The sequence below is a fragment of the Paenibacillus sacheonensis genome (assembly GCF_009909195.1).
Taxonomy (GTDB): domain Bacteria; phylum Bacillota; class Bacilli; order Paenibacillales; family Paenibacillaceae; genus Paenibacillus_Z; species Paenibacillus_Z sacheonensis.
In genome coordinates, this window is the sequence record NZ_JAAAMU010000003.1 from 288,358 (window position 1) to 346,028 (window position 57,671).

Consider the following 57,671-nt stretch of genomic DNA (forward strand, 5'->3'; position numbering starts at 1 on the left):
TCACGCGCGGCGACAAGCGGGCGAGCCTGAAGCTTCACCAAGAACTGCCCGAGCATAACGAGATTATTCTGTTCAAGGGTCATAACGTCCAATACGGCGCTCCGGTGGAGACGATGGTCGCGCTCGGCGGAGGCAAGCTCGTCGAGGTCGGCTACGCCAACGAAGGCCGCAAGGAACATCTGGAGATGGCGATCAACGCGCGCACGGCGGCGATCCTGTTCGTGCAGTCGCATCACTGCGTCCAGAAGAACATGATCAAGGTCGAGGATGCCTGGGAAGTGGCGCAGCGATGCGGCGTGCCCCTCATTGTCGATGCCGCGGCCGAAGAGGATTTGCGCAAATACGCGACCTGCTCGGACCTGGCCATCTTCAGCGGATCCAAGGCGATCGAAGGCCCGACCTCCGGCATTGTCGCGGGCAAAGCCGCTTATGTCGGCTGGGTGAAGACGCAGCTGCACGGCATCGGCCGCGGCATGAAGGTCGGCAAGGAGTCGATCTTCGGACTGCTGCAGGCGCTGGACGAGTATTTCGTCAAGGAAGACAAGAGCGCGGAAGAGCGCGCGGCTCTGGCGGCCCTCGACGTGCTGGGCGAGCTTCCCGGCGTGAGCGTCGGCATCGTCCAGGACGAGGCGGGACGAGCCATCTTCCGCGGACGCATCCAGATCGACGAAGCGAAGGCGGGCCTGTCCGCGCGGACGGTCAACGACGGGCTTCGCGGCGGCGGCATCGCGGTCTATACGCGGGACTACGGCTTGGCGCAGGGGTATTTCGATCTCGATCCGCGTTCGCTTCAAGGCGACGATCTGCAAGTCATCATCGCGCGCATCCAGGAGATTATCGGGGGGAGACACTAACGCATGGCTACTATTCATAACCGGTTATACAAGAACAAAGCAGCGCTGAACGTGCTGGCGGGAAGCGTCGACAACGCGCGCGCGGTCTACGAAGCGGCGGAGGGTTACGTCCTCGTCGGCGTGCTCTCCAAGGCTTACGCCGATGCTCCGTCCGCTGTCGAAGCCATGAAACGGTACGGCGCGTCGATCGAAGACGCGGTATCGATTGGACTCGGCGCGGGAGACAACCGTCAAGGGGCGGTGGTGGCGGAGGTCGTCCGGTCGTACGAAGGCAGCCACATCAATCAGATCTTCCCTGCCGTCGGCGCCACCAGCGCCAACCTGGGCAGCCGCGACAGCTGGATCAACGCGCTCGTGTCGCCCTGCGGACGGCCGGGTTACGTGAATATCTCGACGGGCGTGTTCAGCGCGGCCGCCGAGGAGAAAGCGATCGTCCCGGTCAAAGCCGCGATCGCGCTGGTCCGGGATATGGGCGGGCATGCGCTGAAATATTTTCCGATGCAGGGACTGAAGCTCGAGGAAGAGTACCGCGCCGTCGCCAAGGCATGCGGCGAGGAAGGCTTCGCGCTGGAGCCGACCGGCGGCATCGACCTGGACAACTTCGGGAGAATTGTGGAGATCGCGCTGGAAGCGGGCGTTCCGCGGGTCATTCCGCATGTCTACTCGTCGATCGTCGATCCGGCGAGCGGCGATACGCGCGTGGAGGATGTGCGGACGCTGCTCGGCGAACTGAAGGGACTGGTAGATCGTTATGTCTAGGATCGCCGCGTTCGGCGAGGTGATGATGCGCCTGGAGACGCCGGGCTACTCGACGCTGTCGCAGAGCGGGAGCCTCGCGTACTCCTTCTCGGGGAGCGGGGTCAACGTCGTCTCGGCGCTGTCCCGCTTCGGCCATGAGACTTACTTGGCCAGCACGCTGCCGGACAATTCGCTGGGCGACGCCGCGCTGTCGTATCTGCGCAAGCTGGGCGTTCAGACGACGTTCGTGAACCGGGGCGGCCGTTACGTCGGCATGTATTTCCTGGAGCGCGGCTTCGGGATCCGCCCGGGCAAGGTCACGTACACCGACCGGCTCGGCAGTAGCTTTAACACCGTGCCCCATGACCCGGCCGACTGGGAACGGATCGCCGATGCAGTGGACGCGGTGCATTTCTGCGGCATTACGCTGGCGATGAACGAGCTTGCGCGCACGCAGATCAAACGGCTGGCGAGCGTGGTCAAGAGCCGCGGCGGCAAGGTGATTTTCGACTGCAACTACCGTCCGTCGCTATGGGGCGAAGACGGCCATGCCCGGGCCAAGCCGCATTATCGCGAGATGCTGGAGCTGGCGGATATCGTCTTCATGAACGAGAAGGACGCGCTGCTGACGCTTGGCATGACCAGCAGCAGCGGCGCCGAGGATCCGTTGTCGCAACTGCTCGAGCTCATCCCGCAAGTGGCGAAGCAATACGGCATCGGTACGATTGCCGGCACGCATCGCCGCGTTAACGCGGATAATACCCACACGTTGACCGGCTATTTGCACGCGGATGGGGCATTTTGGTTCGCGCAGCCGTCCACCTTCGCGGTATACGATCGGGTCGGCGCCGGCGATGCGTATGCGAGCGGCATCATGCACGCCTGCCTGCGCGGCGACGATCCGCAATACGCGGTCGATTATGCGACGGCGGCGGCGGTGCTCGCGCACACGGTGCACGGGGATACGCCGCTGGCGTCGGAAGCCGATGTCGTGAAGGCGATGTCCAGAAAGGCCGGCGACATCGAACGGTGAGACGGGGGAGCGGAGGAAGGGGAGCGGAGATGAGCATCACGCGCAAGAAAGGACCGCTGTATCTGCAGGTCAAGAAAATCGTCAAGGATCGCATTCTCCACGGCGTCTATCCGCTCGGCGGCCACATCCCGCCCGAGCCTCAGCTGGAGAAGGAGTTCAACGTCAGCAAGATGACGGTGCGCAACGCGATCCGCGAGCTGGCGGAGGAAGGATACGTCGAGAAGAAAAGCGGCGTCGGCACCATCGTCCTCACGAACATGTCGATCTCGCGCCTCTCCAAGGGCAAACGCTTCACCGAGCTGCTCGTGGAAGAGGGACACCGCTTGGAGAAACGGCTCATCTCGACCGCCCGCGAGCGCCTGGCGCCGGGTACGGAGCTGCATGGCCTGCTGGGACCGAAGGCGATTCGCATCGAGCGGCTGTACGTATTGAACGAGCGTCCATACCTTCACATCCGTCACTACCTCGCCGATGCCGTGTGGCCCAAGTCGCGGCAGGAGAGGGGCGAGCTGCCGTTCGAATCGCTGTACGACCTGCTGGAAGAGCAGGGGATCGTGCTGGACAATTTCCGCGACGCCTTCTCGGTCGGCACGGCATCCGCCGAGACCGCCGGCCTGCTCGGCGTGCCGGAAGGGACGCCGCTGCTCGTTCGGCTTCGCCGTACTTATGATGTCGAGGGTCGGCTTGTCGAGTACAGCGTCGGGTATTATCAGACGGAGCAGCAGCCGTATTTGGTCAGCTACGACAAGTAAGGACCGTCTTGCGCGGAATTCGCAGGAGGACCTGCAAAGCGGAGGCAGCGTACCGTGTAATTGAAGCAGTTGAAGCAGTTGAAGCAGTTGAAGCAGTTGAGCAGTTGAGGAAGTTGAGGCAGTTGAAGCAGTTGAATCAGTTGAAGCAATTGATGCAAATTGTAGCAAGAAGCAGGGAGCGGTAGTCTTCTCACTCCGGATATCTTTCTATAGCATGGAATATGGCGCCCGCGGGTCTAACCCTGCGGCGCTGTTTGCCGTTTCCGCCGATTACGGATCCGCTTCCCTTCCTCCATTCTCCCCCCTGGAACAGCCCTCCCCCCGTGCTCGAAAATTTCGTGCCGAGGCTTGGCATGGCGGCAGAGCCCGCAGGCTGGTGGAGCGGCGCTCACGTCCATCGCGTCACGCCTATCGGTAACTTCATTCGCAGAGGCCGGAGCAGCCGCCGACGTGGAAGTAATTATTTTCCATGATTGAAATCCATGTCATCCGGTTAATTTAAATGGTCGCTTATTGCCTCATCCGAATAATTGGTACTTTGAATCAAATAATCAAATGATTATAATACATTATTTGGAAAAGTAAAGACGTAAAGGACGGATACTTCATGATTGTAATGAAAAACATCAATAAAGTGTACGCCGATGGTTATCAAGCATTAAAGAATATCAATCTGGAATTCAAGCAGGGCGAACTGACCGTCCTGATCGGGCCAAGCGGCTGCGGGAAATCGACGACGATGAAAATGATCAATCATCTCGTCACGCCGACAAGCGGTTCGATCTTGATTAACGGCAGGGACACGCGCGAGATCGATACCGTCGAGCTGCGGCGCGACATCGGGTACGTCATTCAAAGCATCGGCTTGTTCCCCCATATGACGATCGGGCGCAATGTCGGGGTCGTCCCTCGGCTGAAGAAATGGAAGGCCGACCGCATCGAGCGGCGCGTCGACGAGCTGTTGAAGCTCGTGGGGCTCGATCCGGACACGTACCGCGACCGTTATCCATCCGAGCTGAGCGGCGGCCAGCAGCAGCGAATCGGCGTCATCCGCGCCTTTGCCGCGGATCCGGATATCATCCTCATGGACGAGCCGTTCAGCGCGCTCGATCCCATCAGCCGCGAGCAGCTGCAGGACGAGATCGTCCGGCTGCAGCAGGAGCTGCACAAAACCATTATTTTCGTCACGCACGACATGGACGAGGCGCTCAAGATCGCCGACCGGATCGTGCTCATGAAGAGCGGGGAAGTCGTGCAAAGCGATACGCCGGAGCGGATATTGCGGCATCCCGCCAATGAATTCGTCGCTTCCTTCATCGGACAGAAGCGGCTGCACCAGGAGGATCTCCTCTATGACAGCCCGACCGTTAACGAGGTCATGGTGAACCAGCCCGTTACCGCGTATCCCAACAAAGGATTGGCGGAAGCCATTACCATTATGGAACGGCGCAAGGTCGATACGCTGTTCATCATCGACCGGCAGCGGCAGCTGAAAGGCATCGTGTCGATCTATAACGTGCTGGAGCACTACGGGGACGAGAACATTACGGTGGCCGACGTCATGAAGCCCGTCCGATATTTCATTCGAAGCGGTTCCTTGCTGTCGGAGCCGGTAGAGATGATGAGTCACAATCAACTGTCCCACGTGGCCGTCATCGACGACCAGGATCGTCTCGTCGGGCTGGTCACGAGGGGCAGCATCGTGCGCCATCTGGCCGAGATCCTCCCGACTTCCGAGGAGGCGGTGTAACGAATGGCTGCTTATTGGTCTTTCCTGCAGGAACGCAGCTCCGACATTCTGCATGCGCTGGGCCAGCATCTGGCCCTGTCGCTCACGGCTATCCTTCTAGGTACCCTCTTCGCGGTACCGCTCGGCATCGCGCTTGTATATAACCGGGTAAGATGGATCAACGTCAGCGTGTTCTTCGTCGCGAATCTGCTGCAGACCGTGCCGAGCCTGGCTCTCCTCGCCGTGCTTATCCCCCTCATGGGGATCGGCACCAAGCCGGCGGTCGTCGCGCTGCTGCTGTATGCCATCATGCCGATTCTGCGCAATACCTATGACGGCTTCGAATCCGTCGACCGCAACGTGCTCGATTCGGCGCGGGGTATGGGGTACGGAACGATGCAGCGGATCCTGCTTATTCAGCTGCCGCTGTCGCTGCCCTATATCATGTCGGGCATCCGGGTGACGATGGTTTATATCATCAGCTGGGCGACGCTGGCAACCTTGATCGGCGCCGGCGGCCTGGGCCAGCTGATCGTGTCGGGCATGGCGGTCAACAAGCCGGAGCTGATCGTGACGGGCGCGCTGGGCGCGATCCTGCTCGCTTTGCTCGTGGATCAGGTGCTCGGCATCCTCGAGAAATGGTTGACCAGGCGGTTCGGCGGTGCGAGGAGAATGTCGATTTAACATGGAGGACAAGGATGATTGCGAAACTGAACCATACGATAACGCTGCTCGTTCTGTGCGCGATGGCGATGCTGCTCGGTGCATGCGGCACCGGAAATACGTTCACGATCGGCGCGCAGACCTTTACCGAAACCAAAATTTTAGCCGAGATGTACAAAGCGCTGATCGAGGATCGGACGGACGTTAACGTGGAGATCATTCCGGATCTCGCGTCGAGCCCGGTCGTGCTGCAAGCCATCAAACGCAACGACCTTCAGATGGGGACGCTGTATTCCGGCGAAATCTTCAATAACCATTTTCCGATTCAGGATACGAAGGACCGCAAGCAAGTACTGGCGCAAGCGCAGGCGGGCTTCAAGAAATATTACGATCTCGACTGGCTGGACCCGCTGGGGTTCGAGAACACGTATGCGTTTACGGTGCGCGCGGATCTGGCTAAAGCCAAGGGCTACGAGAATATATCCGATATTCAAGCGGATGCGGCAGGCATGCGTCTGGGCGTCGATACGTCATGGCTGGAACGCGCTTCGGACGGCTATCCCGCTTTCTCCGCGTTTTATGGCATCACGTTCGGCAAGGCGTTCCCGATGGAACTGAGCCTCGTCTATAAAGCGGTCGCCCAAGATCAAGTCGATATCGTGCTTGCTTACTCCACCGACTCGCGTCTGAAAGCCTACCGGCTGAAGACGTTGAAGGACGACAAGCATTTCTTCCCGCCCTACGACGCTTCGCCGGTCATTCGCGACGATGCCGCCAAGAAGTATCCGGGCGTGACGGAAGCCGTATCGGAGCTGATCGGGACGATCGACGAACAGACGATGATCGACCTGAACTACGAAGTCGACATCGAGAAGAAGAGCGAACGCGAAGTCGCGCTCGCCTACTTGAAACGAGTCGGCCTGCTCCAAGCATAAGGAGCGGCATCGTCGCCGAAGAGTTACTACATTAATAAAAGGAAAGGAGGATCCATGAATGGTAGAGCCTCATTTAACGTTTTGGGATTTCATCGATTACGTGCAGCGCAACTCCGGCATGCTGCTCGGCTACTTGGTCCAACATATCATGATGGTGCTCACCGGCGTCGGGTTCGCATTTCTCGTCGGCGTTCCGCTCGGCGCGCTCTGCACGCGACACCGCGCGCTGGCTCGCGTCATACTGGCCGTCATGAATATCTTGCAGGTCATCCCGAGCTTAGCGATGCTGGTCCTGCTCCTGCTTCTGATGGGTCTCGGATCCACGACGGTAACCGTCGGCTTGTTTCTCTATTCGCTGAATCCCATCGTGCGGAATACGTACATCGGGCTGCAGCAGATCAACCCGAGCTATATTGAAGCGGGACGCGGCGTAGGCATGAACGCGATGCAAATTCTGTTCCAGATTCGGTTCCCGCTCGCTTTGACCTACATCATGACGGGGCTGCGGGTCTCCGCCGTAATCGCGATCGGGGTCGCTACGATCGCCCCGCTCGTCGGCGGAAGCGGACTCGGCCGAGAGATCTATGCGGGCATCAACAACGGGAACACGCTGCGCCTCTTCGCGGGCGCGGTTCCCGCGGCGCTGCTCGCGATCGCGGCCGACATCGTGCTCGGCATCCTTCAGCGCAAGCTGAAGGTGGACCGCAGACGTTCCAAGAACGTCCTTCCTCCGGTGCCCAAAGCGCAAGCCAAAGCCGAAGCGTAAGCAGGGCGTCAAATCGGAGTCAAACCGGAAGTCGAATCCTCTGGGAACGCGAATAAGATAAAACATTCAAACTTAGTATGCTTCGCGATTGTATGTTTATGACATAGGCTCGGAGATCGAACGAGCGCACGGCCAAGCAAGAAGGCCCGCATGCTTAATCGAACGACAAAAACGCGTTGATGGCGTCCCCTCGGGGATCGCGATCAACGCGTTTTTTGCCTGCGTCAGTATGCTTGCCGGCGACCCGGCATGGGCCTGTTAACTGTCCTTGTCGTTCTTCTCCGTATCCGGCGGATACGACTTCTCGAATTCCTTCAAGCCGACGACGTACGCTTCGATCTGCTCGGGCGTCATCTGATGCGACTCGAACAGCTTGCCGGAGCGCGCCTCCGCGAGCAATTGCTCGAGCCAGGTTTTCTCCGTCTCGCCGAATCGAATGAAGCCTTCGATCATCAGCGAGGAGCCGCGGGGGATAAGATCCCCTTTCAGCTCGAGTATGGCTTTCATTCGGGCAATGCGCATCTCGCAGTCTTCCAACTGCTTCAATACGAGCGCTTCGATCTTGTCGGTATGGCCGTGGCGCACGAACGGCATCGCCAGAAACAAGGGATGCTGCGGAAAGGAAGTCATCTTGAACTGTTCTTCCAATAGAAGGAGGAACGCTTCGCGGCCGCTCTCCGTAATGCGGTAAATGGTTTTGTCCGGCCGATTATCGCCCGGAACCGCGACGACTTCGGCTGCTTCGATCAGTCCGTCCTGCCGCAGCTGGTCGACGGCGTAGTACAGCGAACCGTCTCTCAGCTTGAAGCATTCATTCCAATTACGCAGCTTGATCGTCTGCCGAATCTCGTAAGGATGCCGCTCGCGTTCCATTAACAGCCCTAAAATCAAGAGCCTCATGGACATGGTAGTTTATCTCCCTTGTACGGATGGCGCCGGCTTACCGCCGTCGAGTTGGGAACCCGTATTGCCCGCCGCTGCGCCCGGGGCGCCTTGCTGGCCGGCTTTACGGACTTCCAGGCGGGCACGGCCGAGCAGGAACACGAAGATGATCGCCACGATCGGCAGAATGACCGACCATTGGAAGATCGCGACGACCGAATCCGAGAACTGCGCAAGCAGCTTGTTCACGATGTCGGCCGGCAGGCCCATTTTCTGCTGCATCTCCGGATCGAGCAGCACTTGGCCGCCTTTGATCTGTTCCGCAAGCTGCGGATTCATGTTCGGCATCTCGGCGATGTTCGTTTGGAACGACGATTTCTGAATGGCGCCGAAGACCGCGATCCCAAGCGCGGAGCCGATCGTGCGGAAGAAGGTGATCAGGGACGACGACGTGCCCTTGTATTGCGGCGGCACGGCGTTGAGCGTCGAAATGTTGAGCAGCGAGAACGATACGCCGATGCCGAGGCCGACGACGATCATATAGAGCGAGATCAGGAGCCGGCTGGATTCGTCGTTCATGGCGAAGCCGAGCAATGCCGTGCCGACGATGAGCATAATGGCGGATACCAGCATGACGTCGCGGTAGCGGAATCTAGTGACGACGCGGCCGCCGATTTGGCTGCTGGCTACGACGCCGAGCATCATCGGGATCATGACGGTGCTTGTTTGCGTAGCCGTCTTATGGAAGACGCCCTGGATGAACAGCGGGATGTAAGAAGCGGTCGAGATCATGACGGCCCCGTACAGCAGGCTGATGGCCATGCTGCTCGTCACGACGTTGTTCTTGAACAAGCCGAGCTTGATGATCGGATCCTTCACGGCGCGCTCCACGAGCAGGAAGCCGACGAGGAACAGACCGGAAGCGACGAAGAGCAAGATCGTCTTTGCCGCGCTCCACGCCCAGCCGTCCGTGCCGCCAAGCTCCAGGCCGAACATCAGGAAGAGGACGAAGCCGGTCAGCATGATCGCGCCGAGCCAGTCGATGGACTGCTTGCGCGTGTTCTTGTTCTCGTGGTACGCCTTCGCGATGAACAGCAGCGACAGGATACCGAGCGGAACGTTAATGTAGAAAATCCAACGCCAGCTGATGTTGTCGGTAATCAATCCGCCCAGAATCGGGCCGAATACGCTGGAGATGCCGAAGACGGCGCCGAAGAGCCCCATCATTTTGCCGCGTTTCTCGGCAGGGAACAGATCGAAAATGATGGTGAATACGATCGGCATGATAGCCCCGCCGCCGATCCCTTGGATGGCGCGGTAAATGATGAGCTGCTCCATGTTCTGCGCCGTTCCGCATAGGACGGAGCCCAGCATGAACAGCGCGAGGCCGGTCACGACAAACGTCTTGCGTCCGTACATATCCGACAGTTTGCCGAAGATCGGCGTCGAGACGACCATCGCGATCATGTAGGCGGAATAGACCCAAATGAATTTGTCGAGTCCTCCCAGCTGCTTGATGATGGTGCCCATTGCCGTCGACACGATGGTTTGGTCAAGCGCCGTAATAAACAAGCCGAGCATGAGGCCTGCAATGACGAGCTTGACGTTGCTGCGATTTGCGTCCAATATGGTCATCCCTTTCTCTTGAGACATACTCAAATTTGAATATCCATTGTTCATTATACTCAAATTTGAGTGGATGACAATATAAAGTTGCGTAAAGCTTGATTTAGTATTTCCCGGAAAATGATCGCGTATAGGGATCGGCCATAGAAAAGCGGCCGATCGTCTGCTGTTTCAAGCAGAAAACCGGCCGCTTCGATGAGTGTAAGCATTTAAACGCATCTTCATTCCTGCAGCGCGCTATTCGTTCTCGACGACACGGGCGACCGGCTTGCCGCAGGTTCGGCATTTCCCGGTCAGAAGCAGCGCGTATTTCTCTTCCCGAATGCTGTAATCCACGATCTCGACCGCACCGCCGCAATTGCCGCAGAAGACGTTGCGCACGAGCTTGTCCCGGTACTGCTGCGGAATCGATCTCCAAAGCTGAAGCGCTTTGAAGGAGGTGACATTTTCGTTCTCGGATCGGCTCATCTTCTCTCTCCACTCCCATGCGTCTTAATTAGCGATATGTTCTAAAACAACAGCTCAAGCCATTCCTGGCGGTCCACCGGTCCGAAATAGACGGTCAGATCGATGTCACGGAGCGCTTCGTCGACGGAAGCGGCGTCGTATTTGATGCCGGCCAGCTTGGACGTGACGTCCGCGACCTCGCCGGTACCGAAGAAATCGCCGAACACGGAAGCCTCGACGATGATGCCGCCTTCCACGAGCAGCCGTACATCATAGGTGCCGGCGGAGAGCCGTTTCGTCTGACGAACGTTGAATTTCGGCGATCGGCCGTAGTTCCAGTCCCAACTCCGGTAACGCTCGTCCGCCAGCTTGCCGACGGCGGCCAGATCGGCCTCGCTAAGCCGGTATTCGGGCACTTCGCCGCCGCCGAAGACCGATGCCAGAATGAAAGACCGGAATTGCTCGATCGTCATCGGCTCATCGAGAAATTCCGCGATGTTGGCGACTCGGCTGCGAACGGACTTGGTCGCCTTCGATTCGAACTTGAGCGGGTTCACGTTCAGCGCCGATACGATCGCGTCGACTTCAGAATCGAACAGCAGCGTGCCGTGGCTGAACATGACGCCTTTGGACGCGAACTGCGCGTTTCCGGAAATTTTGCGCTCGCCGACCTGCAGATCATTGCGTCCGGACAGCTCCGCTTCTACGCCGAGCTTATGCAGCGCCGCGACGACCGGCTCCGTGAACTTGCGGAAGTTATGGAACGATTTTCCGTCATCCTTGGTAATGAAGCTGAAATTGAGGTTGCCGAGATCATGGTAGACGGCGCCGCCGCCGGACAAGCGCCGGACGACGTGAATGCCGTTCGCTTCGACGAATGCCGCGTTTACTTCCTCGGCCGTGTTCTGGTTCTTGCCGATGATGATGGACGGTTCATTAATATAGAAAAGCAGAAAGTCCTGCTCGCCTGCCAAATGGCGCAGCGCGTATTCCTCGAGCGCCAAATTCCAAGCCGGATCGTTGTTGCTGCCGTTGTCGATAAATAGCATGGGTTTATCTCACTCCTTACGTTCTATTATACCGCCGCGGAGCAGACAGGAACAGCCCGGCGAAGCCGCCAGGCTGTTCCTATTCTTGCCAATATTTGGGCGGTTCAAGCGATCCGCCCGCAGCGGCACGGTGCAGGCGCTACTTTACGGGATAGTCGACGACGACGACGTTCTCCAGGATGCCGGACAGCCCGCCGACGAAGTCTTGGTGGAGCGGATGCGGTCCGTAGGAACGCAGCGCCTCCTGGCTCTCGAACGTTACGCGAAGGCCGAGGGAGTAGCCGTGAACGTTAGCCGTTTCTTCCGTGACGTTCAGGCCTGCCGTGAGGTCGACGATGCCGGGAATACGTCCTTTGAATGCCAGCAGCTTAGTCAATAGCTCCTGCTCGCGCTCCGGCGTGATGGCTGCGTTGAATTTGAAGATGACGAGATGCTCGTACAAAGGGACACGCTCCTCATGGTATCGTTTTGGTTGAACGTACCTTCATTATATACGGGAAGGGTCTAGTTGGACCAGCTCTGCGGAATGTCGGCAACCGACCAGGCAACCGACCCAGCACGGTACCCGGCCTATCGGCAGCGATAAGGGCTCCAGAACGCGGCACTCTCTTCCTGTAGATTCGGCCGAAGCGCGCATAGTACAGTAATTCCCCGATAATGCAGTAAACTTCGCGCCGGCGGCCGGCCTATAATGAAAATGCTTACAAAGCTATCGAAACGCGGAATTCACGGAGGTTGCAGGCATGAGGCTGATCCAGCTCTACAAATCAAGGAAGTACATGCTTCGAATTTTACTGTCGATTACGTTAATGACCGTCATCTTCCTGACTTGCTTCTCCACGCTGCTGTACTATGCGTCCGAGAAGTCGGTGGTCCGCATGCAGAAGGACTATAACCAGGCCGCCCTTGCCCAGGTCAACTATAACATCTCGTACATGGACGAGATCGCGAAGAACATGGTGACTTCTTTGTTCTGGGACAGTGAAATCATACCGTTAATGTCTTCGGACGAGCTGCAGATCTTCGATTTGCTAAGCAAGCTGCGGCGCTTGAATACGCTGGTCACGTCGAGCTGGTATCTGGATTCCATCGTCGTGTACAACGGGCCTGCGAATAAGTTGTACTCCGGAGGCAATGCCAAATTCAAGAACCCTGCGGGCCGGCAATACCTGACGCTGCAGGCTTCCTTCCGGAACGGCGCCGGCATTCGCAAATTGAGCCTGACCCCGATGAACCTGAGCGGCGGCACGGACGGAGTCGACACGTTCTCCTATGTCATGTACGAAACCCTCGGACCCTATAAGGCCGGCGAAAGCGCGCTCGCGCTCACGATCAAACCCGAGTGGTTGTACAACAATATGAAGCTGATCAACGACAAGGCGCTGCGAAGCAGCTATACCCTGCTGATGGACGGCAATGGAAACGTGCTGAGACCGGACGACAGGCTGGCGCTGGCGCCGGAGGAATTGAGCCGGATCGCGCCGAAGCTGGCCGCTTCCAATCCAGGGCCAGGTTATTCGATCATGGAGCTGGACGGCGAGAAGCAGATCGTATCTTATTCGAGGACCGTCATTCCGGACTGGTTCGTCGTCAGCGTGCAGCCGTACGACACGGTCATTCAGAACATTCAGCAGATCCGGCAATCCGCCATCGGCTTGACGATCTTGTTCGTCGTGCTGTCCGTCGTCGCGGCCATGATCGTGACCAGGGGATTATATAAGCCGATCCAGCGTCTGCTGCAGCATATCAAGACGAGCCAGCTGGCCGACGGCGTACGGACGGAGAAGGACGAGCTGGCGTTCCTGACGGAGACGTATTCGCATGCCGCGGCGCTCGCATTGGATATGAACGCTTATAAGCGGGACAATCGAAGCATTATTCGCGCCTACCATCTCCGCCAGCTCATCCTGGAGAGCGCATCGTATACCGAATCGCAGTTGAAGTCGGCGGATGCGATGACGGGCATGAATGTCTACGCCAGCGGCGCTTCCTTTGCCGTGCTGACGGTCACGATCGACGAGTGGCGCCAATTGAGCCGGCTTTCGCCGAATGCGGATGTTCAATTGATCCGATTCGCCATACTCAATATTGCCGAAGAGCTGCTCGCCGCCCATTACGGATGCATGGGGGTGGAAATGCGCGCCGATCATCTCGTATTCCTGATCTGCGCCGAGCATGGCGGAGCGGAGTGCTTCAATCAGCTGGTCCCGCTGCTGAGCGATATACAGACGGCGGTATCGCATTACTATAAAATCACGATTTCGATGGCGATCAGCGGCGCGTTCCATGATTTCAGGGCGATCTCGGAGCATTATCACCTGACGCAGCACTATCTGCTCTATAAGCTGGTATTCGGCCGAGGGGCCGTGATCGAGCCTGAGATGGTGAAGGGGAACATGGAGAACAGCTCGGATTCGTTCCCCGGCGAACTGGAGAAGCGGCTTATCGAGGGATTGAAGGCAGGCGACAAGGAGCTGCTGGAGACGCTGCTGGATAAGCTCATGCGGCATATCTCCACGTGCAATTATGATCAGATCGTCAGCGCCATTACGCACATGCCGGTCCTGCTGCGACAGACGCTGAAGGAAATCAACGTGAACCGCGTGCAGCCGATGCCGGTCGACTTGAACCTGCTCTCCGTGCAATTGCTGGAGATGGAGACGCTCGAAGACATGCAGCGCTTGATCCGGACCGTCATGCTTGAGATCTGCGATCAGAAGAAGGGCGGGCTGGACGAGCGGAACGAGATTTTGATCGAGACGATCAAGGGCATCGTGCAGCAGAACTATCAAGATATGAATTTGAGCCTGCAATCCGTCTCGGGGATGATGAAGCTCTCCGGCGATTACATCGGAAGGCTGTTCCGCAAGGGAGAGTCGATGTCCGTCGCCGATTATATCAATGCGGTGCGCATCGCGAAGGCGCAGGAGCTGCTTCGCGGGAGCAAAGACAGCATCAACGAGGTGATGGTCAAGGTCGGCTACGCCAATCAAAGCTACTTTTTCAAATTGTTCAAGAAGAAGCTGGGCTGCACCCCAGGCGAATACCGGCTCAAGAAATCGCTTTCCAAGGGAGAAGCGGCATCGGAACAGGATGAGTAACGCGTATTATGAGGCCGTATTCGGAGGCAGGCGCCCCGAAAACGGCTTTTCTTCTGCCCCCGGTACGCGAATGGACAGCAAAACACGAAAAGTACACCGCCAGAGTCCAACTATTACGTGATTTCGCACTAGGAGAAAGGGCCTGGCAATCGGCATAATGAGTCACATCACCACTGCGGGCAAGCGAAGGGAGCGAGAGCATGTGAAGGGGTTTACGAGGCGGGCAGCACAGGAGCTGAAGCAATTCCGCAAAAATTACGAACTGTTTACGCTGGGCATTCCGGGGATCTTGTACATTTTTATTTTCTCTTATTTGCCGATGGCCGGCATCGTGCTGGCATTCAAGAACTTCAAGTACGACAAGGGGATATGGGGAAGCGACTGGACGGGGTTCAAAAACTTCGAATTTTTCTTCGTCTCGGATACGGCATGGCGCATTACGAGGAACACGGTTTTATATGAAGTCGGCTACATCATTCTAACGACCTTCTTCGCGCTGCTGTTCGCGGTTCTATTAAATGAGATTTCGCAGAGATGGGTCAAGATCTACCAGACGGCTTTATTCCTGCCCCACTTCCTCTCGTGGGTCGTTGTATACTATATCGTCTTTACGCTGCTGGATCTCAACAACGGGCTGCTCAACCATTTCCTGGCCATGTTCGGGGTCGAGCCGCGCAACTGGTATTTGGAATCCGGGCCCTGGCCTTACATTCTGAATGTCGTGGCGCTGTGGAAACGGATCGGCTTCAGCGCATTGGTTTATTATGCAGGGATTATCGCCATTAGCCCGGATTTCTACGAAGCAGCCAAAATGGACGGTGCAACCCGGTTCCAAATGGCGCGCAAAATTACCATACCGATGATTCTGCCGCTCATCTCGATTCTGCTCATTCTCGCCATCGGCGGTCTGGTCTCCGGCGACTTCGGGCTTCATTACTTCATTCCGCATGATTCCGGCATGACGTACCCGACAACGGATATTATCGATACCTACGTTTACCGCGCACTTACGAAGATCGGCGACGTGGGCATGGCGTCAGCCGTAGGCTTGTTCCAATCCGTCGTCGGACTCATCCTCGTGCTAACGGCCAACTTATTCGTGAAAAAATTGAATCCGGACAATTCCTTATGGTAGGTGGATAACATGCAGACAGCCAAAAAGCTCTCTTTTACGGACGTATGGATTAACGGATTCTTCATTCTTGTATCGCTCTCGATGGTCTTGCCGTTCCTGCTCGTTATCGCGATCTCGGTCACGCAGGAGCAGTCGCTGATCGCCGACGGCTACCGGCTGCTGCCGAAGCATTGGAGCACGGATGCCTATCATTATATTTTCAAGTCGCCGACGATTCTGATTCACGCTTACGGCGTTACGATTCTGACGACGATCGCGGGAACGCTGGGCTCTCTGGCGCTGACCTCCATGACGGCGTACGTCGTATCCCGCAAGGATTACCGTTACGTCAAAGGCACGACGTTCTATGTCTTCTTCACGATGCTGTTCAGCGGGGGACTCGTTCCTTCCTATATCCTGATCACGCAGTATCTTCATTTGAAGGATACGATTTGGGCGTTGATCCTGCCGGGCATGCTCTCGCCGTTCTACGTGCTCATCATGAAAGGCTTCATTTCGGAAATTCCGAAGGAGCTGATCGAATCGTCAAAGGTGGACGGCGCAAGCGAATGGCGTATTTTTTTCCAAATGATTCTGCCGCTCGCCAAGCCCGCGCTGGCCACGCTCGGCCTGTTCATCTCCTTCAACTACTGGAACTCGTGGTTCCCGGCGCTGCTCTACATCAACAGCGAGAATCTGGTTCCGATTCAGCTGCTGCTGACGCGGATGATGAATACGATCAACTTCCTGACGACGAGCTCGCAGTTCATGTCCGGCATCACCATCGATACGTCCAAGTTCCCGAACCTGTCCGCCAGGATGGCGCTTACGGTGCTGGCGGCCGGTCCGATGATGTTCATCTTCCCGTTCTTCCAGAAGTATTTCGTCAAAGGCTTGACCGTCGGCTCCTTGAAGGGCTGATCGTTCATCCGATAATCCGGCCAACGCGCTGCCGGCTTGAAGGGAGGTGTTCCAGCGCCGTCGGGGCGATGCGAGGCTGCAGTGCCAGATTGAACAGCATTCATTCATAAGAGGGTCTGACGTACACATTTTAGAGGAGGGTTTCAATTGGTTATCAAAGGAAAAGGCTTGTGGAAGCTCGGTTTGGCAAGTATGCTGATGATTCCGGCCGTTACGGCATGCGGATCGAACAACGACAACAATAACAATCAAGCGGCGAATACGAATTCGAACGCGCCGGCAACGAATAACGCGCCTGCGAACAATGCAGCGGGCACGGAAGAGCTGAAGCCGGTAGAATTGACTTACTATATCCCGCAGGGCGAGCTGCAAACCGATTACAAGTCGGTCGAGAAAGCGATCAATGATTACATCCAGCCGAAAATCAATGCTACGCTTAAATTCAATCCGGTCGTATTCGGCGATTACGAGCAGAAGCTGAATACGGTCGTTGCCGCGCAAGAGAGCTTCGACCTGGCGTGGACGTCCAGCTGGCTGTTCAACTACGAAAATAACGCGCAGAAGGGCGCATTCCTGCAAATCGACGATCTCATGAAGCAATACGCCGGCGATTTCATCGGATCGCTGCCGGCTGCGGTTATCGAAGGCGCGAAGGCGTCCGACGGCAAAACGTACGCGATTCCGAACTATCAAGTATCGGCAAGCAACGGCGGTTTCGTCATTCAGAAGGAGCTCGTCGACAAATACAGCCTGGATACGGGCACGATCAAGACGTTCAAGGATCTGGAGCCGTTCCTGGAGCAGATCAAGCAGAACGAGCCGGACAAAATTCCCTACGCATCCCGAGTCAATACGTTCGTTGCCGAGATGAACGGCTTCGAAGGCGTGAACGGCTTCTACTACCGCAAGGGCGATCCGGAATTCAAGCTCGTCGATACGATGACGACGCCGGAATATTTGGCGCATTTCAACCTGCTGCACGACTGGTACAAGAAAGGCTATATCAACAACGACGTCGCGACCGCGAACTTCGACGATACGCTGAAATCCGGCAAAGGCGCCGTGAAGTACGAGTTCACGCTCAAGCCTGGCGGAGAAGTCGAGGAATTGGCCCGCAACGGCGGACACGAAGTCGTATATATCCCGACGTACGAAGCGCAATTCACGGGCGTGCAGTCCACGATGACGGCGATTTCCAAAACGTCCAAAAATCCGGAGCGCGCCATGATGTTCCTAAACCTGGTCAACACCGACCCGACCCTGTTCAACCTGCTCGCATTCGGCGTGGAAGGCAAGAACTACGAAGTCGTCGGCGACAACACGATCAAGATCAAGCCGGACGGCGGCTATGCGCCTAACTCCGCTTGGGCCATGGGGAACGTCACGATCGGCCACCTGCTCGAAGGCCAGGCCCCGGATACGTGGCAGAAGACGATCGACCAAAACAACAACGCCAAAGTCCCGACGATCTTCGGCTTCGCGTTCGATCCGACCCCGGTCAAGACGGAAGTCGCGAATCTCGAAGCGGTCTACAAGGAATACGAAGCGGCTTTGACGACAGGTACGGTCGATCCGAACGTTTACGTGCCGAAGCTGATCGCGGCGAACAAGAAAGCGGGCAGCGAGAAGGTGCTTGCCGAGAAGCAAAAGCAGCTCGATGCTTGGTTGGCGGCCAAAGGCCTGAAATAAGCTTGGAGTCGGCAAGCGCGGCGAGCGCTAAGTCGGTTAGCCTGGATGAGCGGCCCGAGAGGGCCGGATCGTCCGGGCTTTCTTTCGTGTCAGCGCTGGGTGCTTGGCAGGCGGGAATTGAGAGATAGAGGCGCAAGAAGCCGGGGATCGAGGCGCGAGAAGCTGGAGATGGAGGCGCGAGAAGCTGGGGATTGAGGCGCGAGAAGCTGGAGATGGAGACGAGAGACGCCGAAGACAGAGGTGCGAGAAGCTGGAGATGGAGGCGAGAGACGCCGGAGACAGAGGCGGGCGAAGCTGGAGATGGAGACGAGAGACGCCGGAGACAGAGTCGGGCGATCGCCTCTCTGATTGTAGAGAAACCTGCGTTTTGACATGGCAGGTTTCTCTACTTCGTTTCAGGCGCAATGAAGGGCGATGTATACGACGGTGGTCGGCATATCAGCTAGCGACGGAAGCTGCCGATCGTTCAACGTGAGCGATGCTGCTGATTCCTAACTTCTAACTTCTACCTTCTAACTTCTAACTTCTAACTCTAACTTCTCACTCCTCACTTCGAACTTCTAACGATTGTCAGCGGTGCTAATCCCTCGAAAATACCTCCAAATAATCCCTAACGGTTCTGACAGACGTTATTTGCCGTTTAATGACCGATTTGCACGGCAAATCTCACGAATAAGCCTCCTGGCAAGCGTTAGCGAAATAAAAGGGGCGTATCGAGCCGAATAGGCACCGTACAAGCGTTAGCTCCAGGGTTCTTCGATTTAGGGTCCTTTTCGCAAGAAGGACTATGATGGCTTGCATCGGCGATTGGCAATCCAATAGAGTTCTGCGATTTTTGATTTTTCGACAGTCTGAGAGGCGGATAATCGCCACTATCTCGGCGCCTGGGGCGAAGGGGCTTCGGCTGTTTGAGCGCTGCGGCGCGGTAATCCGGTAACGTTTTGTGAAAAATAGGGGTTGTCCGCGTTTTTTACCTGTAATGGAATAGGAATTCGCGGCATTTACAGGTATAATAGCGCTTAGGGATTTATCGGGCGGCGGGCTAGATGTCGCCGGCGCCCAAAAAATTTAACGGTATAAGGAGTATTCAAATGGCAAAAACATTGATTTTCGGACACAAAAACCCGGACACGGACACAATCTGCTCGGCTCTTGCTTACGCGGACCTCAAGACGAAGCTCGGCCAAGAAGTCGAAGCCGTACGTCTCGGCGAAGTCAGCGGCGAAACGCAATACGCGCTGGATCAATTCAAAGTCGCTGCACCGCGTTTGGTAGAGACGGTATCGAACGAAGCGAGCACCGTCATCTTGGTTGACCACAACGAGCGCCAACAAAGCGCGAGCGATATCGATAAAGTACGCGTGCTTGAAGTTATCGACCACCACCGGATCGCCAACTTCGAGACGGCGCACCCGCTGTACTACCGCTGCGAGCCGGTCGGCTGCACGGCAACGATCCTGAACAAAATGTACAAAGAAAACGGCATCGCGATCGAAAGCGGCATCGCGGGCCTGATGCTTTCCGCCATCATCTCCGATTCCCTGCTGTTCAAATCGCCGACCTGCACGCCCGAAGACGTTGCGGCCGCTCGCGAGCTGGCAGCTATCGCAGGCGTAGACGCCGATGCGTACGGCCTGGAAATGCTGAAAGCCGGCGCCGACCTGAGCCAAAAAACGATCGCGCAGCTGATCTCCCTGGATTCCAAAGAATTCTCGATGGGCAGCAGCAAAGTCGAAATCGCGCAAGTCAACGCCGTCGACGTGAACGACGTGCTCTCCCGCCAAGCGGAAGTCGAAGCGGCGCTGAACGCGATCATCGCGGACAAAGGCCTGGACCTGTTCGTATTCGTCGTGACGGATATCCTCAACAACGATTCCGTTGCCCTGGCGCTCGGCAGCAAAGCCGGCGCGGTCGAAGAAGCGTACGGCGTGAAGCTGGACGACAACAAAGCGGTGCTGAAAGGCGTCGTATCCCGCAAATCGCAAATCGTTCCGGTTCTGACGGAAACGCTGAGCAAATAAGCGTCATGCAATAGGAAATCCCGCGCGGCCCGGTGGCTGCGCGGGATTTTTGCGTTGGAGGCGGTCGGTCACCAAGGCACGGAATTCGGTCGGCGCGAAGGCTTCCATTTGAGCGCATTCGTCGCCAGCAGCGCCAGGAAGTAGAGCAGCAGCGAAGCCGTGATCGAGCCGATGACGCTCCACAGCGGCGTCAGTCCTTGGGCAGTCAGAAAATCGAGGCATGCGCGTCCGCCCAAGGCCATCAGCACCGTACAGAAACCGACTTTGATGTACGGCTGGACGTTCACGTAGATGCCGATCGAGCCGGATACCGAGAAGAAGTTCAGCAGCGTCTGCATGACAAGGCCGATCCCGATGCCGTACGTGACGCCGACGATGCCGAATTGGCTGCCGAAGACCAGTATGGCGACGGCTTTGAACGCCGTGGAGATGACATAATTCCATAACGTGGCGCTTGCCCGCCCCAGTCCGAGCAAAATCGCATGGAGCGGCGCGTCGAAATAATGCATCAGGAAGAGGGGCGCCATGATCTTCAGCAGCAAGCCGGCCTCCGGCGAATCGTAGATGAGCGTCGTGAGCGGCGTCGCCCAGACGAACAGGATTACGGTCGCCGGCGCACCGACTTTAAGGCCCAACGTGAGCGCTTGATTCATCCGCTCGTGCATGAGCAGGCCGTTCTTGTTCGCCGCGGCTTCGCCGATCGCCGGCACGAGCGCGGTGGATAAGGATTGCGTAATGAAGCCGGGCATGAATAAGAGCGGGAACGCGTAGCCGGCGAGCATGCCGAACTGCTTGGTAGCGAGCGCCGTGCTGACGCCGGCCATCGCCAGGCTGGTGGCGATGAGCAAGGGCTGGAACGCGCTGTACAGCGATTGAATGACGCCCTGGCCGGTCGTCGGCAGGCCGATCTTCAGCAGCTCGGCGAGCGTGCTTCGGCCGTGCTTCAGATGGCTCGACCAGGTCTCCCCCGAAACCCGCGCCTCGCCGAACAGCTTGTAGCTTGTCATGAGGAACAGCAGGCTGATCGCTTCGCTGATCACGGAGGCGGCCATCGCGCCGGCAGCCGCGTACGCGATGCCGTAAGGCATCAGCAGATGCACCAGCGCTAATACGCAGGCGATCTGCACCGAATACTCGAGCACGTCCGAGGCGGCGATCGTTTTCATTTGCTGCATGCCGCGGAAGTACCCTTTCAGGACGGCGGATACGGCGACGATCGGCGCGATCGGCGTGATCGCGAGCATGGCGTAGTAGGCGCGCTGATCGCTCAACATGATAGAGGCGATCCATTCGGAGCCGAGGAGCGATACGGCGGTTAGCGTAATGCTCAGCAAGCCGGTGACGGCAAGCGAGACGTGCAGGATGCGCCGGATCTTCAATCGCTCTTCGCGCGCGTAAGCTTCGGCGACCAGCTTCGAGATCGCCACGGGCAGGCCCAACTCCGTGATCGTAATGACGAGCGGTACGAGCGGATGCGCCATCATCAAGAGACCGATGCCTTCCGCGCCGAGCACGCGAGCGACAAACATGCCGCTGATAAAGCCGAGAATACGGTTGATGAACGCAGCGACAGATAAGGCAATCGTTCCTCGCATGAACGACTGCTCCCGTTGAGCCATGGCAGTGTCCTCCTGATTATCGAATACTTAAATGTATTCATGAATCGGAAAAGCATGCGAACGAGCTGGTGCCAAGGTCGTGGCGGAGGTGGTTTGGCGGACAAGATGGTATGGGGCGCAGCGCATGGGCGGATGTTTGCGATTCGGGGATAAAGAAGTGCATGGGGGGCGGTACATGGGCGGATTTTCGCGAAAGGACTGCGATGTAAGGCGGGTACATGCCCGCCTCCGAATAAATCGAAGAACCCCGGAGACCGCTTATAGCAAGCGTTCTCCAGGGTTCTTCGCGATGCATGCTGCTATGCTGCCCGCACGCTACTTGTCGGCGCGAAGGCCGATGCTGACGATCTTGTAGCCGGCTACCGGAACGGTCGCGGAACCAGCTTCGCCGATGCGCGCGCCGTTGTCTTCCTCGAGCACGTTGCTCTCGTACAGCGCCGCATCGCGGCCGGCGTCGACGCGGAGCTCGCTTGGCTCGCCGGACAGGTTATACCAGCGGGCCACCAGGTCGCCGCGGTCTTCGTTGACCTTCAGGCTGGAGAGCGCCAGCCTGGAGCCGGCGCCGTTCCAGTTCAGCAGGCTTTGCCGCGGCGCAAGCGGCCCGGCATGCAAGCCGGTTTGGACCGCTTGCAGCGGTACTTGGAAACCGTATGCCGCTTGATAAGCGCGGAAGCGGTCGTCTGCGCCGCCATGCGGGAGGAGAATCCACTCCGCTTCGTTACGGCCCAGGCACTGCGCATCCGGCGTCGGGAATACGCCCCAATCGCCGAGCTCGCCCGTGGAGCGAAGGATCGTAACGGCGATCGTGCCGCTGTCGTCGCGCAGCACCTCGTACTCGTTAAGTCCCTTGTTGCCGACCGTCAGGCCGCGGCCCGCTTCGTGCACGTCGACGAACGCGCTCTGGTGCTGGCAGTTGCTCGGATTGACCCACTCCGGATTCGGAACCGTCGCCCGCTCCGCCACTTCGAAGATGGAATCCGCATAATGCTTCGCCACCGACACGCCGGACGGGAGCATAACCCGCAGCCGGTGATCCTTGGCTTGGTTGTCGAAGCTGGCATGCGCGCGGACGCCGCGCTCGGAACGGCTCAGGCTAACGCGCGTCACGATGGACAGCGGAACGCGCTTGCTCGAACGCTGCGCCTGACGCTCGAGGAACGGCACCATCGTCGCGATCTCGGCCTGCAGCCGTTCGTCGGCGCTTTCCGGAATGTCGAGCGTATGCGTGACTTCATAGACGGCGCGGTGCGGAGCATCTTCGACGAGTCGAATGTCGGCTGCCAGACCGCGCGTCGTGATGGCCGTATCGCCGTTCGGCTGTTTGAAAATATATTCGTTGCCGACATCGCCCACGTTCTCGTAATAGCCGAGGCCGTCGAACGTTTGACCGTTCGTCTTGTCCAGCATGGTCAGCGTGCCGTCCGTCTGGATGCTGACTCGCAGGAAATCGTTCTCCAGCGTGTTCGGCGCCGTCACGAGCGAAGCGGCTGCCGGTCCGGCTTCCTCGCCAGCTGAAGGGATCCAGGCGAACGAGCCGTAGCCCATTGCCGGTATGGCCGCGGCTTCGAACGTGACGGACACGACGCGGGCAAAATACGGCTGCCGGAATTTATCGGCCGGCAGATCATAGCCGAATCGTACGCCGAGGTCGCTGCTTACGAATGGCACGCGCTTGCCGTCCGCGTCGACGAGGTAACCGTCCGCCGTCGTGTCGCGGCCGACGATCGCGGCCGTCTCCGCCTGCGCTTCGCCCGGCTTGAAGTACCGCCGTCCGAGCTCCAGTTCCACCGTCACGACGCCGGAATCCTCGTACCCGCTCGTGCTGAACACCGCGAACGGCGCGCTGTCCCGGCTGATGGCGGCGAAGCCGGTCGTATCGATCTGTCCGCCGAGGAAAGCCGTGCTGTCCGCGATCACGGAAGCGGCGACGCCTTTGCTCTTCTCGAAGCGGGTCCGCATCTCGTGGTAAACCTCGTCGACGCTGCAGCCGCAGATGCTGTCATGCGGATGGTTCTGCATGAGCGTGCGCCAAGCGTAATTCAGCAGGCCGTGCGGATAAGGACGCCCCTGCGCGTGCGCGAACGCGGCAAGCGGCTCGGCGATCTTCTCCAGCATCGTTTGGTTCTGCTGGTTCAATTGCTTGATATAGATGCGCGCCGAGGCCGTATTGACGAGCGAGAACCAGCCGTCCGTTCGCTGCCCGCGCAGCTCGCCCTTGATCGTGCTGAGCTCCGGCGGCAGGTCCGAATGCACCGCTTTGACGTAATCGTCCCAATTCGAATGGATGAATTCGTAGTCCGGGTAGAGCTCCCTCGCGGTGCGAAGCGCTGCGGACAGGTTCGCCTGAGCGGGCTGATGGTCGCAGCCGTTCATGAGCAGCAGATGGCGCGTCGACGCGTAACGGGAGGCGCTGGCGATCGCGTGGTCCCAGAAGGCTTTGGCTGCTGCCGGCTCCTCGGGAATTTCCATGCCGTTGTTGTACCAGTTGGCGAACAGAATGCCGAGCACGCGGGAGCCGTCCGGGGAATCCCAGTTCATCTCCGAATAAGGGGATTCCAGATCCGGCGATTCCGAGACGCTGTTGTTGAAGCCGGTCGCTTTCACGCCCCGCCCGAACACCGCCGTCGTAATGCCCGCCTGCTGCATGAGCTGAGCCGCCTGCCCCATGTTGCCGAAGGAGTCCGGGAAATAGCCGAGCTTCGAGACAGGACCGAAAGCGCGGCTGTCGCGGTGGCCGATCTGCAGGTTGCGCACGTTCGCTTCGCTGCTCGTCAGGAATTCATCCTGCAAAATATACCAAGGTCCTGCGGACAAGCGGCCTTCCTGCACCAGCTGCACGAGCTTCTCGCGTTTCTCGGGATAGACCTGGAGGTAATCGTCGAGCACGATCGTCTGCCCGTCGAGATAGAAGCTGCGGTATTCCGGATCACGGTCCATGATTGCCAGCAATTCGTCCATCGTTTGGATGAGCTTGGCATGGTGAGCTTCGTAAGGCATATACCACTCGCGGTCCCAGTGGGTATGGGAGATGACGTGAATGACGGCTTTCGGCTGTGAGGATGGCATGAGGAAGGCAGACCCCTTTTCGAATGGAATGGAATATTAAAATATATTTTAATCATAATCCGTCCGCGCGCGTCTGTAAATAACGGATATGAAAACATCCCGCAAGCATGATGCTTGCGGGATGTTCGGGCGATGGTCGGTTAAACTTGCTGCGGAGCGCCGGAGGACTCGCGGTCGACCAGCTTGGTGGGCAGAACGATTTTGGCGCCGGCCCGCTCCTCCGCCGGCGCAAGCACGAGCCTCGCCGCCTCGCGCCCGATGCCGTAGAAATCCTGCTCGACGGTCGTCAGCGGCACTTCCAGATGCGACGTGAACGAGAGATTGTCGAAGCCGGTAATGGACAAGCAGCCAGGTACGCCGATGCCCCGCTGCAGCGCGGCTTTCAGCAGGTTGGCGGCGGAGTAGTCGTTCACGACGACCGCCGCGGTCGGAGGGGGATCGACCGTTAACAGCCGCTCCAGCAGGACTTCGGCATCCTGGACTTCGTTGCGCTGACCGGATCCATCGGAGGAATCCGAGGGCTGCCCTTGTCCTTGCCCGTGTCCGGCCTCCAGCGTAATGAGCCATTCCGGTTTAGGTGCAATGCCTGCTTCGATGAGCGCGCTGCAATAGCCTTTGTAGCGGTCGCTGATGGAGACGGCTTCGTTCCAAATCGGGCAGACGAAGGCCAGCTGACGATGGCCGAGCCCGATCAGATGCGAGGCGATGCTGCGGCCGGCAGCCGTATTGTCGGAGATGACGAGCGGCGCGTCCAACCCGTCCACGCTCCGGTCGATCAGCGCATAGGGGATGCCATCGATCGCCAGGCTGCCGAACACGTCGATGTTCTTGTAGCTCGAGACGGGGTAGACGATGATGCCGCTGACCCGGTCTTTGGCGAGCTTCTGAATGATGGCGCGTTCGACGGCATCGTCGTACCGAGAGTTGTGAAACGTGACGTAGAAGCCCCGCTCCGCGCATTCTTCCTCTACTCCGCGGAACATCTCGTAGCCGATATTCTCGTTGAACGGCATGACGAGCGAGATGACGGGAATCGGCAGGGGCGCGGCGCTTGCAATCGCCGATGCTCCGCCTCTTGTCGGGTCCGCAGGCAGCGTCCCGTATCCTGCTGCCTTCGCCGAATCGCCCGGCTTCCCGGACGGCGGTTCCGTTACGAACGTGCCCGCCTTCTTGATGCGTTTCACGTACCCCATCGTTTCCAGCTGCCGCATGGCATGGGTGACCGTAATCGCGCTGACGCCGAACTGCTGCGCGATTTCCGGTCCGTTCGGCAGCTTGTCCCCGGCCTTCAGCAAGCCTGCCGCGACGTGCTCTTTATAGTAGTCGATGATCATTTGATAACGGGGCTTATGGTCTGTCACGTTCATCCTCCCGAACATTTCCGCAGCATTATGATATGTTTTAATAGTATACGGCAAATGCTCGGCTTGCGCTAGAGGATGAAGAGGCTGCCGGTACGGGCCGGGCGAAGATCGCCATCGCGTTAGTCGGACAGCGCCTGATCGAACGCTGCTGCCAGCTCCTTCGCATCCTCTTCGCTGATCGCCCCGCTATGCTTGAATTCTTGCTCGTATTATCCCTGAATTTAGGATGTATACAAAATGATGGAAGTGCCTCAAGCTGCCGGCGTTTACGGTGCGCCCGCGCCACCGGACCCTATCGTCTGCAACCGCTTCCTATGGTATCTTGGACGTACGCCCAACTCGATAGAATCGCGCCTCATCTCGGTAAGAATAGCCATACGAATCGGGCGGGCCGTCTGTTATGGTAGCGGTACGGGAGCAAAGGAGACCAGGGGGACATGGTACGCTATATGACCAATCCGCTCACGCGGATGAACGTGAAACAACAAATCATTTTGCTCTTCGTCGTCATGGTCAGCCCGATCCTGCTCTTGCAGTGGTACGGCAACACGAAGGCGGAGCAAATTCTCAAGAACCACGTGACGGATGCGTACGCGGAGCTGAACAAGCAGAATATCGCCCTGCTGGGCCGGGATATCGACACCGTGACGAAGATTACGACGACGATCGTGCAAAATCCGCTCACGCAGCAGCTGATCCCGAATGCAAAGGACACCGTGTTCGAACGGGTCCAGGAGTACGCGAAGCTCGACAAGCTCATCGCGGGCTATTCGATCGGCGTCAACGGCGGGGAGGCGGTCTATTACAGCCTGTACGTCTACGATCCCAACAATTATTATTCGTTCGCGCCTAAGATTCCGATGACCCAGACCGGCGTGTATTTCTTCCAGGATCAAGATAAACCCGAATGGTTCGACGAGGCGGTCGCCAAGAAGGGTGACGGTTATATGAAGCTGATCCGCACCAACATCGGCTTCTCGACGCAGACGACGCTGGCGTATATCCGCTCGGTGTCCAATATCAGCGATTACGGCGTCATCGGCGTACTGGTCGCGACCAAGATGGACAAAAAAATCGAAGAGTCCCTGCGGAGCGTCTCGCTGCCGGACGGACAGATCTATTTCACCGACGGCCGGAATCGCGTGCTCACCGCGACGACGCCGAGCATGATCGGCTCCACGCTCCGGCTGCCTCCGGAAGCGGCGACGAAGAAAGCGGACCCGGACGGGATGATCAACATCATCACGCCGGAATTCATCTATGTCATCAACGACAATCATCTGCTGCAGCAGAAGCTCGTCTACAAAATCCCGGTACAATCGCTCCTGCTGCAGCAGAACGAATTGAAGCGCGTCATCCAGTTGATCTCCGTCGTGTATATTGTGCTCGGAATCATCATCATGCTCTATTTCTGGCAATCGCTCATGAATCCGCTTACGCGGCTTGCGCATTTCGTCCGTTCGTTCGAGCCGGGCCGGCGCGTGCCGGAGACCCCGGGCAAAGGGCGCAAGGACGAGGTGGGCCAGCTGATCGCCGCGCTCTACGACATGGCGAGACGCCTGAACGTGCTCATTCATTATAAGTACCAAAGCGAGATCAAGGAGAAAGAATCGCAGCTGCAGCTGCTCTACCAGCAGATCAACCCGCATCTGCTCTACAATACGCTCGAGAGCATCTATTGGAAGAGCTCGCTCGAAGGCAATTCGGAATCCGCGGAGATGATCAAGGAGCTGTCCAAGCTGATGAAGATCAGCCTGAGCCGCGGCCGCGAGCTGATCGCGCTGGAGGAAGAGATGGAGCATGCCAAGGCTTACGTCAGCCTGCAGTCGAAGCGTTACGAATATACGTTCTCGGTCGCGTGGAACGTGCCGGAAGAGCTGCGGAACAATCTGATTCCCAAAATCACCCTGCAGCCGCTGATCGAGAATGCCATCATCCACGGCGTGCGCCATATGGGCGAGGACGGAGAGATCCTCGTCTCGGCCAACCTGCTCGACGGCGACAAAGTGATGATCCGCGTCGAGGACAACGGCTACAAGAAAGTCGATTTCGACGCGATCCATCGGCTGCTGAACGAGGAGAAAGGCAACCCGGCGATCGGCTACGGCATCCGCAACCTGCACCAGCGCATCCGGCTGCATTTCGGCAAAAGCTACGGCATTCGCTACGAGAAGCGCGAAGGCCACGGCACGACCGCGATCATCGTCCTGCCGCGCATGGTGGAACAGGAGCTGCCGGGGACGGAGTCGTTGACCCCCTGAGAAGTCGGGGACAGGTCGGTGTCAAAGATTGTTAAGGGAAGTAACGAGGCTTGAGTTTTGAGAAATTGAATATTTATGTTCGCTGTTGGAAGTGATCGGAGAGTCAGTATGGAGTCGGAACAGCGTCAGCGGTCGCCTTTGTATTCGTATTTCTACATCTACTCACTTATATAATCAAAGAAATTCGAAATACAACAGCGAGTGGAGATCCATACTGACCGCAGGTCATGCCTTTTCATCTCGAATTTTTTCACTCAGGGGGACTAACGATGTACAACATCCTGGTCGTCGACGACGAACCGCTCATTTGCAAAGGCCTCTGCAGCCTGCTCAGCTCCTCGGGGCTGGCCATATCGCAATTGTTCACGGCCCATAACGGCTACGAAGCGATGGATTATTTGCGCATGGAGGACATCGACCTGCTCGTCACGGACATCCAGATGGGCGAGATGAGCGGCATCGAGCTCATGCACCAGGCCAAGATGATCAAGCCGTGGCTGCAGGCCATCGTCATCTCCGCGCACGAGACGTTCCAGTACGCCCAGCTCGCCATCCGGCTGGGCGCGAAGGATTACCTCATCAAGCCGCTGAACGGCGACCAGTTCCTCGATTCCGTGCGCAACGTGCTGCTGAGCGTGAACAAGCTCATCCCGTCGCAGGACGAGACGCTCGCCGGCTTCCGCGAGCAGTTCCGCCTGGAGCAGCCGTCCGCGGAGCGCGACGAGCTGCTGAAGAAGCTGACGGCGGATCCCGCTTCCGCGGATGCGACCGCCGCCGCGCTGAGAAGCCGGTTCGGCACGGATCTCTCCGGGCCGTATTATTCCGTCTTCCGCGTGCAGCTGGGCAGCTCGTCCGAGCTGCTTCAATATGCCGCGCTCAACATCGCCATGGAGCTGCTCGACCAGGAATGGAGACCCGTCGCGTACTATTCGGGCGGCGACGCGGTGAACGTCATCATCCAGTGGAGCGACGCGCGCTACGAGGAGAACGGCACGAACAAGATCCATCAGCTCGATATGCTGGGCCGCAGCCTGCATACGAACATCGCGAACTATTTGCGGCTGCCGTGCGTCGTCGGCATCAGCCAGATTCTGCGCGGCGCCGCGTTCATCGGCGAGCTCGGGCAGCAGGCGGCCAAGGCGATCCGGTGGAACGAGGAGCACAGGGAGCTCGGCGTCTTCTATTACGGCGACTTCAACTATGGCCGTTACGCGCAGGATCCGACCGAGGAAGAGATGACCGCGCAGAACAACATGATCGTCGAGAAATCCAAGGCGTACATCGACGCGCATTACGCCCAGAAGGGGCTGACGCTGCACGAGGTGGCGCAGAAGAACCACGTCAGTCCGAACTACCTCAGCTACCTGTTCAAGAAGGATACGGGCCATAACTTGTGGGAGTACGTCATCAAGCTGCGGATGGAAGAGAGCCGCCGGCTGATCCTGAATACCGACCTGCGCCGCTACGAGATCGCCGAGCGCGTCGGCTACGAGTCGCCGGAGCATTTCAGCAAAATCTTCAAGAAATATTTCGGCGTGAGCCCGACCGAGCTCAAGAAATAGCGCCTGCTCACGTACACGGGGGCATCTCCTCGCGCATGAAGTAATATCGCCTACCATCCCCATAGATCTGCACATGTTCAGCCCGCGCCCGCGACTCTAGAATGAGAATAGGCAAGAAGAACGGCCGAAGGCGCCTCCCAAGCGGAGGGAACCGGAAGCCGCTTCTTCTGGGAAAGAGCATGAAAGAGGGGACACTATGCGTATTACCGCACGACTTCGCAAACATCTTTGGGGCTATTTGTTTCTTGTGCCCGCGGCCGTTATTTTCGTGTTGTTCCTGTGGATGCCGATTATCAAAGGCTTCGTGTACAGCTTCTACCACATCGATTTCGTCAAAGGCAACACGTTCGCCGGCGTGGACAATTACAAGACGGTGCTCCGCGACCCGGACGTCCGGACGGCGGTCAAGAACACGCTGTACTATATGTTCCTGTGCCTCATCATGGGCTTCTGGGTACCGATCGTCTTCGCGATCGCCATCTCCGAACTGAAACGGTTCCAAGGGTTCGTCCGCGTGGCGGCCTACCTGCCGAACGTCATTCCCGTCGTGGTCCTGTACGGCCTGTGGCGCTGGCTCTACGATCCGGTCGGTCCGATCAACGCGACGATCACGAGCTTCGGCAAAGATCCGATCTCCTTCATGACGGATACGAATTGGTCCATGATCTCGCTCGTCTTCATGGAGACGTGGCAGCAGTTCGGCTCGGCGATGCTGATCTACCTGGCGGCCGTGCTGAGCATCCCGCGCGATCTGTACGAAGCGGCGGAGATCGACGGCGCCGGGGTATGGAAACGGATCCGTCACATCACCCTTCCGTTCATCCGCAATATCATCGTATTGCTGTTCGTGTTACAGCTCATCGCGACCTCGCAAGGCTATCAATCCCAGATGGCGATGCTCGACGGCGGCCCGAACCAGGCGACGCTGACGTATGCGCTGCTGATCGTCAAATACGCGTTCACGAGACTCGACTACGGCGCGGCTTCCTCGCTCGGCGTGTTGATGTTCCTGGTGCTTGGCGGACTTGCGGTGCTGCAGCATAGACTTTCGAGCAGAGAGGTGAACTGAGATGAAGAGCTTCGACCGCGGCATCCTATCCAGCTACGATCTGAAGAAGACGCCGAACCGGGTCGTCTACGGCATCATGCTGGCCGTCATTATCCTGATGGTCGCTTCGATGCTCTACCCGATTCTGGTGACGCTGTTCAATAGTTTGAAGTCCAACGTGGAAGTGAACTCCTTCCCGCCGCATTTCCTGCCCGAGCATTGGACGTTCGATACGTTCAAGAAAGGCTGGAATTATATCGATCTGCCGCTGTTCTTCCGGAACACGCTCATCATCTTCGCGGGCAACATGGCCGTCACCGTCGTCGTGATCGGCTTGGCGGCGTTCAGCCTGTCGCGGCTTAACGTTCCGTACGGCCGGGCGATCAACTTCTTCTTCCTGGCCGCCTTGTTCATTCCGCCGACGACGTACATCGTGCCGAATTTCATCAATTTGAAGGAGCTCGGCATGCTCAACACGTTCCAAGCGTTCTGGCTGCCGGCGGGCGCCAACGCGTTCTTCCTGCTCCTGCTCAAGAACTTCTTCGACGGCATCAGCCACGAGCTGTTCGAGGCGGGACGCATCGACGGCGCCTCCGACGCGCGGCTCTTCGCGGGCATCGCGCTGCCGCTGTCGATCCCGATCTTCTCGACCTTGGCGATCTTCGTGTTCTCCACGGCGTGGAACGACTGGTTCTGGCCGTCGCTCGTCATGCATACCGACAAGACGCGCCCGCTCGCCACGGCGATCTACAACTACGTCATCAACGTGCGCAGGCTCGACACGAACGTCAAATTCGCGATGCTGACCATGGTCATGCTGCCGCCGATCATCGTGTTTCTGCTGTTCCAGCGGTTCATCGTCCGCGGGCTCCACATGGGCGGCGTGAAGGGATAAGGCGCGATTCTACGTCGGCAGGCGCGTTTCTACACCGTTTTGCGCATCGTAGACCTGCACACGATCGACATAGATACGCACATTCTGCTTTGCCTGCGCCTCCCTTATGATGAGCGTGTAAGGCAATTTAAGCGAGAAGGGGAAATCATATGAAAAAGCTTCGCAGAGCTTCATTCGTACTGGCAAGCGCGGCCCTGCTGACGGGCATGCTGTCCGCCTGCGGCACCAGCAACGACAATAGCAATAACGGGGGCAACGCGGGCAACGCCGGCACGACGAACGAAGGCACGAACGCGGCGGCCGACAACGGCGGCAACGCGGCGACGAACGATGCGCCGGCGAACGACGCGTCCACGAAGAAGATCACGATCAGCATCTATTATCCGACGCCGGATCTGGTAGAGAAGCGGGCGCTCGAGGACGACAAAATCAAACGCTTCAACGAGAAATATCCGAACGTCGAGATCGTGAAGAGCGACTGGCAGTACAACCCGAACGAGATCGGGATCAAGATGGGCGCGAACGAAGCGCCGACGCTGTTCAACACGTACGCGACGGAAGGCAAGTTCCTCGCGGAGCGCGGCTGGGCGGCCGATATCACGGACCTGTTCAACGCCTACGAGTTCAAGGATCAGATGAATCCGATCCTGCAGAACCAATTCATCATCGACGGCAAAGTGTACGGCATCGCGCAGCAGGGCTACGTGACGGGCACGGTCGTCAACAAGAAGATGCTCGACGACAAAGGGGTGGCGGTTCCGTCGTACGACTGGACGTGGGACGACATGCTGAACACGGCCAAAGCGGTCGCCGATACGAAGAAAGGCATCTCCGGCATCGCGCCGATGGGCAAAGGCAACGAATCCGGCTGGAACTGGACGAATTTCCTGTTCGAAGCGGGCGGCGAGATCCAAACGGTCGACGGCGGCAAAGTAACGGCGGCGTTCAACTCCGATGCCGGCGTGAAAGCGCTCGAGTTCTACCATAAGCTCGCTTGGGAAGCGAACGCGATTCCGAAGGACTTCGCGCTCGGCTGGGGCGACGCGGTCGGCGCATGGGCGCAGGGCCGAACGGCCATGGTCATCGCGGGTCCGGACGGTCCGGTCGACCAAGGCTTGAACCAAGGCGGCATGAAGCCGGAAGACATCCTCGTCTATCCGATGCCGAAAGCGGACGCGAGCGGCAAGCACACGGGCGTGCTCGGCGGCGACTTCCTCGTCATCAATCCGAACGCGACGAAAGACGAGCAGGAAATGGCGTTCCGTTACGCGACGTTCGATTACTTCTCCGACAAAGGGCTGGAGTCCGTCGAAGCCAGCATCCAGCAGCGCAAGACGGACGGCAAATTCTTCGTGCCGCCGGTCATCCAATACTTCACGGACAGCTCCGACTACGGCCAGAAGGTGAAAGCCGTTTACGACAAATACGACAACGTGTACCAATACAGCCCGGAAATCATGAGTCTGCTCGACGGCAAGCCGGAAGCGCAATTCAATACGCAGGACTACTATGCGGAGATGACGCTGAACGTGCAATCCGTGTTCTCCAAGAAAGACGTCGACATCAAGGCGTCGCTCGACAATTCCGCCAAGAAGATGCAAGAGAAGTTCTACGACAACATTAAAGTGCAATAAGCGATGGCGAAACAGGGTCGTGGAAACACGAGAATGATGTTGTTCGCGGCGCTGATACTGGCGGCGCTGGCCGGGGCGTTCGCGTTGCGAAGCGCCCTGTTTCCGTCTCGGGCGGTTCATTTCGAAGCGGACGACGGGCTGCTGCGCATCGGCAACGACAAGTACGAGATCGCTTTCTCGGACGAGAACGGCGGCATCACCTACGTGCAAGACGAAGCTTCCGGCAAGCGATTGACGGCGGGCAACAGGCAGGGGGCGCTCTGGTGGGGGATTCTGCAGGACGAATCCTCCGTGAGCAGCGTGCGGAACGCGCCGTTCAGCTACAGCTGGAATGCGAAGCGCGCGGCGCTCGCGCTCCATTACGGCGGACAGCTGCAAGTGGACGTGACGGCCAGCTTCGACCGGACCAACCGCATCGTGCTTGAAGCGGCAGTTGTTAACGGCACGAAGGAAACGATTCAATCCTTCCGTTTCCCGTACGAGCTGAAGTTCGCCGCCGATGACGTCGTGGACGGCATGCTTCCCATGCTGCCGGGCGCGAAGCTGAAGCCGGCGTTCTTCACGGAAGGCAATGCGTACGCGGGTCAATATCCGGGCGTCATGTTCGCTTCGTATACGGCGCTGCGGACGAAGAACGGCAATCTGGCGCTCTACGATATCGGCGGCAAACCGACTGCGACGACGCAGCTGGGCTTCAAGAATCAGACGGACGACGCCGGCAAGAGCGCGTTCGTCCATGACTACAGCATCTGGACCATGCCGGGCGGCAAGTGGCAAAGTCCGGCCGTCGTGCTGGAGGTTGGCGGCGACTATCCCGATTCCATCGGCTCTTACCGTACGCTGAACGGCATCGACGCGTACCGCTCGGTGGACGACAAGCTGGACGCCGAGAAGGCGCATGCCGCGGGGCTCCCGCTCTACAAGCTGGATATCGCCGCGCTGGGCAGGGAAACGTGGACGTCGCTGGAATCGACGATCGTCGATAAGCTGCCGTACAGCGGCATCGTCCACCTGGTTGGCTTTCAGACGGGCGGCCACGACGAGAATTACCCGGATTTCGTTCCGCCGGCCGAGCAATGGGGCAGCATGGACGATTTCAAAGCCTTCATCGAACATGCCAAGACCAAGGGCAGCCAGGTAGTGCCGTATACGAATTTCTCCTGGTGGGGCGTTCATTCGCCAACGCTCGCGGGGCTTCCGGACGGCGTGGCGCTTGCCGATATCGTCGTGCAGCAGCAGAACGGCGAGATGCTGAAGGAGGATTACGGGGAGCACAGCGGCTACGTCATGAATCTGAATCATCCGTTCGTGACGTCCCGCATCGCCAAGGAGCATGAACGGCTGCTGGAAGCGGGCGTGGACGGGATATTCGAGGATCAATGGGGCATTCGCAATGCGCCGTTCGCGGCCAATTCGGGAGCTCCGAATACCGATCCCTGGTCGGCTTATTTCGAAGGGGTGCGCAACTACTTCGACTCGCTGAATACGCGGATGTATACGGAAGACGGCACGGATGTGCTGGCGGACGACAGCATCGGGTTCATGGGCACCAATTATCTATGGGATCTGCTCGGGTATCGGAAGAACACGGCGAGCTACACGGACTATTATCCGCTTGCCGGCATGCTGCTGCGCGACAAGGTGCTGCTTTATCAGCATGATTTGGCGGCGGAGACGATGACGGATAACAAGGATATGCTTCGCTGGAATGTTGCGATGGGCTACAATCTGAGCGGAGACCTGTATACCGGCGTCAACAATCCGTGGATCGACGTCATCGGCGTCTTCCAGAAGTACGTGCTGGCGGATTATGCGGACGCGCGCGTCCGCAGCTACGATGCGATCGACGCCACGACGACGCGGACGGATTTCGGCACGCATACGGTCATCGCCAACTGGGATACGGAAAAGCCGTACAGCCTGGATGAGCAGACGACCTTGTCCGCCGGCGGGTTCGAGGCGTCGGCCGAATCCGGCACGGTCCGGGCCGGCAGCTATATCCGCTACAACGGCTTCGACCTCGATCCCGGCGAGCATCTGCTGGCGGAGGTCCGCGGCAAGCGGGACATTCGCATCTACCAGCCGCTCGGCGCCGATACGACGCTGCGGGTGAAGACGATGGCGGGCTGGAAGCATGCGGCCGCCGCGGCTTACACGGCGGATGGATCGAAGATCGCCGATATTCCCGTGGCGGAGCAGGGAGACTGGCTGCAGGCGGATTATATCGCGAGCATCCTCGGCAAGCGGACAGCCTATATTGCATTCGCATCCGCGGATCAAGCAAGCGCCGTGAAGGACGTACCGTTCAAGAAAACGAAGTCCTCCGTGAATGCGGCGCTGAAGCACGAGGCCGACTCCTCTACCGACGCGAACGCGGAGCTGACCGCGGACCTGGCCGTCGACGGCGATCCGTTCACGTATTGGGAAAGCCTCGGCAATCGATTTCCGCAAAGCATTACCGTGGATCTTGGCCGTTCGCAGAAAGTCGGACGGGTCGTGCTCAAGCTGCCGCCGATGGACGCTTGGGAGTCTCGCGACCAGTCGATCCTGATTGAAGGCAGCGACGACGGGGAACAATTCAAGGCCATTATACCGAAGCAGACGTATACGTTCGATCCGGCGAAGGAGAACACGGTGGAGATTCGGCTGGGCGGGCTTTCATCGCGGTACGTGCGGCTGGTCATCGACGGCAACACGGCTTGGCCGGCTGCGCAGGTGTCGGAGTTGGAGGTTTACGGCGAATAGGGATTAAAAAGGACTTTAGAGGGATTTAGAATGATTAAAAAGAGGTTCCGATTCAATCGGAGCCTCTTTTTCGTTTGCCCATATGCCGTATCGCATTCGTTATGCTGGAAAGGTGTGGTAACCTCAACAATTTCTTCATCTATTTTTAATACGCAACTTACATTTCCTAACTATGATCGCTTAGATGTGAATCATTTGCTAGATAGAGAAAATGTTTCAGAGCAATAGAGAGAATACGCAACCGGGGATAGGAGAGAGGAGAGAAAGGTGAGATTTCGCGTACAAGCAGGCGTCGTGCTGGCTGCCTTATGGATGTTTTTCGCGATATTCGGAGGCACGGCCGAGGCGCATTTCAGCTCAACGGGATTTTCGGATATTACCGTCAAGGACAAGAGCCTGGAATATAATCTATTCCTGCTGGAGAAGGAGCTGCTCGAAGCGCTTCCGACCATCGATCAGGACGGAAATGGGCAAATCTCGGAAAGCGAGCTTGCTGGAGGAGACAAGGTACTTGACGCTTTAATTTATGATCGCTTAATCGTAACCGGCAACAGCAATGTGGGTACAGGGATTATACTCGCGGCGAAACATACGGAGAAGGCTAAAATGCCGATGATCGAGCTCGACATCAACTATGATTTTGCGGAGCCTGTCGACCGGTACATGGTTCAATATAACTTTTATGACGGTACGAACCCCGATCATCGAAGCTTTGCAACCATAAGAATGGGGCAGCAGTCGATCGTACAAATCATCAACAGCTCCAACAATATCCTACAGATGGAGGGCTATCACGGAGCTGCCGCCGGAGTGGATTCCCAAGCAGGCGATAATTCCGAGCAGCAGGCCAGCCCTCTCGTAACCTCGTCCTCATGGACGAGCGTGCTGAAAGAGTATACGCAAATGGGAATGGAACATATCTGGTCGGGCGCCGACCATCTGCTGTTCCTCTGCGGCTTAATTCTTGCAGCTCGAACGAGCGGATGGAAAATGCTGAAACTAATCTCGGCTTTTACGGTGGGACACAGCATTACGTTGGTATTATCGGCGCTCGACCTGGCGTCGTTGTCCCCGCTAATTGTTGAACCGCTTATTGCGCTCAGCATCGTATTCGTCGCATTCGAGAATATGTTCCGCAAGAGGTTTCCGAAACTGGAGAGCAAGCAAATCGTGGTCACTGCCTTGTTCGGCATGATCCATGGATTCGGCTTCGCCGAAATCCTGCACGGGACGATGGCGGGCAATATTGCTCTGCCGCTCTTTTCGTTTAACCTAGGTGTCGAGATCGGGCAACTGGCGGTTCTCGTGATCGTAGTTCCGGTATTATGGCTGATCTTGAAGCTGTTTACAACCCAGAGCCGCCAGGTCTGGTGGACGTACGGGACTTCATCGCTCGTCGGAATCATGGGTCTCTATTGGCTGGTCGAGCGCGTTATAGCAATCTAGTAACCACTATACTTTTAAAGGATGTGTCTATTGAATGTTCAGCAAGAGATACAAGAAATGGATCTCCAGCACCTTGTTAACGACGATGCTGATGAGCTTGTTCTCATCCGTAACCGTGGCTGCAGCAGAAGAGAATACCGTGCCGGAACTATTCGTATCGGAAATTCATCCGGATGTGGAAGGAACGGACGATTATGAGTTTTTCGAAGTATATAACAATTCCAACAAGACGCTGAGCTTGAACGAATATTCCTTCATCTATCGTTATCCGACTTCCACGCCGGATGCGACCTTTACATTCGGCTCGAAATCGCTTGCTCCGGAGCAGGTCATGGTGTTCTGGTACAATCCGAAGGGCTTCGCGTTGACAGATTTCAATACCAAGTACGGCGTGAGCCTGACGGACAGCCAGGTCGTTCAGGTCGCCGGCTTCAGCGGCTTCTCGAACACCGCTGACCGCACGGTCGTCATCAAGAACGGCCAAGGCACGGAAATATCGAAATCCAGCTATGCGGCGGCCACGGACGTAGGAGCTGGCCTTGGCGACCACTACAAGCTGCCGGCAAGCGGCACGCAAACGGATAAATTCGCCGTCAAGTCGCTTCCGACTCCTGGAGCGCTGGCAACTGAACAGATTCCATCCGTTCATTACCAATTCCCTGATCTGCCTGCCAGCGAACCGCCGGTCATTACGCATACGCCGGTCACGCAAGGCAGCAGCAGCGAAGACCTGGTCATCACCGCGACGATTACCGATGCGGACGATACGCCGACGGCTGCAGTTTATTACAAGAAGCCGTCAGACGCGGCATTCGCTTCCGTACCGATGACCGTTACGGAAGGAACGACTTTTTCTGCAATGATTCCGAAAGCGGCCCTCTCCGGAACGGAGCTGCAATACTATATTGAAGCTTCGGATGCCGTTAACCACGTGAAGTCTTTGACTTACACGGCAGCCATCGAGCAAAGCGGCTTGGATTTCTCGAAGGTTCCCGTTTTGCTCGTCACGGAACTTGTTCCGGATTCCGTGAACGTGAACGGCGTAAACTCCGATGCTTACGAGTTCGTGGAGCTGTATAATAATACGACTCGCCCGATTGCGCTCAAGGATTACAAGCTGATCTACCGTTATACGGACGAGTCTTCGCCGGATGCGGCTTGGGAGCTTCCCGGCAGCGCGGTCATCCCGCCGCTCGGCACGGTCGCATTCTGGATCAAGAACGGTGCCAACGATAAATTGGCGGCAGCGGATTTTAATGCCAACTACGGCACGAACCTTACGGAGAACACGAATTTATTCCAAATCGACGGCGGCGGAGGTATGGCCAACGGCGGCAAGCGCAAGGTTGTCGTCGCATCCAAGGCAGGCAAGGAAATCGCAGAAGCGTTCTATGAGAACGATGCCCAGACGATAGAGAATAAAGGCATATTTTATCAATATCCAACCGACGGCTCGAATCAAATGCACCTTTACAACGCAGGTGTCGATGCAGCTACGCCGGGCTCGGTGGAAACGGGGTTGGTTCCGGTGCAACCGGCTCCGGCCGTGAATAAATTACCGGTCATTCAACATACGCCGCCGGCGTCGGGCAGCATCGATCAAGATCTGGCCGTACAAGCCGACATTGTCGACGAGGACAGCGGAGATACGATTACGGCATCCTTGCATTACAAAGTAGGCGATGCATCCGATTACACTTCCATGCCGATGGCGGCCGGAGCCGGCGACACGTTCTCCGCGTCCATTCCGAAGGAAGCGTTGACAGGTACGGAATTGCAATATTACATCCAAGCCGATGACGGCACGGATACCGTGAAATCAACCGTTTATAACGTTACCATCGAGACGGGCAACGTGGACTTCTCGAAGCTCTCACCGTTGATGGTGACGGAAATCGTGCCGGACTCCACGAACGTAGGCACGGCAGACGGCTATGAGTTCGTCGAGGTCTACAACAATACGGATCAAACCGTTAACTTCAAGAACTATAAGCTTCAATATCGTTACACCGATTCGGGACCTGATGCCGACGTCGTCTGGCCGACGGATTCCGAAGAGATCCTTATTCCTTCGAAGCAAACGATGGTGTTTTGGGTCATCAACAGCCAGAACAAGCAAAAAACCGTCGCCGACTTCAATGCCGTTTATGGCACGAGCCTGATCGAAGGAACGAACATCGTCAAAATGTACAGTGACGGCATGGCGAACGGCGGCAAACGCGGCATCGTAATCACGACGAATACAAAGACGGACATCTCGGCCGTCTATTATGACAACGATGCGGAGACGGTTGCGAATAAAGGTATTTTCTATAAATACTCGCCAACCGGCAGCATCACGATGATTAAATACAGCGCGGGCGTAGACGCTGCGACTCCCGGTTCGGTATCGTCGGTTCAGGTACCGCTTATTACGGTCAAGCAGCCGCTCGATACGACTAATCCGACGTATAAGGATTTAACGAATACGCCAGAGATCGATAAAGCGAAAAACCTGCTGATCACGGCGGAAGCGCATGACGAGAATTTAGTGAAATCCGTTGCTTTGTTCTACAGGAGCAACCTCGATGCGCAATATACGAAGCGTTATCTGACGGAAAGCTTCGATGATACTTTATATCACTACACGATCTATTCGCCTGAACTGATCGGACGCGATTATATCGAATACTATTACGTCGTTTCCGATGGCAAGAATGAAGTAACGTCCGAAAAATACCGTACGACGATCAACGGTAACGCTGATCATTCGGATTTGCGTCTGAATGTGAAGGACGACGAGGTGCTTGCAGGCACGAAGGTGATTAAAGCGACTTCGGAGAATGCGCCAGCCTCGGAGCTTCATCTGACGATCGATCAGAACGAAGCGACGGACGGAAGCTACGCAGCCGTGGAGCAGGATGCCTATTTCGCTTTCGAAGCGAACGGCGTCAACTACTACTTCAAGAACGGCGTAACGGCAGGCCAAGAGATCTTATCGATTTTCCAAGATCCGATTAACAGCTACACGACGTTGACTGTGCCGATCGAATCGGAGCGCTTGAAAGGCGGCAGCAACATCATCTCGATCCGAGCAGGCACGAAAGCTTCACCTTTCGATGACCGCGCGGAAGAGAACAAGGATGATTTCACGGTGCGTAACGTACGGCTCGTATTCGCGGACGGCACGGAGATCTTCGACGATCGTTATAAGAACCGCGATACGGTTATTCCGATGGGCGACAGCGCCGGGAAAAATCCGGTCGTCGATTTCAACTTCGTCATTCCGGACGAGCTGCTTGCATCGAAGGCCTATGCGCTCGATACGACTAAACTGACCGACGGAAATCATACCGTGAAAGTCAGCCACTCCCAGTACGGCGAGAAATCGGTGCATGTGACTGTGGACAACACCGCGCCGGTCATTACGACGACTCTCGAAGACGGCAAGGAGTACCGTGGCCCGTTCATGATCGACGCAGAAGCCAAAGATGCGTTGGCAGGCGTGGAGGACGTGAAAGTATGGCTTGACGAAACGCCTGTTAAGCTTCCTTACGCAACTTCTTCAAAGGACCTTGCGGCAGGCGAGCATGTACTTATGGTTCAGGCAACGGATAAAGTCGGGAACCATTCGCAGAAGGAAGTAACCTTCTCCGTTCCGGACGAGAATCCGCTGAAACCAGAGCTCGTGTCGCCAGCCGACGGGGCAACGGGCATCGACCGTAACGCCGAGCTTACGGTAAAGGTCAAGGATCCTACGAGCGACAAGATGGACGTATCCTTCTACCGCGGTTTCAAATACGATGCGGCGAACAAGGACGGCTTCGAAGGCTTCCGCAACGCGGCGGATGTCGAGCCTCCGAAGGAAATCGCCCCTGCAGGGGAAAAAGCGATGTCCGAGGATGACTATGCGCAGATCAGCGCAGTCGACGGGCAGTATCTGACCGATGATTCGACCACTCAATTCCCGTATCAGCGGTTCCAAGTGCAGCTTGATCCTTCTGTGAAAGATACCGATCAGATCGAGCTCAGCTGGAAAGGAAAATCGCTCGAAGGACGTAAAGTCAGCTTGTACGCTTGGAGCCCTTCCGAGAAGAAATGGAACAGCGTCGATTCCGTTGTAGCGGGAGTGGAAGACTTTTCGCTCGGTGCGTGGGTTACCGCCGGTGATTACGAAGACAATCATGCACTTCAAGTGATGGTGCAGGACGAGCTGCCCGCGTCGCAAGAGGATTACGATTTCTCCTTCGCTTGGATGTCCGATACGCAATATTATTCGGAAAGCTATCCGTATATCTATGAAGATATCGTGCATTGGATCGCGGATAACAAAGAGAAGAACAAAATCGATTATGTCATCCACACCGGGGACATCGTCGACGAAGCGGACAAAGAGATTCAGTGGCAGCGTGCCGATGCCGACATGAAAGTGCTCGAAGACGCAAAAATTCCTTACGGCGTGCTTGCGGGCAATCATGACGTCGATCATCAGCTCGGCGCTTATGATTACTACTGGAACTATTTCGGCGAAGACCGTTTCAAGGATCAGCCGTCGTACGGCGGTTCCCTGGATAACAACCGGGGCCATTACGACCTCATTTCCTCGCACGGCAATGATTTCATTATGGTCTACATGGGCTGGGGGATCCGCGATTCGGATATCGACTGGATGAATGAAGTGCTAGCGAAATATCCTAACCGCAAGGCGATTCTGAACTTCCATGAATTCCTGCTCGTATCCGGCAACCGGGCTCCGATCGCGGATAAGATTTTCGAAGAAGTCGTGAAGAAGAACAAGAACGTATTTGCCGTCTTGTCCGGCCATTACCATAATTCCGAGCTGCTTGTCGATGATATCGACGATGATGGCGACGGCAAGAATGACCGCAAAGTGTACCAAATGCTGTCCGACTATCAGGGCGGCCCGGAGGGCGGTCAAGGTTATATCAAGCTGCTGCAGTTTGATATCGCCCACGACAAAATGTACGTGAAGACGTACTCGCCGTATTTGGACGATTATAATTTCTATGACGAAGATCCGAGCAAAGATGAATTCACGCTTGATGTCGACCTGACGCCTCAAGTGAAACGCGTATCGACCGACTACATGGGCGTCAACGTCTATTCCGATCAACCGATCGGGAAAGAGGAGCAGGTGACTAGCGGCGAGCAGGCTTCAGCGACTTGGAGCAATCTTAGCGCGGGTGCCAAGTACCAATGGTATGCGGCAGCGGAAGATGCTTATACCGGAAAAGGCTTGTCCGATATTTGGAGCTTCACGACAGCCGATGGCGGAACCGACGCGACGGCTCCGACGTGGACCGAAAGCAGTTTGACGGCATCGGCTATCGGCAAGACGACGCTGAAGCTGACCTGGACGGGAGCTTCGGACAATATTGGCGTCACCAAGTACAAGGTGTACAAAGATAATGTCGAGCTAGCGACCGTAACGGGTACGAGCTATGACGTAACCGGATTGACGGCGAACACGTCGTACACGTTCAAGGTAGAGGCGGGAGATGCGTCCGGCAACTGGAGCACGAACGGACCTTCGAAAACCGAAAGAACGTCGGCGGATACGACTACAGGTGGAGGCAACAACGGCAACAACGGCAACGCCGGCAATGGCCAAACGCCTGAAATCACGCCGGTGAAAACCGAATACGGAGCAAGTATTAAAGGTTCCGCGTCCGGCGAAACGTTCACGCTGCCGGCCAAAACGCTGGACCAAGCCATCGCCATGCTTACGGGTCAAGGCGGTCAAACGATCGCGATCGCGGCGGATTCCCCGGGAATCGCGAACGTGGAACTGCCGGCGCGCGCATTGCTAGACGCGCTGAAGACGACGCCGAATCTGACGATCTCGATCCAACTTGACGGCGCAAGCTATGATCTGCCGATCAGCGCGCTTAACCTTCCGGCGACAATTGGCACTGATGCCAAAATCATCATCAAGATCGATCAAGTAAGCAGCGCATTGTCGCAGACGATAGCGGACAAAGCAGCGCAAGCCGGCGTTCAGCTGGCAGGAACTCCCGTTCAATACGGCGTATTCCTGCAATCGAACGGCACGACGCAGGAGCTTCACGAGTTCGGTCACACGTACGTATCCCGTACGATTGAAATCGACCGGACGCTGGATGCTTCGAAATCCACGGCCGTGCTGTACAACGAAGAGACAGGCGAATTCACCTTCGTTCCGGCGACCTTTAAAACGGTAAACGGACATACGATCGTGACGATTCAGCGTAACGGCAACAGCGTTTATGCGGTTGCGCAGCTGAACAAAACGTTCGGCGACCTCGCCAGCCACTGGGCCAAAACGGACGTGGAGCTGATGGCATCCAAACTGATCGTCAAAGGCCTCAGCAACGATACGTTCGGTCCTAATGCCGCAGTAACCCGTGCGGAATTCGCTGCCATGGTCGTTCGTGCGCTCGGCATCTCCGAGGATCAAACCGGAGCAGCCTTCAACGACGTCGACGGTAAAGACTGGTTCGCGGGAGCGGTCGGCGCAGCCGTGAAAGCAGGCCTTGCGAAAGGTTATGAAGACGGAAGCTTTAAGCCGAATGCCTCCATCAACCGTGAAGAAATGGCGGTCATGATCTCGCGCGCGCTTGCCTTTACGGGCAAACAGCCGAATACGAACGGCACGCTGCCGCTCGACGTATTCAAGGACAAATCGGCCATCGAAGCTTGGGCGGCTGCATTCGTGGCGCAAGCGGTCGAGGCCAAAATCATCGAAGGCAATACAAATGGCAACTTCGCTCCGGACAACAAAGCTACTCGCGCGGAAGCGGCCGTCATGCTGAAGAGATTGCTGGACTACGCGGATTTCATCTAAAGGCATGACGAAATACGGCAAGACGACATACTGAAACAAGAGATCGTGCTAAATGCCTCTTCGCTCCGGCGAGGAGGCATTTTTCATTTGGCTGGAGAGAGGAAGAAAATGGGTGATTAATAGAAGGGACCGCATTATAATCAAGGTATTGCGCAATACAGCCTATGATGGGGGTTTGCTATGAAGACGATTAGAAACGCACTGTTTCTCCTGTTGCTGACGCTGATCGCGACTCAACCCGCGACGGCCGCTTCCAAGACGAACAAAATCAAAATTACATTCATCGGTGCCAGCTTGGTGGAAAATAATCACGTTGGCAACGAATGGTGGACGGGCGGTTACGTGAACGGCAAAGAGATCCAAGAAGGCGATGCAGTCACGTTGAGCGTCAAATCGACGGGAACGATCACCTTGAAAGCCGAAGCGCAGGAGCAGGACAAGATTCCGGATGACGGGCAAGTGAGCGCCTCGCTAAAAGTAGCGTCCATCACCAAAACCGTGAATAAAGCGCTCACGGTCACCGTCGTCGAGAATCGCGGACGTTATTCCGGCAACGCCGCGAAATGGAAATTCTCGTTCAAGCTAGAACGGGTTTCATAAGAGCACGTAATGCCTGCACGTAATGCCTGCCCGTCACAGGGCAGGCATTTTATATTGAATTTCGGATGCTGTGGTTATACACTAGATGAATCACTGATACATCTGCGTATGCAGTCGTACATCGAAGGGGATTCGCGCGTTGAACGGAAAAGAACTGCGAGAGAAGAAAGAGAAGCTGGTCAAGGGGCCCTTCGCGCTGTACGAGCAAATGCGCCTCAAAATCATGGAGCTGATCGAGGAGCGCGGGCTGCGGCCGCATGATCCGGTGCCCTCCGAGGGCGAGCTGGCCGACATGTTCGGCGTCAGCCGCCGTACGAGCAAGGAAGCGCTGCTCGCGTTGGCCAAGGAGGGCATCGTCTACCGGATGCCGCGGCGCGGAACGTTCCTGGCCGAATACGGAGACGGCCATGCCGCGCCGGCCGGACTTTCCGACCGGGTGATTACCATGGTCGTGCCGGCCATCGACGACTTCGTCGGCCAGATCATGACCGCCGCGCTGCCCGCGGCGCAGGCCTTGGGCTATGAGCTTCTGTTCCGCGTGGCAGGGGACGACCACGATAAAGAGGAAGCGCTGCTGCGCGAACTATCGGAGGACCGAGGCATCCGCGGCATCATCCTGTTCCCCGGCGACAGGCGGGCTTGCGGCAATCAAGTGCTGCGGCTGCACTTGGCGAATTATCCGATCGTCATCATCGACCGGGCGTTCCGCGAGCTCGACATTCCGAACGTCTGCCATGACCATTATGGCGGGGCTTATGAATTGACGACGCACTTGATCGGCGCGGGCCACTCGCAGGTCGGTTTCGTATCCGAGGAAATGGCCGGCGTCATGAGCCGCGAGGAGCGCTATCAAGGCTATATTCAGGCGCATGTCGCCGCGGATCTCCCTGTTAACCGCAGCTTGATCTATGCCGATTACGGCAACAAGGAAGCCGATCTGGAAGCGTTCATACGAGCGGCTTCCGCGATGACGGCCGTCTTCTGCTCCAATGACTACGTGGCGCTTGCGGTCATGAAAGCCGCGCACCGGCTCGGCATCGAGGTGCCCGGGCGGCTGTCCGTCGCGGGTTTTACCGACTCCCGCATGAACGGCCTGCTGCCGGTGCCGCTGACGAGCGTCCGCAAACCGGCCGGCGACCTGGGGCGGGCGTGCATCGATCTGCTGATTCAAGTGATCGGCGCGCCTGAAGGCACGCGAGTGCCGTCCGTGAAGCTTCCGACGAAATTGATTTTGCGGGAGAGCGTGGCTGCCCCTCGTTAATGTAAATGTAAGGACTCGGCTGAACGATGCCGGGTCCTTTTTCTATTTTCGGCTCATCGTGCGTGACGCTTGATTTCATCCATCAGATAGGCGCTGTAAGACGGACTGATCGTCTCCGCCGCTGCCCCGCTTCCTTCCGACCAGCATAGAACGGGCGGGTCATCGCCCTTGTCCAATTCAAAGTAATAGATGACCCAGCCTTGATGCATCGCAAAAACAAACGCCGTTTCTGGGAGCGTAAAGAGATCGCCGTTCTCTCGCAAAAGCTCCCTTGCCTCCGGTTGAAGCTCCTCCAGCACGGAGAAGCTCGCGTCCGTTCCCCGAAAAAGCTTGCCCGACTCATGGCCGGCCGCGGATAAATACGCGCGGTAAGTCAGGGGGAGCGGGCGGGCGAACCCCCGCTCCAGCGAGGCGATCTCCTCCATCGAGCACCCTTTGAACGGAGCCCCGTAATCTTGCAGTTTATATTCGTACAACAAGGCCATGATGCTCTCCCGATCCATAAGTCTCACTCCTACGTCCGTTTCTAATGTCGCTCCTACTTCCGTTCCTATTTTCGACTCCTTTATTTTCGCTCTATCGAAACCGACGAGCATGCCACTACTCCATTCAAGAATCATCAATCGATATCCTGCCGAGTTATCGGCGGGTATTTGGGATGTGCAAAAATGGATTGTAAGTATCAGTGATACATAATAGTATTAATTTATGTACTAGATGTTCATCTGGTTTGTCCATGGGAGAGGATGGCGGGAATGACTGTTGATCTGAAGCTTGGCGTCAATCTGGGTTTTGCTGTCAATAAGTACGTGGAACCGGAGGTTTGGGCCCGTATCGTAGCGGAGGAGCTTGGGCTGACCTATGTGCAGTTCGTCGCGGATTTGCTGAATGCGTTTCTGCCGGAAAGCGTCATTCAGCGGCAGTTGGAGCAGATTCAAGAGAATACCGCGAAGTACGGCCTGCAAATCACGAGCACGTTTACCAGTTCGTTTACGCGGGTGAACCACTTCATGCATCCGGACGAGGCGACGAGGCGCACGTGGCTCGATTGGTTCAAACGCTTCGTCGATATTTCCGTCGCGATGGGCGCGACGTCGACGGGCAGCCACTTCGGCATTTTGACATTTGCCGATTACGACAACCCGGAGCGCCGCGAATTCATCATCGGGGAAGCGCTGAAGAATTGGCGGGAGCTCAGCTGGTACGCCAAGGAGAAGGGCATGGAATACTTAACGTTCGAGCCGATGTCCATTCCGCGCGAAATGGCCAACACGGTCGAAGATTCGAAGGAACTGCTGGAGCGGCTGAACGACGGCGCCGGCATTCCGTTCAAACTGGTGCTGGACGTCGGGCACGCGCCGCATCCGAACGACAGGGACCCGTACCGCTGGGTGCGCGAGCTGGGCAGCGTGTCGCCGATCATTCATATTCAGCAGACGGAGCTGAACCACAGCCGGCATTGGCCCTTCACCGACGAGTACAACGCGCTGGGCATCATCCACGGCGAGCCGCTGCTGGCAGCGTTGGAGGCCTCCGGCGCGAAGGAAGCGGAACTGATCTTCGAGCTCTCGCACCGCGAGGCCTGGTCGACGGAATTCCGCATCATCCAAGACCATAAGGCTTCCGTCGATTACTGGCGGCAGTTCGTCAAGGCGTAGGCGGGTGAGCAGAGGATGAAAGCAAACGTGCTGTTCGGACTCGGCGATTTGCGATTGGCCGACATCGAGAAGCCCGCTCCCGGCCCGGGCGAAGTGCTGCTGCATATCGGCGCCTGCGGCGTATGCGGCTCCGATATTCCGCGCGTGTTCACCAAAGGCACGTATCGGTTCCCGACGGTGCCCGGTCATGAATTCGCGGGCAGGATCGTCGGGCTGGGCCCGGATACCGATCCGGCGCTGCTGAATCGCAAAGCCGCGGTGTTCCCGCTCCTGCCTTGCCGCAATTGCCCGTATTGCGAGATCGGCGAGTTCGCGCTCTGCGACCATTATGACTACATGGGCTCGCGGCGCGACGGCGCGTTCGCGGAATATATCGTCTCGCCGGTCTGGAATCTGGTCCTCGCGCCGGATTCGCTCGGCTTCGAAGAGCTGGCGATGACGGAGCCCGCGGCGGTGGCCGTTCACGCGCTCCGCCAAGCGGGACTCGACGTAGGCGACCGCGTCTTCATCAGCGGCGCAGGTCCGATCGGCCTCATGCTCGCGTATTGGGCCAAAGCATGGGGCGCATCGCGCGTCATGCTGGCGGACGTCGACGCGACGAAGCTGGCATTTGCCAACGAGCTCGGCTTCACGGATACGTTCAACCCGCTGGATGGAAGCGCTGCCGAGTGGGCGAAGAGCTTGACCGGCGGCCTCGGGGCCGACGTCGCCATCGAAGGCGCCGGCATAGCGGCGTCGTGGGAGAACTGCCTGCGGGCGGTCCGCAAGCTCGGCCGCGTCGTGCTGATGGGCAATCCCGCAGGGGGCATGGCGCTGTCGCAGGACGGGTACTGGGAAATGCTGCGCAAGCAGCTCACCGTTCGGGGGACGTGGAATTCCTCGTACGGATCGTCCCCGCGCAACGAATGGCGGCTCGTCGTCGACAGCATGGCGTCGGGCAAGCTCAATCTCAAGCCGCTGATCAGCCATCGCTGCACGCTGGACGACACCTTCGAAGCGCTGCGGATGATGCGCGAGCGGACGCAGTTCTTTAATAAAGTGATGATCCTGCCGTCGGGCGGTGAGGTTTAATAGAGGGCTGCCTTAGAGGGAGATTGGCAGACTTCGTTGGGCCGGTGCGTGCTGTAGGCGTTGGTAATTGGTAAATGGCGTTCGATATTCGTCGCTTGGTGTTTGGTTTATGCCTGGCTTCGTAGGCTCGAGAACAGGCCGACTTCGATGTAGCGCCGGTCTACAAGGAGGCGCAGCAATATTCAAGAAGCAAGCCCCAAAGGTCCGCGAAGCCAGACCGAAACCCGGGCTTGAATCAAGCAAGCAAGCAAGTAAGAAATCAAGGTTTTCCGGGCCCGCAGGCCAAAACGGAATCATATCCAAAGATGGAGTTCCCCCATGGTTTATAACGGTTTAAACATCCGGCAAGAAGGGACCGGAGGGGATGTGGCGTCTGAAGAGCGAAGCGTTCGCCTTTGTAGTCGGAATTCTACCTCTAAGTGTTTTATTAAATCGAGGAATTCCGAACTACAACAGCGACGGAAGACCCGCACTCCCCGCAGGGCACTTCTCCCGCAAGGCCGGATGATTAAAAAGGAGGGCTAGGCTTATTATGAAAGCGGCCGTACTGCACAACCTCGACCACATGGTCGTCCAAGAAGTCGAGCTGCCCGCGATGGACGCGGACAGCATCCTCATGAAAGTCGAAGCCGTCGGCATCTGCGGCTCCGACATCCGGATCTACCACCACGGCAACAGCCGCGTGCAGCTGCCGCAAATTCTCGGCCACGAGGCATCCGGCCGAATCGCGGCCGTCGGGGCCAACGTCACCAAATTCAACGTCGGCGACCGCATCTCGCTCGGCGCGGACGTCCCCTGCGGCGAATGCGTCTTCTGCGAAGCCGGCATCGGCAACAACTGCCAGATCAACTACGCGATGGGCTATCAATTCGCGGGCAGCTTCGCGGATTACGTGCTGCTGAACAAGATGGTCGTCAATTTCGGACCGATCCACCGCATCCCGGACCACGTCTCCCACGAAGAAGCGGCGCTCGCCGAACCGCTCGCCTGCGTCATCAACGCGCTGGAGCTGTCGAACGTCCGGCTCGGCGATTCGGTCGTCGTCATCGGCGCGGGGCCGATCGGCTGCATGCTGGTCGAGGTCGCCAAAATGATGGGAGCGACCAAGGTCATCCTCGTCCAGCGCTCGCGTCCGCGCCTGGAGCTGGCGAAGCAATTCGGCGCGCATGCCTACATCTGCTCGAACGAGGAGAACGCGATCGAGCGCGTGCTCGAAGAGACCGGCGGCCTCGGCGCGGACGTCGTCATTACGTCGAATCCGTCGCCGGAAGCGCAGGTCGACGCCATCCACATGGCGAAGAACCGCGCCCGCGTCAACTTCTTCGGCGGCCTGCCGAAGGGCAAGTCGCTCGTTACGCTGGACACGAACATCATCCATTACAAGGAGTTGTTCGTGCATGGCGCCCACGGCTCGCTGCCGGCGCATCACCAGAAGGCGATCGATCTGATCGCGTCCGGCGCGATCGACATGAAGAAGTACATCTCGCACACGTTCCCGCTGGAGCGGATCCAAGAAGCGATCGAGACGGCGGAGAGTCACGTCGGCATGCGGGTTATCGTGAAACCTTAGGCGCGAGGAGGCGCAGCAGCATGGCAGGCAAAATATCCCCATCGATGATGTGCGCGGACTTCCGCCGGCTGGAGCAGACGGTCGAAGCGTTCGAGCGGGCCGGCGTCGAGTACCTGCACATCGACATCATGGACGGCCGGTTCGTGCCCAACTTCACGCTGGGACCGGATTTCGTCCGGACGCTCCGCGAAATGACCGACATCCCGATCGATCTTCACCTCATGGTGGAACGGCCGGAGGACCATCTGCATCTGTTTCCGGTCGGGCCTGGCGATATCGTGTCGGTCCATCAGGAGGCGTCCGTTCATTTGCAGCGGACGCTGCAGCAGATCAGAGCGCTTGGCGCCCGCCCGTGCGTGGCGCTGAATCCCGCGACGCCGATCTACACGATCGACGACATTCTCGACGATCTCGACGTCGTGCTCGTCATGACCGTCAACCCCGGCTTCGCCGGGCAGAAGCTCGTGCCGGCGACGCTGCGCAAGATCGCGAATATGAAGCGCCATCTCGTGGACATGGGTTATGCGGGCGTGGAGATCGAGGTCGACGGCAACATCTCGAACGAGAACGCGGTCAAGATGCTGGCGGCCGGGGCGGATATTTTCGTCGCGGGCACCTCGAGCATTTTCAAGAAGGACGCGGATTTGCTGGAGCTGACGGAACGGTTCCGCGCTTCGATCTCGGATACGGCCTAGCGGAGGCCGTATCCGAAGCCAACGCCCGCGCGCAGTACGCGCAACGAACGTCATAGGAAGCACATTTCCAACATTTCCGTAACGGGAGAGGGGATTCAAGCATGTCGGACAGCGCATACGCTTGGTTCGAGCGGGAACAGCAGAACCGGGGCATTGACGTAACGCAGGTGAAAGAGAGGCTGAACGCGCTTAAGATCGAGACGCCTTCTTGGGGCTATGCGGATCAGGGGACGCGGTTCCGCACGTTCAAGCGAGCGGATGCCGCGCGTACCGTTCGCGAGAAGCTGGAGGACGCGGCGGCGGTGCACCGCTTCACGGGCGCCTGCCCGGACGTCGCCATCCACATTCCGTGGGACCACGCGGACGATTTCGGCAAGCTCGCGGCGGACGCGAAGTCGCTCGGCATCGGCATCGGAGCGGTCAACCCGAACCTGTTCCAGGACGACGAATACATGCTCGGGAGCGTCACGAACGCCGATCCGGCTGTACGCGCCCGCGCGGTGGAGCATCTGCTGGCGTGCGTCGACATCGCCCGCGCCACGGGGTCGAAGGCGCTCAGCCTCTGGTTCGCGGACGGCACGAACTATCCCGGACAAGGCGATTTCCGTCAGCGGAAGGCATGGATGGAGGAGTCGCTGCGGACCATGTACGCGGCACTGGACGCCGACATGCGGATGCTGATCGAATACAAGTTCTTCGAGCCGGGCTTCTACCATACGGATCTCGCCGACTGGGGCATGGCCTACAACCTGGCGCAGAAGCTGGGGCCGAAGGCCGAAGTGCTGGTGGACACCGGACATCACCCGCAGGGCACGAACATCGAGCATATCGTCGCGTACCTGCTGGATGAAGGCAGACTCGGCGGCTTTCATTTCAACGCGCGCAAATACGCGGACGACGATCTGATCGTCGGATCCGCCAACCCGTACGAGCTCTTCCTGATCTTCGCCCAGATCGCGCTCGCGGAGCGCGACGCGAACCCGATCGTCCGGCGAACGGCCGAACGCATCGCTTACATGATCGATCAGAGCCATAACATCGAAGCGAAGATTCCGGCGATGATCCGCTCCGTCATGAACGTGCAGACGCAGTACGCCAAGGCGCTGCTCGTCGATTGGAACGCGGTCGCGGAAGCGCAGCGGGCAGGCGACGTGCTGGAAGCGGAGGCTGCCGTGCGCGAGGCGTTCGAGCAGAACGTGACGCCGCTGCTGCAAGCCGTGCGCGAGGAAGCGGGGCTGCCTGCGGATCCGATGGCTGCTTACAAGCAGAGCGGCTATGCGGAACGCATATGGAACGCGAGGTCCGCGGCAGTCGCGCCCCTATAGCGCCGCGCCGTCTTCGAGGCCCGTTAACGAACGCGAAGCCGTACCGCCCTTGATATTTCACAAAAACGCATCCATTTACGGGTGCGTTTCGTTATTTTAATGCTATAATGAAAGTTAAGATGACGGGTGGCAAAGGAGAATCGCGGTGAACGAGGCACAGTTAGTAATGCTGTCAAGACAAGGCGATCAGACGGCTTTCAACCAGCTGGTCGAGCTCTATAAGGATAAGCTCTTCCATATGGCGCATCGCATCCTCCGCAGCAAGACGGAGTGCGAGGATGTCGTGCAAGAAACCTTTCTGAAGGTGTACTTGAATTTGAATCGCTTCGACGAGAACAAACGGTTCTCCACGTGGATCTTCCACATCGGTAAGAACGTTTGCCTGGATTTGCTGCGCCGCCGCAAGGCACCTCCGCTGCCTCTGGACCAGCCTGTCACGGCTCAATCCGACCAGAACCTGTCCCTCCATGACGTCATCCCGCACGCCTCCCAATCGCCGGAAAGCGAAGTCATCGAACGCGAGCTCGCCTCGACGATGGCCGATCTGATCGCGAAGCTGCCCGAGAAATACAAGACCGTCGTCTATCAGCGCTTCGTGCTCGAGATGTCGATGGAAGACATCGGACTGGCGAACAATATTCCGGTCAACACGGTCAAATCCCGGATTCACCGCGGCAAGGATTTCATGAAGAAGAGATGGGGCAAGACGCTTTTGCTCTATTCCCTGCTGCTGTTCAGCTTCTTCTGAACCGCCCATCCGGACTTCTAACTTCATAAGCGCCAAGCGTGCGAATCGGCAGCGATTCGGCACGCTTTTTTTGATGCCCTCCAACGCGGCGGAATGAGAGGTTGAAACCGGGATACACTAGCGTGATATAATCGACTTTATTCGGAACCTAGCAGCGTATTGCCGTGCCGCGCAGAGAAGGAGAGAAGAGAGTGAAAGCCGTCATCAAGACCGGACTGCAATGGTTGAAATTCAGCGACATGCGGATGGAGCGCAAGCTGCTGCTCGTTTTTTTGCTTCTGATAACGCTTCCACTTACGTTTATCGGCGCGGTGTCCTATCGCAATTACGCGCATTCGATCGAACGGAACACGATCGCATATTCGACGACGACGCTCGGCAACATGATGGACAGCCTGGACGACTATATCGATGACATGAGCCGCATATCGTCCGTTCCGGCCTACCAGGACGAGATCAAGTCGAACCTCATCGCATCGAACAAATACCATCGGCAGCATCTGCAGAACGAGAACTTCGACCTGCTGCTCACGATCCAGCGGGGCATCGAAGGGAATATCGCATTCATCAATAATATCAAGCGGGGCGCGACGTCCGTTTATATATTCGATCAGTACGGCAACGGGTATTTCTCCGCCAAATCCGGCGGTATCCGCATGAACGTGAAGGAAAGCTATCAGGCGTGGATGGAGAAGGCGGGCCATTCCAGCGGCGAAGCGCTGCTGATCAGCACGCAGAAGTACACGAGCAATCTCAAGAGCACCCGGTACGCGTTCACGGTCGTGCGCAAAATCATCGACAGCTCGCTGCACGATATCGGCCTGATCGCGGTCGACGCGAATATCAGCGTCATCGAGGATCAGATTGCCAAGCTGGACAAGGTGACGCACGGCAAATCGTTCATTTACGATGCGCAGGGCAACGTCATCTACGACAGCGACAAGAAGCTGCTCGCGACGAACATCGGCGATCGGCCGATGGTAAGGCAGGCCAGCGGCGAAGAAGGCAGCTTCTACATGACCGAGGACGGCGTCAAGAAGCTGAACATCTATACGACGTCGGCCAATACGAAGTGGAAGGTCATGACGTCCATTCCGGTGAAGGAGCTGACGCGGAATACGGCGGTCATCCGGAACGTGACCTGGATTTTGACGTTCTTGACGATCGGCATCGCGCTTCTGATCTCCATCTTCTTCTCGTTCGCCCTGACGAAGCCGCTTCGCAAAATGATGCGTCTGATGAAGCGGGTGCAGGAAGGCGACTTCAGCGTGCAGTTCCAAGTGAAGCGCCGGGACGAGATCGGCCAGCTGGGCAACCAATTCAACCGGATGATCGTGCGGATCGACGATCTCATTCAGGACATCTACGGCATGGAGACGAAGAAGAAGGAAGCGGAGCTGCACGCGCTGCAAAGCCAGATCAATCCGCATTTCATGTACAACACGTTGGAATCCATCCGCATGGCGGCAGAGCTGAACGACGATACGGACGCCGCCGACATGCTGGCGATCCTGGGCAAGCTGCTGCGCTACAGCATCAGCGATCTGAACGAGAAAGTGACGCTCGGCAGCGAAATCAACCATATTCGTTATTACGTCGAGCTGCTCAATTACCGGTATCCGGAACGTTTCGAGCTCACGGTGGACGTGCCGGAAGCGTTGGTCGATTACGAGCTGCTGAAGCTTGTCCTGCAGCCGATCGTGGAGAATGCCATCTACCATGGCATGGATGACAACAAGCCGAGAATGGCGATTACCGCATCGGCGTGGGAGACGGAGCGGGCGGTCTGCATCCGGATTACGGACGACGGCATCGGGATGGACGAGGCGACGCTGGAGCGCCTGCGGCATTCGATGAACGGCGCGGAATCGGCGGAAGGCACCAACTACGCGCCTTTCAAGCGATCGGGTCTTGGGCTTCGCAATGTGAACGAACGCATCAGGCTTCATTACGGGGCGAATTTCGGCATCGCGGTCACGAGCGAGCCCGGCAGCGGAACGCAGGTCACGCTCTATCTGCCCGACATAGGAGGACAGCAGGAATGAATAACGCGGTACGACAAACAAGCTTGCCGGGAACGGGGAGAATCGCAGGGGCGCTGCTCCTGTGCACGGTTCTGCTGGCCGGCTGCAATTCAGGCGGAAGCGGCGATGATCAGGGACCAGTCTCGAACGAGCCCGCGCAGCCGGCGAATCCGACCACGCTGACCGTGCTGACGAACCGGGTGGACTGGATCGAGAACGGCGTCCTGCAGCAGTACGCGGATCAATTCGAGGCGAAGCATCCCGGCACGAAGGTGGAATTCGACGGACTGGCGAATTACGCCAGCGACATCATGGTTCGACTGTCGACGCGCAGCATGGGCGATGCGCTGCTGCTGCCGAACAACCTCACGAACGAAGATTTGGTTAACTACTTCGAACCGCTTCATGACGAGATGTTCGCCAATATCCGGTTTGCCGATTTCAAGGCATACCGGGGCGTCAGGTACGGAATCGCGACAGGGGCATCGACGGAAGGCATCGTGTACAACAAGGCTGCTTTCCGGGAAGCCGGCATTACGACGCTCCCGGCCACGCTGGACGAATTCTACGAAGCGTGCCGGAAGCTGAAGGCGGCCGGGATGACGCCGATCTACTTGAATTACGGCGCGCAGTGGCCGATGTCGTCATGGGGGGAGAACCTGGTGGGCTTCATGACGGGCAATCCCGCCTATCTCAACGAGATGACGAAGTCCGATGAGCCTTGGCAGATCGACAACCCGTGGGGACATGCGATTACGATCGTCCGGACGCTGATTCAGAAGGGCTACGGGGAGAAGGACATGTTCGCGAACAATTGGGAGCTGTCGAAGAGCGAGGTCGCTAGCGGCCAAGCCGGCATGTATTTCATCGGCAACTGGGTCATTAACCAGGTAATCGAGGCCGGCGCCAAACCGGACGATATCGGCTTCTTCCCCTTTCCGTACGATAACTCGAAGGGCAAGCGTTACGCGCAGCTCAGTCCGGACTGGTTTCTGGGCGTCAGCAAATTCAGCGAGCATAAGGAGCTGGCCGAGCAATGGGTGGACTTCTTCGTGAATCAGTCCGGTTACGTGAACGATTCCGGCTTCCTGCCCGTCGACGAGACCAAGACGTCGTCCATGCCGCAGATTCGGCAGTTCGAATCGTACCGGCCGACGTACATCGAACGGCAGCCGCCAAGCGACGACTTTCTGAACATCGCGGCGAAAGCGCAGGTCGCGTTCTGGTCGGGCGATTTTATTCAGAATTGGGCGGTCGCCAAGGATCTGAAGGCGGAATTCCAGAAGTACAACGGGCTGTGGAAGGAGGCGCGAAACGACCTGCTAGGCACGCAAGCCGCAGCTAAAGTCGCAGCCGGGAATACGATGCCGGATGCATCGCCATAACCGACATTCACCGGATTCGCCACGCTGGCGGTCCGGTTTTTATTTGCCCGAATGCTGGCCGGATACCCAGGGAAAGTCGTAATCGGTTGCGGCTGCTTGCCGGAGAAACAGGTAAATTGAAGACTACAAATCACAATAGAAACCATTTTCCCTCCGATGCCGAAAGGGTAAGATTACTGGTGTAAGCGCAACCAGTAAGCGCGATCATACGAAACAGGGGGATTAGCAAATGAAAAAGACAATGGCCTACTCAATGGTTTCACTGCTCCTAGTCACATCTCTAGCCGCGTGCGGCAGCAATAATGAAAGCGCCAACAACGATAAGGACGCAGCTGCGAACGCGAATTCCAATACGACGGCGAACGGCGGCACGAACGGCAGCGCTCCCGCGAACGAAGGCAGCGCGGATGCCGGCGGCGATGCCGACATCAGCGGAAAGGTCGTATTCCTGACGAACCGCACGGACATGGTCGACAAGGAGTACAAGGATTACGAGACGCGTTTCGAAGCGAAATATCCGAAGGTGGACCTGCAGTTCGAAGCGATCACGG

General features: G+C 57.5%; 41 protein-coding genes (2 of these 41 only partly in view). 32 read left to right on the plus strand and 9 right to left on the minus strand.

What is annotated here, in order from left to right:
- From GT003_RS06845 to GT003_RS06880, 8 genes are all read left to right on the plus strand, one after another.
- On the plus strand, positions 1-854 hold the 3' portion of the coding sequence (locus tag GT003_RS06845; RefSeq protein ID WP_161695779.1) for a DgaE family pyridoxal phosphate-dependent ammonia lyase. 253 nt of this gene lie to the left of the window's left edge; the window shows 854 of its 1,107 coding nt (coding positions 254-1,107); the start codon falls outside the window, past its left edge; its stop codon occupies positions 852-854.
- A gap of 3 nt (positions 855-857) precedes the next feature.
- Positions 858-1,613: a 2-dehydro-3-deoxy-phosphogluconate aldolase gene (dagF, locus tag GT003_RS06850; protein WP_161695781.1), complete on the plus strand. Its 756-nt coding sequence runs from the start codon at positions 858-860 to the stop codon at positions 1,611-1,613.
- A complete protein-coding gene (locus GT003_RS06855) occupies positions 1,606-2,625 on the plus strand; it encodes a sugar kinase (protein ID WP_161695783.1) in 1,020 nt (339 codons plus the stop codon). Before dagF ends, GT003_RS06855 begins: the two co-directional genes overlap by 8 nt.
- Positions 2,626-2,654: 29 nt before the next feature.
- Entirely contained in the window at positions 2,655-3,377 is a 723-nt protein-coding gene (locus tag GT003_RS06860) for a GntR family transcriptional regulator (RefSeq protein ID WP_161695785.1), read from the plus strand.
- 607 nt (positions 3,378-3,984) lie between these two features.
- Positions 3,985-5,127, plus strand: a complete 1,143-nt coding sequence (locus GT003_RS06865) for an ABC transporter ATP-binding protein (RefSeq protein WP_161695787.1) — start codon at positions 3,985-3,987, stop codon at positions 5,125-5,127.
- A gap of 3 nt (positions 5,128-5,130) precedes the next feature.
- Positions 5,131-5,790, plus strand: a complete 660-nt coding sequence (locus GT003_RS06870) for an ABC transporter permease (protein WP_161695788.1) — start codon at positions 5,131-5,133, stop codon at positions 5,788-5,790.
- 14 nt (positions 5,791-5,804) lie between these two features.
- Complete coding sequence (locus GT003_RS06875; RefSeq protein ID WP_161695790.1) at positions 5,805-6,704, plus strand: glycine betaine ABC transporter substrate-binding protein; 900 nt, start codon at positions 5,805-5,807, stop codon at positions 6,702-6,704.
- A 58-nt stretch (positions 6,705-6,762) separates the two neighbouring features.
- Entirely contained in the window at positions 6,763-7,470 is a 708-nt protein-coding gene (locus GT003_RS06880) for an ABC transporter permease (RefSeq protein WP_161695792.1), read from the plus strand.
- A gap of 258 nt (positions 7,471-7,728) precedes the next feature.
- Here the strand turns inward: GT003_RS06880 and GT003_RS06885 are convergent, their stop codons facing one another.
- The 5 genes from GT003_RS06885 to GT003_RS06905 form a co-directional block, all read right to left on the minus strand.
- Positions 7,729-8,376 carry a PadR family transcriptional regulator gene (locus tag GT003_RS06885; protein ID WP_161695794.1) on the minus strand — a complete coding sequence of 216 codons (648 nt, stop codon included), beginning with the start codon at positions 8,374-8,376 and terminating at the stop codon, positions 7,729-7,731.
- A gap of 6 nt (positions 8,377-8,382) precedes the next feature.
- Complete coding sequence (locus GT003_RS06890) at positions 8,383-9,987, minus strand: MDR family MFS transporter (RefSeq protein WP_170312150.1); 1,605 nt, start codon at positions 9,985-9,987, stop codon at positions 8,383-8,385.
- Positions 9,988-10,215: 228 nt separating this feature from the next.
- Entirely contained in the window at positions 10,216-10,446 is a 231-nt protein-coding gene (locus GT003_RS06895) for a hypothetical protein (protein WP_161695798.1), read from the minus strand.
- A 41-nt stretch (positions 10,447-10,487) separates the two neighbouring features.
- Positions 10,488-11,474 (minus strand): lipoate--protein ligase, encoded by a 987-nt coding sequence (gene lplA / locus GT003_RS06900; RefSeq protein ID WP_161695800.1) that lies wholly within the window; start codon positions 11,472-11,474, stop codon positions 10,488-10,490.
- Between the two features lie 139 nt (positions 11,475-11,613).
- Entirely contained in the window at positions 11,614-11,916 is a 303-nt protein-coding gene (locus GT003_RS06905) for a Dabb family protein (RefSeq protein ID WP_161695802.1), read from the minus strand.
- 301 nt (positions 11,917-12,217) lie between these two features.
- Between GT003_RS06905 and GT003_RS06910 the strand changes: the two genes are divergently transcribed.
- From GT003_RS06910 to GT003_RS06930, 5 genes are all read left to right on the plus strand, one after another.
- Complete coding sequence (locus GT003_RS06910; RefSeq protein ID WP_161695804.1) at positions 12,218-14,575, plus strand: AraC family transcriptional regulator; 2,358 nt, start codon at positions 12,218-12,220, stop codon at positions 14,573-14,575.
- Positions 14,576-14,777: 202 nt separating this feature from the next.
- Positions 14,778-15,710, plus strand: a complete 933-nt coding sequence (locus tag GT003_RS06915; RefSeq protein ID WP_338045937.1) for an ABC transporter permease — start codon at positions 14,778-14,780, stop codon at positions 15,708-15,710.
- Positions 15,711-15,719: 9 nt separating this feature from the next.
- Positions 15,720-16,610, plus strand: coding sequence for a carbohydrate ABC transporter permease (locus tag GT003_RS06920; protein WP_161695809.1), 891 nt, complete (start codon positions 15,720-15,722; stop codon positions 16,608-16,610).
- A gap of 147 nt (positions 16,611-16,757) precedes the next feature.
- Entirely contained in the window at positions 16,758-18,299 is a 1,542-nt protein-coding gene (locus tag GT003_RS06925) for an ABC transporter substrate-binding protein (RefSeq protein WP_161695810.1), read from the plus strand.
- Positions 18,300-19,390: 1,091 nt separating this feature from the next.
- Positions 19,391-20,320 (plus strand): manganese-dependent inorganic pyrophosphatase, encoded by a 930-nt coding sequence (locus tag GT003_RS06930; protein ID WP_161695812.1) that lies wholly within the window; start codon positions 19,391-19,393, stop codon positions 20,318-20,320.
- Positions 20,321-20,388: 68 nt separating this feature from the next.
- Here GT003_RS06930 and spoVB read toward each other — a convergent pair whose 3' ends face one another.
- The 3 genes from spoVB to GT003_RS06945 all read right to left on the minus strand — a co-directional run bounded on the left by spoVB (position 20,389) and on the right by GT003_RS06945 (position 26,366).
- Entirely contained in the window at positions 20,389-21,939 is a 1,551-nt protein-coding gene (gene spoVB / locus GT003_RS06935; RefSeq protein WP_161695815.1) for a stage V sporulation protein B, read from the minus strand.
- Positions 21,940-22,254: 315 nt separating this feature from the next.
- Positions 22,255-25,005, minus strand: a complete 2,751-nt coding sequence (locus GT003_RS06940; protein WP_161695817.1) for an alpha-mannosidase — start codon at positions 25,003-25,005, stop codon at positions 22,255-22,257.
- Positions 25,006-25,145: 140 nt separating this feature from the next.
- Positions 25,146-26,366: a substrate-binding domain-containing protein gene (locus GT003_RS06945; RefSeq protein ID WP_161695819.1), complete on the minus strand. Its 1,221-nt coding sequence runs from the start codon at positions 26,364-26,366 to the stop codon at positions 25,146-25,148.
- A 440-nt stretch (positions 26,367-26,806) separates the two neighbouring features.
- On the opposite strand from GT003_RS06945, the gene GT003_RS06950 reads away from it, so the two are divergent.
- The 10 genes from GT003_RS06950 (at position 26,807) to GT003_RS06995 (ending at position 46,644) form a co-directional block, all read left to right on the plus strand.
- Positions 26,807-28,630: a cache domain-containing sensor histidine kinase gene (locus GT003_RS06950; RefSeq protein WP_161695821.1), complete on the plus strand. Its 1,824-nt coding sequence runs from the start codon at positions 26,807-26,809 to the stop codon at positions 28,628-28,630.
- 269 nt (positions 28,631-28,899) lie between these two features.
- Complete coding sequence (locus GT003_RS06955) at positions 28,900-30,192, plus strand: response regulator (RefSeq protein ID WP_161695823.1); 1,293 nt, start codon at positions 28,900-28,902, stop codon at positions 30,190-30,192.
- Positions 30,193-30,388: 196 nt separating this feature from the next.
- Positions 30,389-31,261, plus strand: a complete 873-nt coding sequence (locus GT003_RS06960) for a carbohydrate ABC transporter permease (RefSeq protein ID WP_161695825.1) — start codon at positions 30,389-30,391, stop codon at positions 31,259-31,261.
- A gap of 1 nt (position 31,262) precedes the next feature.
- The gene (locus GT003_RS06965) at positions 31,263-32,135 is read left to right on the plus strand and encodes a carbohydrate ABC transporter permease (protein ID WP_161695827.1); all 873 of its coding nucleotides are present in this window, start codon (positions 31,263-31,265) and stop codon (positions 32,133-32,135) included.
- Between the two features lie 149 nt (positions 32,136-32,284).
- The gene (locus tag GT003_RS06970) at positions 32,285-33,769 is read left to right on the plus strand and encodes an ABC transporter substrate-binding protein (protein WP_161695829.1); all 1,485 of its coding nucleotides are present in this window, start codon (positions 32,285-32,287) and stop codon (positions 33,767-33,769) included.
- 3 nt (positions 33,770-33,772) lie between these two features.
- Entirely contained in the window at positions 33,773-36,514 is a 2,742-nt protein-coding gene (locus GT003_RS06975) for a discoidin domain-containing protein (RefSeq protein ID WP_161695831.1), read from the plus strand.
- Positions 36,515-36,781: 267 nt separating this feature from the next.
- Positions 36,782-37,960 (plus strand): HupE/UreJ family protein, encoded by a 1,179-nt coding sequence (locus GT003_RS33000; protein ID WP_161695833.1) that lies wholly within the window; start codon positions 36,782-36,784, stop codon positions 37,958-37,960.
- Between the two features lie 34 nt (positions 37,961-37,994).
- The gene (locus tag GT003_RS06985; protein WP_161695835.1) at positions 37,995-44,783 is read left to right on the plus strand and encodes an S-layer homology domain-containing protein; all 6,789 of its coding nucleotides are present in this window, start codon (positions 37,995-37,997) and stop codon (positions 44,781-44,783) included.
- Between the two features lie 180 nt (positions 44,784-44,963).
- Positions 44,964-45,383, plus strand: a complete 420-nt coding sequence (locus GT003_RS06990) for a hypothetical protein (protein ID WP_161695837.1) — start codon at positions 44,964-44,966, stop codon at positions 45,381-45,383.
- A gap of 139 nt (positions 45,384-45,522) precedes the next feature.
- Positions 45,523-46,644: a GntR family transcriptional regulator gene (locus GT003_RS06995; RefSeq protein WP_161695839.1), complete on the plus strand. Its 1,122-nt coding sequence runs from the start codon at positions 45,523-45,525 to the stop codon at positions 46,642-46,644.
- A 53-nt stretch (positions 46,645-46,697) separates the two neighbouring features.
- Here GT003_RS06995 and GT003_RS07000 read toward each other — a convergent pair whose 3' ends face one another.
- On the minus strand, positions 46,698-47,147 hold the full coding sequence (locus tag GT003_RS07000; RefSeq protein ID WP_161695841.1) for an SMI1/KNR4 family protein: 450 nt from the start codon (positions 47,145-47,147) through the stop codon (positions 46,698-46,700).
- Between the two features lie 252 nt (positions 47,148-47,399).
- On the opposite strand from GT003_RS07000, the gene GT003_RS07005 reads away from it, so the two are divergent.
- From GT003_RS07005 to GT003_RS07045, 9 genes are all read left to right on the plus strand, one after another.
- A complete protein-coding gene (locus GT003_RS07005) occupies positions 47,400-48,302 on the plus strand; it encodes a sugar phosphate isomerase/epimerase family protein (RefSeq protein ID WP_161695843.1) in 903 nt (300 codons plus the stop codon).
- A gap of 15 nt (positions 48,303-48,317) precedes the next feature.
- Positions 48,318-49,373, plus strand: a complete 1,056-nt coding sequence (locus GT003_RS07010; protein WP_161695845.1) for a galactitol-1-phosphate 5-dehydrogenase — start codon at positions 48,318-48,320, stop codon at positions 49,371-49,373.
- A 532-nt stretch (positions 49,374-49,905) separates the two neighbouring features.
- Positions 49,906-50,943, plus strand: coding sequence for an alcohol dehydrogenase catalytic domain-containing protein (locus GT003_RS07015; protein WP_161695847.1), 1,038 nt, complete (start codon positions 49,906-49,908; stop codon positions 50,941-50,943).
- Between the two features lie 20 nt (positions 50,944-50,963).
- Positions 50,964-51,638, plus strand: coding sequence for a ribulose-phosphate 3-epimerase (gene rpe / locus GT003_RS07020; RefSeq protein ID WP_161695849.1), 675 nt, complete (start codon positions 50,964-50,966; stop codon positions 51,636-51,638).
- Between the two features lie 101 nt (positions 51,639-51,739).
- A complete protein-coding gene (gene rhaI, locus GT003_RS07025) occupies positions 51,740-52,963 on the plus strand; it encodes an L-rhamnose isomerase (protein ID WP_161695851.1) in 1,224 nt (407 codons plus the stop codon).
- A 166-nt stretch (positions 52,964-53,129) separates the two neighbouring features.
- Entirely contained in the window at positions 53,130-53,711 is a 582-nt protein-coding gene (locus GT003_RS07030; RefSeq protein ID WP_161695853.1) for a sigma-70 family RNA polymerase sigma factor, read from the plus strand.
- A 191-nt stretch (positions 53,712-53,902) separates the two neighbouring features.
- Positions 53,903-55,756 (plus strand): cache domain-containing sensor histidine kinase, encoded by a 1,854-nt coding sequence (locus GT003_RS07035; protein WP_338045936.1) that lies wholly within the window; start codon positions 53,903-53,905, stop codon positions 55,754-55,756.
- Positions 55,753-57,120 carry an ABC transporter substrate-binding protein gene (locus GT003_RS07040; RefSeq protein WP_161695855.1) on the plus strand — a complete coding sequence of 456 codons (1,368 nt, stop codon included), beginning with the start codon at positions 55,753-55,755 and terminating at the stop codon, positions 57,118-57,120. The genes GT003_RS07035 and GT003_RS07040 overlap by 4 nt, the downstream gene beginning before the upstream one ends.
- A 229-nt stretch (positions 57,121-57,349) precedes the next feature.
- Positions 57,350-57,671: the start of an ABC transporter substrate-binding protein gene (locus GT003_RS07045; protein WP_161695858.1), read on the plus strand. 1,028 nt of this gene lie beyond the right edge of the window; 322 of the gene's 1,350 nt are visible here — the first part of the coding sequence; the start codon lies at positions 57,350-57,352; the stop codon falls past the right edge of the window.

What these genes read in the sequence shown, in the direction of transcription:
- dagF (WP_161695781.1), top strand. Translation starts at nt 858, where the DNA reads ATGGCTACTATTCATAACCGGTTATACAAGAACAAAGCAGCGCTGAAC.
- GT003_RS06855 (WP_161695783.1), top strand. Translation starts at nt 1,606, where the DNA reads ATGTCTAGGATCGCCGCGTTCGGCGAGGTGATGATGCGCCTGGAGACG.
- GT003_RS06860 (WP_161695785.1), top strand. Translation starts at nt 2,655, where the DNA reads ATGAGCATCACGCGCAAGAAAGGACCGCTGTATCTGCAGGTCAAGAAA.
- GT003_RS06865 (WP_161695787.1), top strand. Translation starts at nt 3,985, where the DNA reads ATGATTGTAATGAAAAACATCAATAAAGTGTACGCCGATGGTTATCAA.
- GT003_RS06870 (WP_161695788.1), top strand. Translation starts at nt 5,131, where the DNA reads ATGGCTGCTTATTGGTCTTTCCTGCAGGAACGCAGCTCCGACATTCTG.
- GT003_RS06875 (WP_161695790.1), top strand. Translation starts at nt 5,805, where the DNA reads ATGATTGCGAAACTGAACCATACGATAACGCTGCTCGTTCTGTGCGCG.
- GT003_RS06880 (WP_161695792.1), top strand. Translation starts at nt 6,763, where the DNA reads ATGGTAGAGCCTCATTTAACGTTTTGGGATTTCATCGATTACGTGCAG.
- GT003_RS06885 (WP_161695794.1), bottom strand. Translation starts at nt 8,376, where the DNA reads ATGTCCATGAGGCTCTTGATTTTAGGGCTGTTAATGGAACGCGAGCGG.
- GT003_RS06890 (WP_170312150.1), bottom strand. Translation starts at nt 9,987, where the DNA reads ATGACCATATTGGACGCAAATCGCAGCAACGTCAAGCTCGTCATTGCA.
- GT003_RS06895 (WP_161695798.1), bottom strand. Translation starts at nt 10,446, where the DNA reads ATGAGCCGATCCGAGAACGAAAATGTCACCTCCTTCAAAGCGCTTCAG.
- lplA (WP_161695800.1), bottom strand. Translation starts at nt 11,474, where the DNA reads ATGCTATTTATCGACAACGGCAGCAACAACGATCCGGCTTGGAATTTG.
- GT003_RS06910 (WP_161695804.1), top strand. Translation starts at nt 12,218, where the DNA reads ATGAGGCTGATCCAGCTCTACAAATCAAGGAAGTACATGCTTCGAATT.
- GT003_RS06920 (WP_161695809.1), top strand. Translation starts at nt 15,720, where the DNA reads ATGCAGACAGCCAAAAAGCTCTCTTTTACGGACGTATGGATTAACGGA.
- GT003_RS06930 (WP_161695812.1), top strand. Translation starts at nt 19,391, where the DNA reads ATGGCAAAAACATTGATTTTCGGACACAAAAACCCGGACACGGACACA.
- spoVB (WP_161695815.1), bottom strand. Translation starts at nt 21,939, where the DNA reads ATGGCTCAACGGGAGCAGTCGTTCATGCGAGGAACGATTGCCTTATCT.
- GT003_RS06940 (WP_161695817.1), bottom strand. Translation starts at nt 25,005, where the DNA reads ATGCCATCCTCACAGCCGAAAGCCGTCATTCACGTCATCTCCCATACC.
- GT003_RS06950 (WP_161695821.1), top strand. Translation starts at nt 26,807, where the DNA reads ATGGTACGCTATATGACCAATCCGCTCACGCGGATGAACGTGAAACAA.
- GT003_RS06955 (WP_161695823.1), top strand. Translation starts at nt 28,900, where the DNA reads ATGTACAACATCCTGGTCGTCGACGACGAACCGCTCATTTGCAAAGGC.
- GT003_RS06960 (WP_161695825.1), top strand. Translation starts at nt 30,389, where the DNA reads ATGCGTATTACCGCACGACTTCGCAAACATCTTTGGGGCTATTTGTTT.
- GT003_RS06965 (WP_161695827.1), top strand. Translation starts at nt 31,263, where the DNA reads ATGAAGAGCTTCGACCGCGGCATCCTATCCAGCTACGATCTGAAGAAG.
- GT003_RS06970 (WP_161695829.1), top strand. Translation starts at nt 32,285, where the DNA reads ATGAAAAAGCTTCGCAGAGCTTCATTCGTACTGGCAAGCGCGGCCCTG.
- GT003_RS06975 (WP_161695831.1), top strand. Translation starts at nt 33,773, where the DNA reads ATGGCGAAACAGGGTCGTGGAAACACGAGAATGATGTTGTTCGCGGCG.
- GT003_RS06985 (WP_161695835.1), top strand. Translation starts at nt 37,995, where the DNA reads ATGTTCAGCAAGAGATACAAGAAATGGATCTCCAGCACCTTGTTAACG.
- GT003_RS06990 (WP_161695837.1), top strand. Translation starts at nt 44,964, where the DNA reads ATGAAGACGATTAGAAACGCACTGTTTCTCCTGTTGCTGACGCTGATC.
- GT003_RS07000 (WP_161695841.1), bottom strand. Translation starts at nt 47,147, where the DNA reads ATGGATCGGGAGAGCATCATGGCCTTGTTGTACGAATATAAACTGCAA.
- GT003_RS07005 (WP_161695843.1), top strand. Translation starts at nt 47,400, where the DNA reads ATGACTGTTGATCTGAAGCTTGGCGTCAATCTGGGTTTTGCTGTCAAT.
- GT003_RS07010 (WP_161695845.1), top strand. Translation starts at nt 48,318, where the DNA reads ATGAAAGCAAACGTGCTGTTCGGACTCGGCGATTTGCGATTGGCCGAC.
- GT003_RS07015 (WP_161695847.1), top strand. Translation starts at nt 49,906, where the DNA reads ATGAAAGCGGCCGTACTGCACAACCTCGACCACATGGTCGTCCAAGAA.
- rpe (WP_161695849.1), top strand. Translation starts at nt 50,964, where the DNA reads ATGGCAGGCAAAATATCCCCATCGATGATGTGCGCGGACTTCCGCCGG.
- rhaI (WP_161695851.1), top strand. Translation starts at nt 51,740, where the DNA reads ATGTCGGACAGCGCATACGCTTGGTTCGAGCGGGAACAGCAGAACCGG.
- GT003_RS07030 (WP_161695853.1), top strand. Translation starts at nt 53,130, where the DNA reads ATGCTGTCAAGACAAGGCGATCAGACGGCTTTCAACCAGCTGGTCGAG.
- GT003_RS07040 (WP_161695855.1), top strand. Translation starts at nt 55,753, where the DNA reads ATGAATAACGCGGTACGACAAACAAGCTTGCCGGGAACGGGGAGAATC.